Source organism: Bacillus sp. FSL K6-0073 (assembly GCF_038006085.1).
GTDB classification, from domain to species: Bacteria; Bacillota; Bacilli; order Bacillales; family Bacillaceae_G; genus Bacillus_A; species Bacillus_A cereus.
The window spans coordinates 3,736,236-3,793,364 of record NZ_JBBOUN010000001.1 but is presented as its reverse complement, the minus strand read 5'-3'; the positions used below and the strand labels follow the sequence as shown (position 1 = coordinate 3,793,364).

The following is a 57,129-nucleotide window of genomic DNA, read 5'->3' as shown; positions in this document are numbered from 1 at the left end:
CCAGTGTTAACAGTTACGGCAATTATGATTTGTTTATTTTTGATTTTTGGTATTTCTCATCATGAGTATAGGGAAAATGGGGGAAACATTCTTTCAAGCTTATTGAGCCCTGCAATTGTAGCATTGGCCATACCTCTATTTAAAGAGCGAAAGATACTGATGAAAAATTTTTCATCGATACTAATCGGAGTAGTGATAGGTATAGTGGCTGTAACGAGCATGAATGTAGTGATTGGCGGAATTTTAAATATAGATAAGGAACTTATATTAACTACTTTACCACAGGTAGCGACAATGCCAATTGCCCTTTCAATAGCGGATCAAATTGGTGGTATTCCATCTATGACTTCTAGTTTTGTAGTTGTTGCAGGAATAACAGGCGCTATTATGGGACCAACAGTACTTAAGTTTTTCCGTATAACAAGTACGATTGGAAAAGGAGTTGGAATGGGCTGTGCATCACATATTATCGGTGTGAGTCGTTTAGTGAAAGAAGGCGAGAAAGAAGCGACTATCGGTTCGGTAACGATGATTGTAACTGGAATACTTATTAGTATACTAATACCGTATGGAACGAAATTTATTTTTTAAATGTAATGGAGATGATAACAATGACAACATGGTTTATAGTTACATTATTTGTTTTTGGAGCTATTAAAGTATTAGTTTCTAGCATGCCCACTTCTGTTGTAGAATCAATTATTAGTAAATTTGAATTGCATCAAAAGCTTGAGGTGGAAAATACTTCTATATCGATAGATGGAAAAAATATAGAGGGAGAAATGAAACTACAAGTTATTCATGAATTTAATGAGGCTTTGTTTTTAGATAAACATTATTTCCCGCCGCACGGAGAAGGAACACCGATCGTTATTAACACGAAGAAAGGGAATAAAGAGATTAGATTTTCGCTATATAGCTATGAGGAACATGTTGATGTCATTAAGCAATATAAGAAGAAAGTCGTTGCCTATCGTTTACGCTCTAAAAGCCTTCAAACATTGGCACCATTAGTAATAACGGAAGAGTATGCTTAAGAAGAGACCTATAATGGTCTCTTTATTTTTTTATCCAATTATATACGTTCCAAATAAAAGAATGAAAAATCATATAACCAAATAAAGAATATGTATGATTCCAATTCGCACTATGTACAAATAAACCTAAACTTTCAGCAATCTGTTCAAAAAGGCTAGCACAAATACCGATTGAAATAATAAATAAAATTCTAGAAACTTTAGATAATTTTTTTGAAATGTGTATAAAGATAACTGTTAAAATCGGCAGTACGAACAATGTAAAAGCTATATTCACCGAAAATGTGGATGAGAAGGGCCTAGCCGGAAAAGAATATATTTGTTTATGAACAAAAAAGGCATCTAAGCAAGTTCCAATAATAGAAGAGAGAAAGATTGTAACTACTAATGCTAGAAACTCATTCTTCTTCTCGGAGGAGGACATTTTTCTTTGCGAGAATGGCGAGTTCAATTTTTTCGAGTGTTTTGCAGTAGTCTTCTGTAATTTGTCCATTTATATTTTCCTCCTTATCAACTAAGTAATTTACAACTTGCCAATCGGTAAACCAATCTTCACTGTCAACTGCTTCATGCTTCATATCTCGCCATGCATAGATGAGTGCAGGGCTGTATATGCGATAAGCGCCATTTCGTAACTGGCATTTCTTTATTCGGCGCTTATAAAACTCACGGGAAAAAGATTCATTTACACTTGAAAATAAATGGGGCCAGTAATCTTTCCTAGATCCTGTATGTGGATGGTGTTGAGCCCAGCTTATTATTTGAGATAAAACATGTGTATCTCGAAATAATAATGAGTACAATCTTTTTCCAATTAATATCCGTTCATGTAAGGAAGTGAAATGTTTCATTGTATCACCAAATAGTAATACTTTTTGTTTCTTATCATTTTCGTAGAATGGGAAAAGGATATGATTAAACTGAAAGAAATCAAAGAGTTTAAATCCAATACTATTTAGTACAGTCTTTTTAAATTGTACATTTTGAATCACTCTTTTTTCTAAGTAGTTTTGTTCATTAATAATAGTTGCAATTGCTAAAGTTTTTTTGTTACCTGTTTTCCAAAAATGGTTCCACATCGTTTCCATAAATGTAGAAACATTTAGGTGAGGGAGAAGGTGAAATAACTTTTGTGATCTCTTTACACTTTGTTCGTAAAGTAAAAATTGAGGGTATACATCTTGGAAAATAAGCCAATTCCCTCTTTCTAAAAAAGAAAAAAATATGAATTGATCTTTCTCTGATAAAATTCTCGTATATAAATCGCCCTTTAAATCAGTCATATTCCAACCGCCGTTACGTGATACCATATGCCCAAGCAGTGCCCAATGTATTTCTGGATATTGAATGTAAAATTGGTAGTATGCGCGTGTTCTTGTAACATTATTTTTATTTAGCTGTTCTGTTTGTATTTTTATTTTGTTGATGATGAGTTGTTCTTCTTTCGTTAATTTATACATGGTGCCAGAAGGAATAAGTTTGCTTTTTTGTTTCAATTCATTTTTTACGTCGAATAGGGAGAGAGGCAGTGCTTTGGAAGGTCCGTTATATGTATGATTTGAATTGCTTCGGTCCATTCCGTTACCTCCCTTTTTCATAAATTTAAACATGATTATTGGCTATGAATCATTCTATTTATTTTATTACGAGTATAAGAAATAAATGAGCGGTGTTTTTTACAAGGAATTTATTTATCATGAAAACCGTATAGAAAATCTTACTGTTGTGAGATGAAATGAAAAACAGAAACTACGTTTAATAGTTTCTGTTTTTTTATTTTGTCAATTAAATGTAACAAACGACGATTATGATTTGAATCAATTGAAAATAATTCAATAAATATTATTTAAATTGAGATGTTTCGTAGGAGGAAAAAGAATGTTAAATAAAATAATTTTAATTACTGGTGGGACAGGTTCGTGGGGGCATGAACTTATAAAACAACTATTAGAAAAATCACCGAAAGAAATTAGAATTTTTTCAAGAAATGAAACGGTTCAGTTTGAAATGCAGCAACAGTTTATAAATGATGATAGGTTAAAATTTATTATTGGAGATATTCGTGATAAAGATCAACTAGTCTATGCTTGCCAAGGTGTACATTATGTGTTCCATCTGGCAGCTTTAAAACATGTTCCAGTATGTGAGTATTATCCTTATGAAGCTATAAAAACAAATATACATGGTACGCAAAATGTAATTGAAGCCTCTATACAGATGCAAGTTGAAAAAGTTATATATGTTTCAACGGATAAAGCAGCTGATCCATCAAATACGTATGGGATGACAAAAGCAATTGGTGAAAAATTAATGGTTCATGCGAATATACAAACGAAGAAAACAAAATTCATTTGTGTTCGTGGTGGAAATGTTTTAGGAACGAGTGGAAGTGTAGTACCACTTTTTAAACAACAAATTAAAAAATCTTCAGAAGTAGGGATTACCGATGCGAATATGACTAGATTTTTCTTAACAGTTGAGGATGCTGTTGGATTGTTATTTAAAGCCGTATCTCAAGGTAGAGGCGGGGAAATCTTTGTTATGAAAATGCCGGCATGTAAAATAACAGATTTAGCAGAAGTATTAATTGAATATTCTGGAAAAGAAAAAGTTAAGGTAAAAGAGGTAGGGATAAGACCGGGTGAAAAATTAAGTGAAATGCTTCTATCTGAGGTAGAGAGTAAAACAAGTATAAGTTTTGATCAAAATTATTTTGTGGTACTACCGACTATTCCTATAGAAGGACTTCAAGAATATTATTCTAGCTATCCTCTAGTGGATGTGAAGAGTTTTAGTTCTCAACAAGACTTACTTGAAAAACATGAGGTGAAACAAATGCTATTAAAAGGAGGATTTTTGCGATGAAAAAAAATGCGATCCTTTTAATAACTGGTGCAAATGGTTTCACAGGACGCCATGCTTGCCACTATTTTTTAGAGCAGGGCTTTCATGTAATTCCTATGTTTCAAAATCGTGCACATAGAGAAAAAATTAAAAATGGTATTACTTGTAATTTAACTAATAAGAGCGAAGTAATGAAGGTAATGAAACAAATAAAGCCAGACTACGTATTGCATTTAGCAGGAAGGAATTCGGTCATAGAATCTTGGACAGCTGCCCTTGAATATATAGAGATTAATGTAATAGGAACGTTATATTTATTAGAAGCAATTAAGCAAGAAGCCTCGCATTGTAGAACATTAGTTATAGGATCTGCTTTGCAAGCAAATAGTATGAACGAAATAAAAATTTCGAATCCATATAGTTTAAGTAAAACGATGCAAGTCATTATTGCAGAGGCTTGGGGAGGATTAATGGATTCAAATATTATCATTGCAAAGCCCTCAAATTTAATTGGTCCAGGGGTATCGAATGGTATTTGTTCGATTCTCGCAAAGAAAATGATAGATATAGAATCAGGTAGAAGTAAGGCTATTATCGAAGTAAACAGTTTGAAAGATAGTAGAGATTTTCTAGATGTACGTGATGCGGTCAAAGCGTATCATGTGTTATTACGAGATGGAATAAATGGAAAACAATATAATATCGGATCAGGAGTAAAACGATCTTTATTAGATGTACTAGAACAATATAAAGAATTAACACAGCTAAATTTTTTTATAGAGGAAACAGAGAAAAGTGGGAGCGACTCAAATGAGAGTTTAGCAACAGAGGAAATAAAAAAGTTAGGTTGGATCCCAGAAATTGAATTTCATCAATCATTAAAAGATGTACTTGAGTATGCGAAGTGTAGTGACATCTGCATGCAATGAAAAACAAAAAAGGGTGTAAGAAATATATGAATGGTTATGAAGTAATAGATAATCAAAATACGCTATTTCTTTCAATTGTTGATACGCTGGACTGGAGAGATGAAGAAGCGCATGTATTGCTTATTTATGAGGCAATACATAAATATCAAGCGTATGTAGAAGAAAAAAGGGTCAATCGAATAAAGTCAGCATTAGAGACGGAAACTAGGTATGTGATTCAAATCTTTGCTCAATATGAGTGTAGTGAGTATGGAAATGATTTTTATGAACTCATTAACGATCTTTTAAAAGATATAGAGGTGGAGTTAAAGATTTATATAAAAAATAATAAGTTCATTTACATTTAAAAGGTAAATATAAAGCTAGATTTTTAATAATAAAGGTGGGTATAAGTTATGAGCAAAACGATTCTTTTTACTGGGGGCGGTACAGCCGGACACGTTATGATTAATATTGTATTAATTCCTAAATTTATAGAGAAAGGATGGAGAGTCGAGTATATTGGATCTAAAAATGGAATTGAAAAATCATTAGTGCAAAATGTTAAATACAATAGTGTTTCAACGGGAAAGCTTAGGAGATATTGGGATTGGGAGAATTTTAAAGATCCTTTTAAAATTATACGCGGTTGTTTACAAAGTTATAATTTAATTAAGAAAACAAAGCCTGACGTTATCTTTTCAGCAGGAGGATTTGTTTCAGTTCCTGTAGCTATAGGAGCATGGTTAAATCGTGTGCCTATAATTATACGTGAACCAGATAGCACATTAGGGCTTGCCAATAAAATAGCATTACCTTTTGCTACAAAGCTATGCACAACATTTCCTCAGACAGGAGAAAATGTAAATAATGAGAAGAAGGTTTATGTAGGACCAATTGTAAGGGAAGAAATTGAGAAGGGTAACGTATTACGAGGAAGAAGATATTGTGAATTTCAGCAAGATAAACCAGTATTATTAATTATGGGTGGGAGTCAAGGTGCTAAGTGGATAAATGATATGGTAAGGGAATGTTTAGATACAATACTATTAAACTTTAATATTATTCATATATGTGGTAAAGGGAAGGTAGACCCATCTATTGGCAAGGAGGGGTATATGCAATTTGAATATATAGGCGATGAGTTGCCGCATATACTAAATATGGCAAGTGTTGTAGTTTCAAGAGCGGGTTCTACTGCTATTTCTGAATTGTTATTTTTGAAGAAACCGATGTTGCTTATCCCGTTAACTAACAGTTCCAGTAGAGGAGATCAAGTTTTAAATGCTGAATATTTTTCACAGCAAGGATATGCGGAAGTTATACTCCAAGACAGAGTAAGTACGAATACATTTATACATGCAGTAAATAAGTTGTATACAAATAAGGATAAATATATTCAAAACATGAATGGATATAAGAAAACAAATGATGAGGGGATTCATCAATTAATAGATATAATAAATGAAGTGGTGAAGTAATAGAAATGTAAATAGTAAAAAGGAAAGAAGGTATCTTCTTTCCTTTTTACTATATTTGTTCCAATTCATTATTATTTATTCCAATTAGCTATGTACTATCGGTGAATGCCATTTTCTAATAGCTCAGTAAATGCATGAATATGAATAGGTTTACTGTAATAATAACCTTGAATAAACTGACATTTATTTTTTTGAAGGAAATTTACGTGCTCTTTCGTTTCTACACCTTCAGCAATGACAGACATTCCTAATGTATTTGCTAATGTGATGATCGTTTTAATAATTTCCATTCCATCATCACATGTTTCAGACATTGTAATAAATTCTCTCGGGATTTTTAACGTATCAATTGGATACAAAGGTAAGTAGGCTAGCGAAGAATAACCTGTACCAAAATCGTCGATAGAAATGTGAATCCCTAAACTTTTTAGTGTACGCAGTTTTATCAATGTTTCTCGCTCATCCATCATTGCAATTCGCTCTGTTAATTCAAGATCAAGAGAGCTTGCTGGTAAACCTGTATTTGTTAAAGTAGAAGAAATAGATTTTACAAAATCCTCTTGTTCAAATTCCTTAGCAGATAAATTCACACCTATTTTTAAATGTGAATATCCGAGTGCGTGCCAACGTTTCATTTGCTTGCAAGCCTGCTCTAATGTCCATTTACCTATTGAAATAATTTGTAGTGTTTCTTCTGCAATCGGAATAAACTCGTATGGAGAAATAATACCTAATTCAGGATGATTCCACCTAATTAAAGCTTCTGCACCGATAATTTTATTAGATTCACTATCAACTTGAGGTTGATACAAAAGGAACAATTCTTCATTTTGTAGTGCGTTTGGTAAATCTTTTTCTAATCGCAATCGTCTTTCAATTTTTTTAGCGATTACATCGTCATAAATAGATACAGAGTTAAGTTCTTTTGCTTTTGCATCATACATTGCAACATTAGCGTTTTTTAGAAGTGTAGCGGTATCGATTCCGGAATGTGGATAAATAGCGATGCCGATACTCAGTGATAAAGTTAATTTATGCTCATGTATGATAAATGACTTTTTCATGCATTTAAATAATTGGTTACATAATTGGAATAAGTAATCTTCGTCAGTATAGTTTTCAATTATGATTGTAAATTCATCGCCACCGATTCTTGAAAGATGAGTATGTGATGGAAGACATGATTGGAATCGCTTTGCTACTTCTTCTAATATGTAATCTCCTGATGAATGTCCAAGTGTATCGTTAATTGCTTTAAAGCGATCTAAATCTAAATATAATAATGCAAACTCGCTTTCTGTTATTTTAGCATTTTTTATAACTCTCTTTAATTTCTTATGGAAAAAGGCACGGTTCCCAATTTTCGTTACAGTGTCATGGAATGCTAAATATTTTATTTCTTCTTGCTGTTTTTTTAGTGCAGTAATATCTTTCACCATAATATAGCTTCCTGAAATTTGTCCGTCTATTATAATAGGAATGATTGTAACGTATAAAAAATAAGTAAAGCCATCTTTATATTGAGAACTAAGTTGTAAGAATGCCGATTCTTGTTGTTTCACTTTTTCTAATGCCATTGCTAGCTTATGCTTATCTTCATCTAAAATGATCGAAAAACAAGTTTCACCTAGTAACTCATCTGTTGGTGCCCCAAGTAGTACACTCCCAGCCTTATTTACATTTAAGAATATTCCATTTAAATCAATGGTGAAGATAGGGTCAGGATGATATTCATATAATGATTTAAACTTTTGCTGTTTTTGAGAAAGAGCCTCTGATTTATGAACTAAATCAGACGTCCGTAAAGTAACTTTTTCTTCTAGTTGGGCATTAAATGCCTGCAAACGTTTTGTTAAGGAATTGTTTTGCATACGTACGATAGAATGACGAATGAGTACGAAAATAAAAGTAATACAATTTCCTGTAATGAGAGTTGAAGATGATGTTTGTTCTTTTAATGTAAACCCGATTAGTATTGCAACAGCAAGATAGGGAAATACAACTAAAGCTTTTTTTCCTATTATAGGGTTTACAAGGAAATAATTTTTATGGCTATTATGATCTTCTGAAATAGAGCCAGCTATTGCAATAAGTAATATAGGTATTCTATATAAAAGACGTAATAATATTATCGTTTCAGTTGATAAGTGGTTATTTAAGTAAAAATAAATATAGTTAAAAGTTGCAGAACTTATTAATACAAAAATAAAGATATAAATTTTCCGTTTGGAATTAAAAATTGTTGGACGGAAAAAGAGACTAACACCTAGTAGTAGAAATAATAAATCTGCAATTGGGTATAAAAATGAAAGGAAAACATCTCCTAGTGAAAGAGCGAATATATTTAAATTTGGTTGATTAAATAAATACCATTCTAATGTAAATATGGAAGTAAGCACTATGCATATATCACAAATAAAGAACGCTTTTTCCCATTTATTGCATTCCTTTAAGATTTTATAGCAGAAAGCGATAAGACAGAAAAATAGAAAAAACATATAAAATACATCAGAAACCGTAAAACGATGTATTGGAATTTCGAAGAAGCTATCTTGATATGTATATACTATTTTCCCTAATAAAAAACTACCAATTGCTATTGTAATACATATCCAAAACGGATTTGAACTGACTTTTTTAGAATATATAGAGTAAATCAGTGATACAAATGTAATGGCTTCAACGACAAGTGAAGCGAAGCGTACATCTGAATTTGAAAAATGAGTAGGGAACAGATAGAAAAATATAAAATAGATTGAATAGCATATTAATGTTCCGATTAATATACATAATTGTAAATTTTTATTTAATTTCAATGAAATCACCTTCTTTAATTATGCACTATGTTCGTTATATCTATACATAATAATATTATTTAAGAATTGTATCAGATTTCCTTATAAAAATCATGTTTATAAGGAAAGTGTTAAAGAGTGTAAGTATTCTTAAGGTTTAAAAAATATTGCGGTTGATAGTATAGACTGCATCAAGACTTTAAATAGAAATTGTATATTTAGTCATCCTTTGAATTGTAAAGTTTTTTTAGTGATTTGTAAGTGGAGATGCAAAATTGCATATAAAATGATGAGTATCCTTTTTTGGGGAGCTTTTTATTTTTTAATCTGAAAATTAACATTTGTGAAAATGTTGAGAAAGGATATAAAATAAGAACGTGTATTCTTACAGAGTGGAATAGTATTGCCACTAAATAGGGAGGCTTTTTTATGATATATCGAATTAAAGATGCAGAAATATACTATGAAATTGTGGGAGAGGGTAAACCGGTCATTATCATACATGGCTGCGCCCCTGACCATAGGTTAATGATGAAATGTATGGAATCAGTATTTCAGAAATATGAAGGTTATAAGCGAATATATATTGATTTACCTGGAATGGGAAAATCGAATGCTCCAAATTGGATAAATAGTTCAGATCGTATAGTAGAAGTGCTTATCACATTTATTGAGGAAATCATTTCTACTGAAAAATTTTTATTGGTAGGAGAATCATATGGAGGCTATTTAGCTAAAGGTATACTTGCAAAGATGTTTGAGAGAGTTAGCGGATTACTATTAGTATGTCCTGTTGTTGTAGCGGAGCCAGAAAAAAGGATTCTTCCAGATAAACAGGTAATTGTACAAGATGAGGAATTTTTAAATACGCTCACTTCCACAGAAAGAGAGGAATTTTGTGAGTTAGCTGTAATAGCAAATGAATATACATATAAGCGATTTAAAGAAGAAATTAAGCCTGGGTTAGATGTTGCTAATGATGAATTTATTGAAAGGTTGCAAAAGAATTACTCTCTTACTATGGATTTTCAGCGTGAAAAATATGAAAATCCCGTTCTTTTACTGACTGGAAGACAAGATATATCAGTAGGTTATCAAAATATTATAGAAATTATTGAAGAATATCCAAGGGCAACATTAGCAGTGTTAGATATGGCAGGGCATAATTTGCAAATTGAGCAGCCTGAATTATTTGAGAGTTTAGTAGGAGAATGGATTAGACGAACAAATCAGCACAGTTTATAAAGTATTTTAGTATTACGCCTAAGTGTTGAAATGGGATAAATGAACGTGATTTATTAACTTATCTCGCTATTTTCCTGTAAAAGCCCGATTAGTAAGGGCTAATTAAAGTTTCACTTTATAAAAAATTTTAAGGAGAAATTATGAGCACATATATTTATATGGTTAGACATGGTGAATCACCAAAACTAGAAGGAAATGAAAGAATGCGCGGGTTAACTGAGAGGGGACATATGGATGCCCGTAGAGTAACTGACATATTAAAAGCGGAGAGGATTGATACTTTTATTTCAAGTCCTTATAATCGGGCTATGCTAACGATAGAGGAGTCAGCTAATTTCCATGAAAAAGAAATAGTAGTATATGAAAATCTTAAAGAGTGTATGTTTTCAAGTGAGGATCAGGTTATATCAGACAAAGAGGTGTATCCACTTGTACAGAAGATGTTCTCTAATCCGGACTTTGCACGAACGGAAGGAGAGTCATATGCAGATTGCCAGAGAAGAGTAGTGAAAGTATTAAAAGAAATCTTAATGGATTTTCAAGGATGCAAAATTGTAATTGGTACACATGGGCTTGTCATGACATTAATGATGAACTATTTTGATAAACAATATGGTTTTGAATTTTTAATGAATACGTCAAAACCGGATATATATAAGATGGAGTTTAAAGAAGAACAATTAATGAATGTAGAGAGATTATGGAAAGAGGAATAAAATTAGTTGCATGGATTTTGTTGTAAAAGTTACTTTTATAGCAAAGTCTTTTTTTTGAATAGAAAGCATCTTTATCAACTATTTTTAGAATGTTAAATCAATAAGTAATTATTCAGTCTTTGAATAAATTATGGAGAAATTGGTTTAGGGAAACAATTTTAAATGTGTCAAAACTCCAAACGTTGGATTTATATTCAATAGGAGAAAAAGATGTAGAATTTTGTCTTACAGTCCCCGTTTACTTTTCATTTCATTACATATAGGCTTTGTGGTGTAAGGGAGACATTGCCTTTACGCAAAATCTATAAGGAGGTCATTGTAATGAAACAGATTAAAAAGTTTGCGGGAGTTGCTTTAGCGGGGACGATTGGATTAAGTGGACTACTGTTTTTAGAACCAAGTGTAAGCGTTGCGGAAGCACAGCAAGTGAAAGTAGAAAATTTCAATACAATTGATGTAACGATGAATCTAAATGAATTGTATGTATTAAGTGGCAGAAGTATTGATATTCTTTCTGGAGATAAAGAAGCAATTCAGTTAAATAAATACACAATTAGTTTTAATAAACCTGGGAAGTATGTGATTAAAGTAAATGGCTGTATTTATGATGATGTATATACTTTTATTGTAAATGAGTAGTATATATTCTTAAATTGCGAGATAAAAACAGAAACACCCTATTTACGGTGAGAGTCGTAAATAGGGTGGATTTATTTGTATTAAGCTGTACTTTAAAGATGTTCACTAATTTTCTTTTTGCCATGTAAAGTATGTAAAAGTGTTTGAAACATCTTAAATGATTGCTGAAAGATTGGACTTTGAATAAAGGTGTACAGAAAAGTTACGATGAAAACAGGACCTCCTAGCATAAATCCAATAACTAGTACAATACATTCTACTATGATTCTAGCACGGCTAATAGAAAGTCCTGTTTTGTCTGAAATAGTAAGCATGAATCCATCACGGGGTCCAGCGCCAATCCCAGCTGCAACGTACATACCTCCACCGATACCTGTAATGGCAATACCAGAAAATAAAATGAGTAAGTTTATCCATAAATAATTACTAGCTTCTGGAAGCATGTTTGATTGTAAGAAAAAGTCCATAATGGGACCGATAAGTAGTGCATTCAAAAATGTCCCCACATTTATATATTTTCGATCTACTAGTAAAGATATTAGAACGAGACATAACCCACATATGACACTCCACGTACCGATGGTCCATCCAAACTTTTGGTAGAGAGCCATATTTAAAACTTCCCAGGGGTGCAAGCCGAGAAATTTAACTTTGACTGCGAGAGCGTTTCCAAGGCCAAAGAAAATTAATCCTAAGAAAAAAAGAAAATAGCGAAAGAGAGTTAGCCTCATCTTTAAAACCTCCCATATTTTATAATTATGTATGTTACCTGTTACGGTCTTAATGTACAAATATTATGTCTTTTTATCATGCGTTTAAAAGTGTTAACAATGTAAATGAAATATACATCTTCACAGTCAAAAAAGTTAAAATATTTCGTTTTAAGGATTATAATGGAGGGAGAAACATAAAAGGGAGTGAATGAACTTGAAACAAGAACTTATTGAAAGATTTACGAGATATGTAAAAATTGATACGCAATCAAATGAAGAAAGCCATACAGTACCAACAACACCAGGACAAATTGAGTTTGGTAAGTTATTAGTGGAAGAGCTAAAAGAAATTGGTTTAACAGAAGTAACGATGGATGATAATGGCTATGTAATGGCAACACTTCCAGCTAATACGGACAAGGATGTTCCTGTAATTGGATTTTTAGCCCATTTAGATACAGCAACAGACTTTACAGGGAAAAACGTCAAACCACAAATTCATGAAAATTTTGATGGTAATGCAATTACGTTAAATGAAGAGCTAAATGTTGTGTTAACACCAGAGCAGTTCCCGGAATTACCATCATATAAAGGACATACCATTATTACAACTGATGGTACAACACTTCTAGGAGCAGATGATAAAGCTGGTCTTACAGAAATTATGGTTGCAATGAACCATTTAATACATAATCCGCAAATTAAGCACGGGAAAATAAGAGTAGCATTTACACCGGATGAAGAAATTGGTCGTGGGCCAGCGCATTTTGATGTAGAAGCGTTTGGTGCATCATTCGCTTATACGATGGATGGAGGTCCATTAGGTGGTTTAGAGTATGAAAGTTTTAATGCTGCAGGTGCTAAGTTAACGTTTAACGGAACGAATACACATCCTGGAACAGCGAAAAATAAAATGCGCAATGCTACTAAACTGGCTATGGAGTTTAACGGGTATTTACCAGTAGAAGAGGCGCCAGAATATACAGAAGGCTATGAAGGATTCTATCATTTACTTTCTTTAAATGGTGATGTTGAGCAAAGTAAAGCGTATTATATTATTCGAGACTTTGATCGTGAAAATTTTGAGGCGCGTAAAAATAACGTTAAAAATATTGTGAAGACTATGCAAGAAAAGTATGGCGAAGATGCAGTCGTTTTAGAAATGAACGATCAATACTATAACATGCTTGAAAAAATTGAACCGGTAAGAGAAATTGTTGATATTGCATATGAAGCAATGAAAAGTTTAGACATTGAACCAAATATTCATCCGATTCGCGGAGGCACAGATGGATCACAATTATCATATATGGGATTACCGACGCCGAACATTTTCACTGGTGGTGAAAATTATCACGGTAAATTTGAATATGTTTCGGTAGATACTATGGAAAAAGCCGTTCAAGTTATTGTGGAAATTGCAAGACGTTTTGAGGAGCAAGCTTAAAAAAGAACCAAGTAGTACGAATGTGCTACTTGGTTTTTTTAATATAGTACTCGCCACAAATAAAAAGTCGCATAAGACTCCCAATTAGCCCAGTTTGCCGCGAAACCTTTTATTTCATTTTTAGTCGGTTTATTTTCGGAACCTGTTATAAATTTAATTGCATTATGGAGACCAACATCATCAATTGGAAAAGCTGAAGGAAATCTTAAACAACGCATTAAAACATAGTTGGCAGTCCATGGTCCTATACCATGGATAGCGGTTAATTGTTTCTCAGCAACCTTTACATCTTGTGTTTGCAGTAAATCCTCTTTTGATAGTTTTCTCTCTGTAATAAGCTTCGCAATACCGATTAAATATTCACATTTTCTAGTCGTCATTTTTAATTGTTGGAGATCTTCTACATGTAGATTTGCAATTGTTTCAGGTGATGGGAATATCCAATGCTTTCTACCGTCCCATTCTACATAACTGCCAAATTGCTCAACTAATCTTCTTTTTAGCGTATAAGCATATGTTAAGTTAATTTGTTGACCGATAATTCCCCAGGAAAGTGCCTCAAATAAGTCTGGAATACCTAAATTACGAAGGCCATAATATTGTTCAATTGGTCCTTGAAGGAGTAAATCATGTTTAGCTAATGTATAAAAGGGAGCTAAATCAGTAGTTAAATCAAACCATTCTTTTACATAGTTAGCTACAGCATCGCTTACCCATCTTTCATGAGTATATAACTCTCCTAAAAAACGTATTTGAATATTGCCATCAGTATTCAAACTAATTTCAACTAAAGGATTTACATCTTGAACAGGGATAACTTTATAAATTTTATTGTCTTCAATATGAAACATACATTCATTGTTAGAACGTGATAGATAACGTAAATTTTCTTGGAAACAAAATTCTTTTGGAACTGCTATAGATAATGCGCTATTATATTCTGCTGTCATATGAATTCCACCTATAACTTTTCTAATGTAAGCAATTTTTTCTTCATTTCTAATCCACCCCTAAATCCGGTTAGTTTCCCATTCTTCCCAATAACACGGTGACAAGGAATAGTAATAAGGAGAGGGTTAGCAGCAATAGCAGAAGCAACGGCGCGCACAGCTTTAGGTATTTGAATTTTTTCAGCAATTTCTGTATAAGAATATGTCTTTCCATAAGGAATTTCACGTACCGTATTCCAAACAGATAATTGAAAATTAGTTCCATAAGCATCGATAGGAAATGTAAAAGTTTCTCGCTTGTTTTCTAAATACTCGATAACTTCTTGCGTATATATTTGCAAGTAATCTGGACTATGAATCAATATATGTTGGGGCAGTTTTTTTCTAGCCCATATATTTAATTCTTCAAAATTTTCGTCTTGTGATCCAATGAAACATAGTCCATTTTCAGTTGCAGCAATATGAAATCGCCAATTTTTATGTGTAAGTAGCGTCCAATATATATAATTATTTTTGTAGGAATTCATTATCGTATCCCTCTTTCATTTCGTTCTTTTTTCGATATTCAGTAGGAGTAAATCCGGTTTTCTTTTTAAATAAAGTTGCGAAATACTCTGGGTTTTCTATCCCGACAGCAGTACTAATTTCTTTAATAGATTGATTTGTGTGTAAAAGGTATTTGGTTGCTTTAAGAACCCTGAATTGTTGTATATATTCTATAGGAGTTAGCCCTATTATTCTTTTGAAAGTACGCTGTAAATGAAAAGGGCTACCGTGACACATTTCCGCAAGCATGTCGAGAGTTAAGGATTCGTCATAATGCTTTTCGATATAGTCTTTAATTTGTTCTACCCACTCTTCATTAGGTAAAGTGATCCCATTTGGCTTACAACGTTTGCACGGGCGAAAGTTTTCGCTTAATGCTTGCTCTGCATGATGAAAAATTCGTACATTGTTTCTATTCGGTATTCTTGATTTGCATGATGGCCTGCAAAAAATTCCAGTTGATTTCACAGCATAAAAGAATTTGCTATCATAGGAAGAATCATTATGAATAATTGCTTGCCAATACTCATTTGTTAATATAACTCCTTCATTATGCAAAGAACATCACCTCTGAAATTAGTATAACCTGAATAAAGTGCGTATGTATGTATTCATAAATGTAAGAGCAAGATTACAAAGGTGAAAATATGATTGTTTTTCTATTTTGTGATAGCATGAAATTTGGAAATAAACATCAAGAGGAGGGCTAAAAGTGAAGTTAATTTCATGGAATGTAAATGGTTTGCGAGCAGTTATCGCAAAAGGTGGATTCTTGGAATATCTCGAGGAATCAAGTGCTGATATATTTTGTCTACAAGAGATTAAATTACAAGAAGGGCAAATTGATTTAAATCTAGAGGGATATTATACATACTGGAATTATGCTGTGAAAAAAGGATATTCAGGAACTGCTATTTTTTCGAAAAAAGAACCGCTTTCAGTTACATATGGTTTAGACATTGAAGAGCATGATCAAGAAGGGCGACTTATTACTTTAGAATTCGAAGATTTTTATATGATAACGTTATATACACCAAATTCAAAACGTGGATTAGAACGATTAGATTACAGAATGAAATGGGAAGATGATTTCAGATCCTATATCAAACGATTAGATGAGAAAAAACCAGTTATTTTTTGTGGAGACTTAAATGTTGCTCATAAAGAAATCGATTTGAAAAATCCAAAAAGTAATCGTAAAAATCCTGGATTCTCTGATGAGGAGCGAGAGAAATTTTCATGTATTTTAGAAGAAGGATTTACTGATACATATCGTTACCTTTATCCTGATCAAGAAAGTGCATACTCGTGGTGGTCGTATCGTATGGGCGCGAGAGCGAAAAATATCGGATGGCGTTTAGATTATTTTGTTGTTTCGGAAAGAATGAAAGACCAAATAACAGAAGCGAAAATTAATAGTGAAGTGATGGGATCAGACCATTGTCCAGTTAAATTGCATATAAATTTCTAAAAAAAGAAGTATCTCCCTAATATTAGGGAGATACTTCTTTTTTTAATTCAGTTTGTTAAAATTTTTCAAATCATTCTTGAAATAATTTCATATTAAATATATACTTAGTAACGATAATCATTATCAGTGAAAAAGATTATCAAGTGATGAAGGCGTAAAAGAATTATAGTCTAGGGGAAGTGAACGTGAATGAGTTCTGGATAAAATTATTAATCTAATGAAATATATATATGGGATAAGATTCATATAGTTAAATTCTATTGAGAATATAGTTTGAAAATTTGAGAGGAGACATATAAAGATGAACAAGAAATTATTTACTTTAGGGATGGTTACAGTTTTAAGTGTAGGTTTAGCGGCATGTAATAGTGCGGATAAAACTTCAGGCGAGCAAAAACAACAGACAAAAGCTACGGAAACGAAAAAAGATGAAAAACGAAAAATTACATATTTAGGTAAAGAATATACAGTGCCAGCAAAAGTAGATAAAATTGCGACAGCTAGTTTAGAGTCAATGGAAGATGCGGCAGTACTTGGAATTAAACCAGTTGGTGCCATTACTGTAGGTGGTAAACTACCAAAGTACCTGGAAAAAGAGTTAGAAGGTGCGAAATCTGTTGGTGAGAAAATGCAACCCAATTTCGAAACATTACTACAATTAAAACCAGATGTGATTACATCAAGTACGAAATTCCCAGCAGAAACAGCTGAAAAGTTTACGAAAGTAGCTCCTACATTCCCGGTATCACACGTTTCAACAAATTGGGAAGATAACTTAAAGTTAATGGGAGAATTAACTGGTAAAAAAGATAAAGCAGAAAAAATTATTAAAGACTACAATTCAGACGCTGAAAAAGCAAAAGCAAAACTAGGAGATAAGTTAAAAGATAAAAAAGTACTTGTCATTAGACTAAGAGCAAACGAATTATTCCTATATCCAGAAGGAGTATACTTCAACCCTGTAATTTATAAAGATCTTGGACTAACTGCTCCAGAACAATTGAAAACTGTAAAAGCACAAGAGAAAATTTCATTTGAAAAACTTGCTGAACTTAACCCAGATTATATTTTCTTACAATATGAGGCAAGTGAAAATAAAAATCCAAAAGTGTTAGAAGAAATTGAAAGTAATCCAATTTGGCAAAGTATGAATGCTGCGAAGGAAAAGAAAGTATTTGTAAACGTTGTAGATCCAATGGCACAAGGTGGTACTGCTTGGAGTAAAACTGCCTTCTTAAAAGAAGCAGTGAAAAATTTATCTAAATAATACAATAAGTAAGGTGCGTTGAATGATATGCAGAAAACAAATGCAGTACCAGTAACTATATTATGTATAGCACCCATACTCATCTTATTTACAGTTATACTTTCGATTTTGTATGGGGCGAAAAGTATTGATGCTGAAACAGTGTGGAACGCATTATTTCATTTTGATTCAAGTGATGTAAATCATAATATTATTATTACTTCACGTTTACCAAGGGTAGTTGCAGCTCTTTTAGTCGGAGCATTTCTAGCCATATCAGGAGCACTTATGCAGGGGATGACAAGAAACTATCTTGCATCCCCTTCTATTATGGGTGTGACGGATGGTGCTGCCTTTGTTATTACACTTTGTATGATTTTTCTTCCAGGAATGTCATCAATTGGTATGGTTGTATGTTCAATGATTGGTTCTGCACTCGGAGCCGGTATCGTGTTTGGTTTTGGTTCGCTCCTTCAAAATGGCTTATCACCAGTTAGGTTAGCAATTATCGGAACAGTTATTGGAACATTTTTAAGCAGTGTATCGGCTGCCATGGCTTCGTATTTCCAAATTTCTCAAAATGTTAGTTTTTGGTTTAATGCAAAGTTAGATCAAGTAGATCCTAATATAATTAAAATTACGATACCGTTTGGGATAATTGGAATAATTTTAGCATTGTTAATATCAAAATCTATTACCATTCTTTCATTAGGCGAAGAGGTTTCTATTAATTTAGGACAGCGTACAAAACTAGTTAAAGCGATGGCAATTTTATCGGTAATTTTTTTAACAGGAACAGCAGTTGCTTTAGTAGGAAAAGTTGGTTTTGTAGGTTTAATTATTCCGCACATTACCCGCTTTATAATTGGAGTAGATTATAAATGGATATTGCCATGTGCAGGCGTTATTGGTGGGGTTTTCTTAGCGTTATGTGATGTTTTAAGTAGATTTGTAAATTATCCATTTGAAACGCCAATTGGAGTCGTAACATCTTTAATTGGAATTCCTTTCTTCCTTTATTTAATCCGTACAAGAGGAGGAGAGAGACATGCTTAAAAGTTCAAGTCAACGTTTCGGAATGACGATGGGGATTATTATATTTTTAATACTATGTGCTATTTATATTAGTTTAACAAATGGTACGTTCGACATTACGATTACAGATGTGTTTAAAACACTTTTTAGAATTGATCCAGTACCAGAACATGATTTAGTTATTTTTGAGTTTCGTCTTCCACGTATCGTAATTGCTGGATTAGTAGGATTAGGCCTTGGTGTTGCGGGTGCCGTTATTCAAGGGATTACGAGAAATGGATTGGCAGACCCAGGTATTTTAGGAGTAAATGCCGGTGCGGGAACAGCGATCGTCATTTTTATGTTTTTCTTTCAAGGACAATTAAAAAGCACAAACTGGGTTTCTATTATGATGATGCCAATGTTTGGTTTAGTCGGCGGATTAGGTGCTGCTATTATCATCTATCTTTTTTCTTGGAAAAACGGTAAGTTAGATTCGCAGCGACTTTTATTAACAGGGATTGCAATTGGATCAGGATTTGGGGCCTTTTCTATGTACTTATCACTCAAAATGAAGTCAACTGATTTCGAGATGGCTGCAGTGTGGGTTTCTGGAAGCATATATAGTGCGAACTGGAAGTATATTGTGGCTATGTTACCATGGCTTATTATTTTAATTCCACTTATACAAAAGAAAGCATATTTACTAGATTTATTTCAATTGGAAGAAACGAGTATTACAAGTTTAGGTGTTTCAGTAGAAAGAGAGAAATCGATTTTATTATTAAGCAGTATCGGGCTTGTGAGTGCATGTGTTGCTGTTTCAGGGAGTATCGGTTTTATTGGCTTAATGGCACCGCATATAGCGAAAAGACTTGTCGGTATTCAACATAAGTATATAATTCCCACGTGCGGCGTAATCGGAATGTTTCTTGTAGTTGCCTCAGACTTTATTGCAAAAACAGTTTTCACACCTGTAGAGTTACCAGTTGGAATCGTTATTTCTATTGTCGGTGTACCGTATTTCTTATATTTACTTTATAAGGCGAAAGCGTAAGAGGAGGAATAAAAGTGAGTATTTTAAGTGCAAAAAATTTAGAAACAAGTTATGAAAAGCTTACAGTGTTTCGCGATTTAAATGTGGAAATACAAGAAGGAAAAGTAACGACAATTATAGGTCCGAACGGTTGCGGTAAATCAACATTGTTAAAAACAATGGGAAGAATTTTAAAACAAAAAAGCGGAAAAGTATATTTACAAGGGCAAGATTTACATACAATTTCAACGAAAGAAATTGCGAAGCAGTTAGCTTTACTCCCGCAAACTCCAATTGCACCAGGTGAACTTAAAGTGGAAGAATTAATTTCTTATGGACGCTATCCACATCGAAATAACGTAAATAAGTTAACGACAAAAGATAAAGAAATGATTGATTGGGCATTAAATATAACGAAAACTTCTGAATTTCGAACGAGACAAATTGCAAATTTATCAGGTGGTCAAAGACAAAAGGTATGGCTAGCGATGGCATTAGCACAAGAGACAGAAGTGTTGCTATTAGATGAGCCAACTACATACCTTGATATGTCTCATCAATTAGATGTATTACAAATTGTGGAGAAGTTAAATAAAGAACATAATTGTACGGTTGTTATGGTATTACATGATATTAACCATGCAGCAAGGTTTTCAGATGAAATTATTGCAATGAAGGAAGGAGAAATTGTTACAACTGGTAGCCCAGAAGAAATCATTACAAATGAAGTGTTAAAAGAAGTATTTCATATTGATGCACGTGTCATGATAGATCCGTATAACGGGGCTCCTGTTTGTTTCGGTTATGATAGCGTTGTATCTCAAGAAGAAAAAATCGAAATATATGTAACAAGTTAAAAAGGGGGGGATAGGGTGAATACTACAGTTGAAAAACAGCAGATTATAACATCTAATACAGAACAGTGGAAAATGTATTCAAAATTAGAAGGTAAGGAATATCAAATTCATATTTCAAAGCCGAGGCAACCAGCACCGGATTCAGGATATCCTGTCATTTATGTATTAGATGGCAATGCCTTTTTTCAAACATTTCATGAAGCAGTTAAAATACAATCAGTAAGAGCGGAAAAAACCGGTGTTTCACCAGCTGTTATAGTAGGATTGGGTTATCCAATTGAAGGCGCATTTTCAGGGGAAGAAAGATGTTATGATTTTACGCCTAGCGTAATTTCAAAAGATGCCCCTTTAAAACCAGACGGTAAACCGTGGCCTAAAACAGGAGGAGCACATAATTTCTTTACTTTTATTGAAGAAGAACTGAAACCACAAATTGAAAAGAATTTTGAGATCGATAAAAGTAAGCAAACGTTATTTGGACATTCTTTAGGTGGACTATTTGCTCTTTATATACTATTTACAAACTTAAATGCTTTTCAAAATTATTTTATTAGTAGTCCATCTATATGGTGGAATAACCAATCCGTACTTGAAAAAGAAGAGAACCTTATACATGAATTAAACAATGCTAAGTTTGAAACAGGAGTGTTCCTTACAGTTGGGTCACTAGAACGAGAGCATATGGTTGTAGGCGCAAATGAATTATCAGAGCGCCTTCTCCAAGTAAACCACGATAAACTTAAATTTAAGTTTTATGAAGCTGAAGGGGAGAATCATGCATCTGTTGTGCCGACTTCTTTAAGTAAAGGATTGAGATTTATTAGTTACGTATAGGAAAAAAGGTTATGGATGAAACATTCCATAACCTTTTTTGATATGTAGAATTGTCCTTTTTGAAAGTTTTGTTTCAACTTTTCGTCTAAGGAGACAAAAAGTTGTCACAAAACGGTCACAATTAGCATAAACATAAAATAGACGAAATGAACTTATTTCCAAAAAGGCTTGGTTTATTCCGATCATGATTTGTAGAGCTGAAAAAGTATGGATTAAAAGTTCACTATATTCCCAAGGAGGTAGATCGTATGAAAACTATTCTTGCTATCGCTGGACTTATTTGGGTTTTATCGCATGGCATCCCAATTTATGAAGGAGAACAAATTCGCAGTGCTCTGAATAAAAATTTTAATGAATATCATATCATTGATCGGCAAGATAATGTTGTAACAGTTCGAGTAAATGACTGTTTTCATACGGTAACCGTTGAAGGAACTTCAGTAGTGAATGATACAAAAGTATGCGATCAGCAATAATCATATATGGAAAGAAAAAATTGTTGGATTAAATAGCTGAAAATTAAGTTTTTAATATTATAGACAAAGAATAAGCGGGGGCGGGTAATCCCCGCTTATTCTTGTTTCTTTTTATTGAACTTTGATGAGAGATATAATGATTTTTTTGACAAAAAGAAAGGGTATACTGAAAATTGAGATTAAGAAGCTAATGAGTTGTTAAGAATAATCATAAAGCGGAAATATACTCATATGGGGTATCATACATAGATAATTAATGCTATAATTGGTATACTCGTAAAAGCAATTGTTTTATTGGATGAAGAGAAACTTTAAGAAGGTGATAATATGGGTCATAAAGAGCATGAAGCGGTAACACATAGATCAGAAAAAGAAAAAGAACAAATTATAAATAGATTAAAGAGGATTGAAGGACAGGTCCGCGGTATTCAAAATATGATTGAAAATGATCGCTATTGTGTGGATATTTTAGTGCAAATTTCAGCGATTAATGCAGCGATGAAAAAAGTAGGAATGGGTGTATTAAAAAACCATACAAGTCATTGTGTTTCAGGTGCTATTAAAGATGGCAATGGTGACGAAGCAATTGAAGAATTAATGACTGTATTTGAACGTTTTTCAAAAGCGTAAAAACAAGCTAGTATGTCACTGGCTTGTTTTTTTTGTTTACCTTCATAATAAGATTTCGGGGTATTGATGTGAAAAAGTGTGTGTAAAATAAACTTTTAGAAAATAATTGAAAAATCATGATACAAAACCATTGATTACCTTAGGGGGGTATGGTAAGATGTAATTGTGATTAACAAATAATGAAGAAACAAGAGGAGGATTTTAAATGGAACAGTTAACATTACAAGTTGAAGGTATGTCTTGTGGACATTGTGTAAATGCTATCGAAAGCAGTGTGAAAGAGCTAAACGGTGTTGAACAAGTGAAGGTTCAATTAGCAGAAGGAACTGTTGAAGTTACTATCGACTCGTCTGCCGTAACATTAAAAGATATCGTTGCTGTAATCGAAGACCAAGGATACGATGTTCAGTAATTATTTTTAGATATGGAAATAAATCGTACTTTAAACGAAGTACGATTTATTTTGCTAATAATTATACCTCATAAGGGTATATAGAGGTGAGAGACATGAATGAACAAAAAGAGGCCAATCTTCAAATATCAGGAATGACATGTGCGGCATGTGCAAATAGAATTGAAAAAGGTCTAAAAAAAGTAGAAGGTGTTCATGAGGCAAATGTAAATTTTGCGCTTGAAAAAACAAAAATAATGTACGATCCAACTAAAACAAATCTGCAACAATTTAAAGAAAAAGTTGAATCGTTAGGATATGGAATTGTAAGTGATAAAGCTGAATTTACTGTTTCAGGAATGACATGTGCAGCATGTGCAAATAGAGTTGAAAAGCGTTTAAATAAGTTAGATGGTGTGAACAAAGCGACAGTAAATTTTGCTTTAGAATCAGCTACAGTAGACTTTAATCATGATGAAGTTAATGTAAATGAAATGAAGAGCGCGATTACGAAGCTAGGATATAAATTAGAAGTGAAACCAGATGATCAAGATGCATCAACTGATCATCGATTACAAGAAATTGAAAGACAAAAGAAGAAGTTTATTATTTCGTTTATTTTATCTTTCCCATTATTGTGGGCAATGGTTAGTCATTTCTCATTTACGTCGTTTATTTATTTACCAGATATGTTAATGAACCCTTGGGTGCAACTAGCACTTGCAACTCCTGTTCAATTTATCATTGGTGGGCAGTTTTATGTTGGGGCTTATAAAGCGTTACGTAATAAAAGTGCGAATATGGATGTTCTCGTGGCGCTTGGAACGTCGGCCGCTTATTTTTATAGTGTATATTTAAGTATTCAATCTATTGGTTCTTCGGAACATATGACAGATTTATATTTTGAAACGAGTGCGGTACTTATTACATTAATTATTTTAGGTAAATTATTTGAAGCGAAAGCAAAAGGGCGCTCATCAGAAGCAATTAAAAAATTGATGGGTTTACAAGCGAAGACAGCTACAGTTGTGCGAGGTGGAACAGAAATAAAAATTTTGATTGAAGAAGTAGTAGCTGGTGATATCGTCTATGTAAAGCCTGGTGAAAAAATACCAGTAGATGGTGAGATTGTCGAAGGAAAGTCAGCGATTGATGAATCGATGTTAACGGGTGAAAGTATTCCTGTTGATAAGTCAATTGGGGATGTAGTAATAGGTTCTACAATAAATAAAAATGGATTTTTAAAAGTGAAAGCAACTAAGGTAGGAAGAGATACTGCATTAGCTCAAATTATTAAAGTAGTAGAAGAGGCACAGGGTTCAAAAGCTCCTATTCAAAGGGTAGCAGATCAAATTTCAGGTATTTTCGTACCGGTTGTAGTTGTGATTGCGATTATCACATTTGCAGTATGGATGATATTTGTTACACCTGGTGATTTTGGCGGAGCACTTGAGAAAATGATAGCAGTACTTGTTATCGCTTGTCCATGTGCATTAGGTCTTGCAACGCCTACATCTATTATGGCAGGATCAGGAAGATCAGCAGAGTATGGTATTTTATTTAAAGGTGGAGAGCATTTAGAAGCAACGCACAGATTAGATACGGTTATTTTAGATAAAACGGGTACAGTGACAAATGGGAAGCCGGTGTTAACAGATGTAATTGTAGCAGATGGATTCAATGAAAATGAACTGCTTAGATTAGTAGGGGCAGCAGAAAGAAATTCTGAACATCCACTTGCAGAAGCGATTGTAGAAGGAATTAAAGAAAAGAAAATTGATATCCCAAGTTCAGAAACGTTTGAAGCGATTCCGGGATTTGGTATCGAATCAGTTGTAGAAGGAAAACACTTATTAATTGGTACACGTCGATTAATGAAGAAATTCAATATTGATATTGAAGAAGTTTCTAAATCAATGGAAGCGCTAGAACGAGAAGGAAAAACAGCAATGCTTATTGCAATCGATAAAGAATATGCTGGTATATTTGCCGTTGCAGATACTGTGAAAGATACTTCAAAAGCAGCTATCGCAAGACTGAAAAAAATGGGTCTAGACGTTGTGATGATTACAGGAGATATTACACAAACTGCTCAGGCAATTGCAAAGCAAGTTGGTATTGATCACGTAATTGCAGAAGTATTGCCAGAAGGAAAAGCAGAAGAAGTGAAAAAACTGCAAGCAAATGGTAAGAAAGTAGCGATGGTTGGAGACGGGATAAATGATGCTCCTGCTCTTGCTACAGCGAACATTGGTATGGCAATTGGAACGGGAACGGATGTAGCGATGGAAGCAGCGGATATAACGTTAATCCGCGGTGACTTAAATAGTATTGCTGATGCGATCTTTATGAGTAAAATGACGATAAGAAATATTAAACAAAATTTATTCTGGGCATTAGCTTATAACGCGTTAGGAATTCCAATTGCGGCATTAGGTTTTTTAGCCCCTTGGGTTGCTGGAGCAGCGATGGCATTTAGTTCTGTATCCGTTGTATTAAATGCATTACGATTACAAAGAGTTAAATTAAAACCTTAAAAAGCTACATTAAGTAATTGAATAGAATTAAAAAACAATACTTGAATAAGTATTGTTTTTTTGTTCGTATAGAAATTAAAACGATATAATAAAGCAGAAATATAGAATTGTATGTAGTAGAAAAGTTAAGAGGTAGTTTCGTAAGGAGACTTATATATGTTAAAAGATATTATAATTAGAACATTCCAGAAAGAAGATTTAGATCAAGTATTACAATTGTTCTATGAAACAGTTCATACGGTTAATGCAAAAGATTATAATGAGTTACAGCTACAGGCGTGGGCACCGGAGCGACTAGATAGAGAAAATTGGTTACAGTCTTTAGAAAAGAATATTAGCTATGTAGCGGATCATAAAGGTGTGATAGTCGGGTTTGGGGATTATAACGATGATTGTTACGTAGATCGTTTATTTACGCATAAAGATTATCAAGGGAAAAGAGTCGCTTCATACATACTACAGAAGTTAGAAAAAGAAGCAGTGAATTTGGGACATAGGGAGATATATACAGAGGCGAGCATTACCGCAAAACCTTTTTTTGAAAGTAAAGATTTTATTTGCATAAAAGAACAAAAGAAACAACATAATGGTCAGATTTTTATTAATTATGTTATGAAAAAAATATCCTTCTCATAAATGAGAAGGATATTTTTCATTATTTTACAGCTTCTTTTAGTTCTTTACCAGCTTTGAAAGCAGGTACTTTAGAAGCTGCGATTTGCATTTCTTCACCAGTTTGTGGGTTACGGCCTGTACGAGCAGCTCTTTCGCGAACTTCGAATGTACCGAATCCGATAAGTTGTACTTTTTCACCAGCAGCTAAAGTGTTAGTGATTGATTCTACTACAGTTTGTACAACTACAGTAGCTTCTTTTTGAGAAATCTCAGCATTTTGTGCTACGTTTTTAATTAATTCTGTTTTGTTCATGTTTTTCACCTCATATGTAAATAATGCTATTTAAGTTGTTATTATAACGTATAAAACATTCGAGAACAAGTGTACGTACATATATTCGCAAAAAAAATGAAATTTGTAATATTTTTTAGGGCACTTTATAGACATTCCATTTAAGCGGACAGAGATTTGTTCTTCATTTCAGTCTTCTCTTGATGAGCAGGTAGTTTCTTATTATAAGATATGAAGTAAGGTAGTGCTACAAATAACATACCTCCTACTAAATTTCCAAAGAAAACAAAAATAAAGTTTGGAAAATATTCAGCCCAAGTGAAATGACCGGCAAAAATCGCGGCTGGGATGACAAACATATTGGCTACAACGTGTTGAAATCCAATCGCAACAAAAGTCATAACCGGGAACCAAATACCGATAATCTTTCCGATAAATTCTTTACTTCCCATACTGAGCCAAACAGCTAAACAAACGAGCCAATTACATCCGATTGCAGAAATAAATGCTTGCAATGGCGTATCTTGTAGTTTCGCTTGAGCGATAGAAATAGTTTTCGCTAAAAAAGCTCCCTCAGTTAAGCCAACGATATGACCGAAAAAGTAGGCTACAAATACAGCCCCTATGAAATTGCTAAATGTAACAATAACTAAATTTCGTATGAAATAAAATAAAGTAATTTTCTTTTGGAGCCAGGCCATAGAAACTGTCATCATGTTACCGGTTACTAGTTCACCGCCTGCAAGAATAACGAGAATAAGACCAATAGGAAATACAGCAGCGCCTAGAAAACTAGAAAATGATCCCCAATATTTTGGCATTGTCCCAATAACATGAATATCGAGTAAATACCCTAATGCGATAAAAGCACCACCAAAAAAACCAAGAATTAGCATAGGGAGCAATGATAAATGAGCTTTTTTCCTTCCTGAATTCGCAGCAAGTTCCGTAATTTCTTCTGGTGTAAATACAGACATGAATAACCCCTCCGTAATAAAATAATGGAATGAATAGAAAAAGATTCAAAAATATATGTATTATAAAAATATGTTATGACTTCTGTATAAAATTGTCAAAGTGAATAGGGAAGGAATTACATAATAAGAATAGTATTCATGTTGTCACATTAATGTAACAATAAGGATTTAAAGTGTTTCTAGAGGTGAAAACATGAATACGAATCATGTAAAAAAAGAACGAAAAAAATCAATCATAAAGATATTTATTATTAGTTTTATAAGTATATTAATGATACCAGTAAGTTTGTATTATTATGCGACAGAAATAGAAAGAAAATTAGTAACAGTTACGTGGAATGAAATAGAAGCTTCTGCAATTCCTAAAGAATTTAATAATAAAAAAATATTACAGTTTTCAGATGTACATTTAGGGCCAGAGTTTACACTGAAGCAACTTGAACATTTAGTGGAGAAGATGAATGAATTACATCCAGATATAGTAGTTTTTACCGGAGATTTAATAGATAAATTTGGGTCTTATAGTGCGGAAAGAGAAGAAGCGAAGGCTATTTTGCAGAAAATTCACGCTCCCTTAGGGAAATATGCTGTGTTTGGGAATCATGATAGGGGCGGGGGCGGTAGTCTATTTTACAAAAAATATATGGAGGAAGCTGGTTTTTCTGTATTAGTAAATGAAGTGCAGAAAATTAAAGTGGAAAACGGCAAATATATTACAATATCAGGTTTGGATGATTTTCTATTAGGGAAGCCGAAAATAGATTTAACTTTAAAAAACTTGAAACAAAATGATTTCAACATGTTATTAGTACATGAGCCGGATGTTGTAACCAAAATAAATCGTTACCCAGTTGATCTTCAACTGTCAGGACATAGTCACGGAGGACAAGTCCAAATCCCTTTTGTAGGTCCGTTAATTACTACCAAACTAGCTGAGAGCTATGTTGAAGGTATGTATGAAGTAGAGGGGAAGAGTAAGCAGTTATATTTATATGTAAATCGTGGCATTGGGACTACTAGGATGCCTGTTAGATTTTGTAGTGTACCTGAACTTTCAGTTTTTGTGTTGAAGCAAAAGAGTGACTAGAATATTTAACAATATGATTCAGAGGAACGTGCGATGTTGGTCGATGGAAAACAGTTTCTTAAAACTTTAGATGTGACAAAGTAATTTTCATAAATAAAAAACAACAATAGGACCTATAAAGGGACCTATTGCTGTTTTTATCCTGCATGGATTGCCCATAAATGTCCGATTGATGAGGGCTAATTATAGTTTTACTTTGTTATTTTTGCAAGGAAAGACTATCAAAATATGTTCTATAGTTATTTGAGAATTCGAAGTTGTTTTTTGCATCCCAATTAATAGACCAAGACATTAGGCCGCGGAATGCAGGATAGCCACTCTGATTAGAAAGTTTATACTTTCCTCCGAATGGAACTCCTTTAATGATATAATTTAAAGCTTTTTTCATTTCAGTTGGCGAAATGTATCCACCACTTGGAGCTGCCGCTGGTGCTGCTGGAAGCCCAATCATGACTTGATCTGAACGAAGAGCTGGGAAAATGTTATTTGCATTACCACCTACAGGAAAACCATGTAAGAGCATATCTGCCATAGCGACCTCGTAGTCTGCAGTACCTTGATTGTAGTTATTACCGTCCATTCCAATCCCGCTACCAGCGTTGTAGTGTTGAACGTGAATGTATGTTAGTTTATCTTTCACTCCGTAAATAATTGGTAAATATGCACCCCATATGCTTCCATATGTGCTATATCCGCCTTGAACATAAGCTGTTTCAGGGGCCATGCTTAATAGAAAATCTGGACCATAATGATCTGAGATTGTTCGAATAGCTGAAATAAGATTTACGATTTGAGGGGTAGTTGGGTTTTTGAAGTTAGTGTCATTTCCGTTTAAGTAAATACCTGATTCAAGGTCAATATCTATTCCGTCAAAACCGTATTTATCGATCAGAGATTGTATGGAATTAATAAAACGATCCTTAGCGGCATTGTCAGGAAGTAAAACGACCCCATTTTGTCCACCTATTGAAAGAACTACTTTCTTTCCTTTACTTTTTAAATAAGAAATATCTGATTTGAATTCTGCATCTGTACCATACACAGGAGAAAATTCAACAGTAGAACGATCACCACCAGTTTCACCAAAAGATACATTGATTACATCCCATTTTGGTGAAACGTCTTTTAATTTAATAATGCCAGTACCGTTATCAAAGTTATGCCAGTATCCAACGAGTAATTTTGAACCTAAATTGTTTGCTGCTTGTGCTTGGAAAGGGGATAGCGATAGAAGTAAGAACATTACTAAAATACAACAAAAAAATTTGAACTTGTTTAACATATCAACACTCCTATACAAAAAGTTGTCTAGATGTATAATCTTGTTTATTCAATGATATCTGAAAATTCTTTCTTTTGTAAGGAGAATATAATTTTCTCAACAATTGTGTATGGGAAAGTATTAAACCTAATGTAATAATTTTTGAAGGAGGTTGAATTATAATTGTTAAATTCAGAATATTTTGATATATTTTAAAGTATAGGACAAAATCTTTCGCACAGTACTCTTACATAAATTTCAAAATTTAGTTTGGAAGGGGATGTACAAGATTTGGATAAAAATCTAAAGAAAGACCTCAAAATACGCCACATTACAATGATTTCAATTGGCGGCGTAATAGGGGCTGGTTTGTTTGTTGGAAGTGGTGCAGTTGTACATTCGGCAGGACCAGGTTCTATCGTTTCATATGCATTAGCAGGACTTCTAGTCATTTTCGTCATGAGAATGCTAGGAGAAATGGCAGCTGTTAATCCGACAAGTGGTTCATTTGCAACGTATGCAAGAGAAGCGATTGGTCCTTGGGCGGGTTATACAATAGGCTGGTTATACTGGTTTTTTTGGGTAATTGTTATTGCAATAGAAGCCACAGCAGGTGCTGGTATTATCCAATATTGGATTCCACAAATACCGCTTTGGTTATTAAGTTTAATATTAACAATTTTATTAACGCTGACGAACGTTTTTTCGGTGAAATCATTTGGAGAGTTTGAATATTGGTTTTCTTTTATTAAAGTAATAAGTATTGTTTTGTTCCTTTGTCTAGGTCTTGCTGTTATTTTAGGATTTGTTCCAGGAACAGAAGCACCCGGCACTTCGAATTTAATTGGACAAGGTGGATTTATGCCAAACGGTATAAGTTCGGTACTGCTTGGAATTACTGTCGTTATATTTTCATTTATGGGATCAGAGATTGTAGCAGTAGCCGCAGGTGAATCTGCAGAACCTGTAAAAGCAGTAAAAACAGCAACAAACAGTGTGATTTGGCGTATTCTTGTATTTTTTATTGGGTCTATAGCGGTAGTTGTTACGCTACTGCCATGGAATTCAGCAAACATATTAAAAAGTCCATTTGTAGCTGTACTGGAACATATAGGAATACCAGCTGCGGCACAAATTATGAATTTTATCGTTTTAACAGCTGTACTCTCTTGTTTAAATTCGGGTTTATATACAAACTCAAGAATGCTTTTTTCGATGGCAGAAAGAGGAGATGCTCCAAAGGCGTTTTTGAAATTGAACAGTAGTGGTGTTCCAGTTCGGGCCGTTTTATTCGGAACGTTCTTCGCTTATATTGGCGTTGTTTTTAGTTATATTTCTCCAGATAAAGTCTTTTTGTTTTTAGTGAATGCATCTGGCGGGATTGCGTTACTAGTTTATCTCGTTATTGCAGTTTCGCATTTAAAGATGCGTAAAAAAATGGGAAAAGTAGAACAACAAAATTTGAAAGTGAAAATGTGGCTTTTTCCGTATGTAACGTATGTTACAATTGCTGCTATCATAGCAGTTTTAGTTGCGATGTTCGCAATTGATACTTTACGTTCACAAGCACTTTTAACAATGTTTGTTACTGTTCTTATCATACTTTCTTATTTTATTTTTAATAGAAATAAAAATAGCACAATTTTGAAGCCTAAAAGTAAGAATGGGGAATCTGTTCGATTCTAATTTTCTTATTTTCGAAGAGAGTTACACCCAGTCATTGCTATAAAAGAATCATATATAATCATAGAAACAAGTAATTACTATTGTCATAGTGAATATAAACTTTTTTCTTGACTTTTTATACGAAGGCGAGCAAAATGGTAAAAAAGGAAGGGGGGATGATGATGGAAGAGTACGTATTAGAGCTGTATAACCTGTTATATACGACAGAATGGCAAGATATTGTTTCGTTTCTAGGAATCGTATTTTGCATGAAAATTGTAATTGTATATATGGAAGAGCAAGGTATGTTCTATTCCTTCTCATCTCCGTTCGATATGCAGCGCGAGCCGTTGCTAAACTATGCCAATGTGAATTACGAACAAATTCCTTTTGTTATTTTCTTTATGATTCGATTTATTACAGCAATTGTAAGGAAAAAGGAAAGTGACGATGAAGAGTGCCACTCAACTTGTAATATAGCGAATGTTTTTTAAGCTAAATACAAGGAGGAGATTTATATGTGGTTTCGATTTCTTATGATTGGTTTCTTTTCATTAACAGCAATTTCTTTAATGGGATATCAAGTGTCTGAAATTTTTCAAGCATATAGCGATACATTTTTTAACAAAAACTAATCGCGTTGCTATTTGAATAATAAAGCGATAAAATCCTTCTTAAGAAGTTTTATTAAGAAGGATTTTTTCTTTGTCTTATCTTGCTGTGTCAAACTATTGTCACATTTACACTGTGAATAGTATGTTAAAATAGTGAGGTTACGTATACATATTTGAAGGAAGAGGGAGTGACCATTTTGGTGGATCAATCAACAAATCAGAAAAGCTATGCTCCTATTGTGATAACGCTTTCTGTAATTGTAAATGCGATTATTTTATTTTTGTTCTTTGGACCTGTTGGCTATGAAGGAGAATTACATTTTGATGTAACAATTTTACCAATGTTAAATGCAATTTTTAATAGCTTTACGTTCGTATTCTTATTAGCAGCTCTATACTCTATTATTAAGAAGAATGTGAAAATGCACCGTGGTTTCATCCTGGCAGCATTTACAACGACGTTGCTATTTTGTGTTTCTTATTTATCGTATCATTACTTAGCGCCAGCAACACATTTTGGCGGAGAAGGATTCATTAAATATGTGTATTTCATCATTTTAATTACACATATTATCCTGGCAGCAATTATTGTACCGCTTGCATTGTTTGCACTTGTATTTGGTTTTACAAATCAATTAACACGTCATCGTAAAATTGTACGTTGGACGATGCCGATTTGGTTATATGTAAGTTTATCTGGTGTTATAGTTTACTTAATGATCTCACCTTATTATCAATAAAAAATCTCAGCCTGTAGGCTGGGATTTTTTTGTTAGGCAAATATTTTTGTGAAATGAAAAAAATATGGTATACAAAAGTATAGTTACTTTTCATATAGAAGGGATGGTAAAGGAATATGCAAAATTTTGTATTTCGTAATCCAACGAAACTTATTTTCGGTAAAGGGCAATTAGAACAGTTGAAAACTGAAATTCCACAGTTCGGTAAAAAAGTTCTTCTCGTATACGGAGGAGGCAGTATTAAAAGAAACGGTATTTATGATAATGTAATTTCTATTTTAAAAGATATAAATGCAGAAGTATTTGAATTGACAGGCGTTGAACCGAATCCTCGTGTATCGACTGTAAAGAAAGGGATTCAGATTTGTAAAGAGAATGGTGTTGAATTTATTTTAGCAGTTGGCGGAGGAAGTGTAATCGACTGTACGAAGGCAATTGCTGCTGGTAGTAAGTACGATGGAGATGTATGGGATATTGTAACGAAAAAAGCTTTTGCTAGTGAGGCATTACCATTTGGTACTGTACTTACTCTTGCAGCAACAGGATCTGAAATGAATGCAGGCTCGGTAATTACAAACTGGGAAACGAATGAAAAGTATGGATGGGGTAGCCCGGTTACTTTCCCGCAGTTTTCAATTTTAGATCCAGTTCATACTGCGTCTGTGCCGAGGGATCAAACAATTTACGGTATGGTAGATATTATGTCGCACGTATTAGAGCAATATTTCCACAACGGAACGAATACAGAACTACAAGATCGTTATTGTGAATCTGTTTTAAAAACAGTAATTGAGACAGCTCCTAAGCTTTTAAGTGATTTAGAAAATTATGAGCATAGAGAAACTATTTTATATTGTGGTACTATGGCGTTAAACGGCATTTTAGCGATGGGAGTTAAAGGGGACTGGGCAACTCATAATATTGAGCATGCAGTTTCTGCTGTTCATGATATACCGCATGGAGGCGGCTTAGCAATTCTATTCCCTAACTGGATGAAGCATGTCGTAGATGAAAATGTAAGTCGTTTTAAACAGTTTGCTATTCGCGTATTCAATGTAGAAACAGATGGAAAGACTGAGCGAGAAATTGCGTTAGAAGGAATTCAGGCGTTACGTCAATTTTGGACTTCAATTGAGGCACCAGTAACATTATCTGATTATGCTATTGGAGAAAATGAAATTGATTTAATGGCGGATAAAGCAATGGCTTATGGTGAATTTGGTAACTTTAAAAAATTAAATAAAGACGATGTTTTAAGTATATATAAAGCTTCTTTATAAGTGAATTTAGAAAAGAAACCTATTTGATTGTTTAATCGAATAGGTTTCTTTTTGCTGTTTATAAATGTTTATGGTTGTTTTTGATTGTTTTTAATTTTTTTTGATTGTTTATGGTTGATTTTTGTGACCGTTTTCATTATACTGTAATCAAAGAAGAGGTGAATAAAATGTTAACTCCTGAACGTCATCAAATGATATTGCAACTTGTAAAAGAACAGAAAGTTGTAAAATTACAGCAATTAGTTGAAAGAACAGAAAGCTCTGAGTCGACAATTCGCCGTGATTTAGCACAATTGGAAAAGCAAAGGTTATTAAAAAGAGTTCATGGTGGTGCCGCTGTTTTAACAGGAAAAGGGCAAGAACCAACGATGGTTGAAAAATCATCCAAAAACATTCAAATAAAACAACAAATTGCTAATTATGCGGCTAGCGTTATTGAACAAGGTGATTGTATTTATTTAGATGCAGGAAGTACAACATTTGAAATGATTCCATTTTTAATAAATAAAGATGTGACTGTCGTTACGAATGGACTTATGCATATTGAAGCTTTAGTTGAAAATAATATTCGTGCGTATTTACTAGGTGGAATGATGAAGAGTAGGACGAAAGCTTTAATCGGTGCTATGGCACAGGAAAGTATGCAGAAGTATCGTTTTGATAAATGTTTTTTAGGTGCAAATGGTGTACATGAACAGCTTGGCTTTACAACGCCAGATCCAGAAGAAGCGCTCTTAAAACAAATGGCATTAACATTAGCAAACGAAGGATATTTCTTAATTGATGAAAGTAAGTTTTCAGAAGTTGCATTTGCGAAAATTGCAAATGTTGAAGAAGCAAATATTATTACAAACCATTTAGAAATTGATTTAGAAAAATATAAAAGACAAACCAATGTAATTGAGGCTGATAAACAATGATCTATACAGTTACTTTAAACCCATCTATTGATTATGTAGTACAAGTTAATTCCTTTGATTTAGGCGCAGTCAATCGAGCAGAGAAAGATATGAAGTTTCCTGGAGGAAAAGGGATTAATGTTTCTCGCGTTCTCCATCGTTTAGGTGTAGAAAATGTAGCACTTGGATTTACTGGTGGATTCACCGGTCAATTTATTAAAGGTGTATTACAGGCGGAAGGCGTAATGACAAACTTCATCCAAGTAGACGGAGATTCCCGAATTAATGTGAAAATAAAAGGGCAAGAAGAGACAGAATTAAATGGGCAAGGTCCTAATGTGACAAATGAGCAATTTGAACAATTAATGAAACAAATCGAAAGTATGAAGCAGGGAGATTGCGTTGTGCTAGCTGGAAGTGTACCTGCATCTATCCCAACTACCTTTTATGAATCAATCGCAGCGCTCGGAACTGAAAAAGGTATTCGAGTAGTAGTCGATGCAAGCGGAAGTGCACTGCAGCATGTAATTAAAAATAAGCCATTTTTAATTAAGCCAAACCATCATGAACTTGGTGAGTTGTTTGGAGTGGAGCTTTCAACAGTAGAGGACGTTTTACCTTATGGGAGAAAATTAATTGAACAAGGTATAAAACACGTTATCGTATCGATGGCTGGAGAGGGAGCTTTATTATTTACGGCAGAAGGTATATATGAAGCGACTGTTCCAAAAGGTGTTGTAATTAATTCAGTTGGGGCCGGAGATTCTCTTGTTGCAGGGTTTGTAGGCAAATATGAACAGACAAAAGATATTGAAAAGGCATTTCAATACGGCGTTGCAACAGGGAGTGCAACAGCATTTTCAGCTGATTTATGTAAGAAGGAAAAAGTAGAAGAATTATTGTCGCAAGTAATTGTAGCTAAGCGATAGGGGGAAGCAACATATGAAAATTACAGAACTATTAAAAAGGGATACAGTCATTATGGATTTGACAGCTTCAAATAAAGAAGCTGTCATAGATGAATTAGTTGAGAAATTAAATGGGGCAAATCGTTTAAATAGTAAAATGGGATTTAAAGAAGCTATTTTAAAGCGGGAGTCCCAAAGTACGACTGGAATAGGGGAAGGTATTGCAATACCTCATGCGAAGACAAAGGCTGTTAAACAACCATCGATTTGTTTTGGTAGAAGTGTAAGCGGTATCAATTATGAGTCGCTCGACGGACAGCCTGCACACTTATTCTTTATGATTGCTGCAAGTGAAGGAGCGAATAATACTCATTTAGAAACGTTGTCTCGTTTATCGACATTATTAATGGATGAAGGGTTTCGCAAGCAACTATTAGAAGCGAAGGATGAAAGTGAGCTTCTTCAACTATTTGATGAAAAAGAGAATGAAAAAGAAGAAGAGATTGAAGTCGCCAAACCAGAAGGAAATGAACCGTACGTATTGGCAGTTACGGCTTGCCCAACTGGAATCGCTCACACGTATATGGCCGCAGATAGCTTGAAAGCAAAAGCAGCAGAGCTAGGAATCGCAATTAAAGTTGAAACGAACGGATCAACAGGTATAAAAAACGGTTTAACAAAAGAAGACATTGAACGAGCAACAGCTATTATCGTAGCAGCAGATAAACAAGTAGAAATGAACCGTTTTGCTGGGAAGCATGTCATTCAAGTACCAGTCGCTGATGGGATTAGAAAAACGGAAACACTTCTTAATCGAGCTGTAAAGCAAGATGCACCAATCTTTAAAGGTGTAAAAGAAGATGGAAAGGCAGAAAGTACGGAAAAAGAAAAAGGATTAGGAATTTATAAGCATTTAATGAATGGCGTAAGTAATATGCTTCCATTCGTTGTTGGCGGCGGGATTTTAATAGCGCTAGCGTTTTCGTTTGGTGGTATAAAGGCGGAAGGTCCTTTAGCTGAATTGTTTATGTCAATTGGTGGGGGAAAAACAGGTGCGTTTTTATTCCTTGTACCAATTTTAGCTGGATTTATTGCAAGTTCTATTGCTGATCGTCCTGGTTTTATGCCTGGTGTTGTAGGTGGATTTTTAGCGGCGAATGCGAATGCTGGCTTTTTAGGTGGATTAATTGCTGGTTTCTTAGCTGGATATGTTGTTTTAGGGTTGAAAAGATTATTTTCAGGACTACCAGTACAATTAGAAGGAATTAAACCTGTTTTGTTATATCCAGTCTTTGGATTATTGATTACAGGAGTTGTAATGCAAAAAGCAGTGATTCCGCCTGTAGTAGCATTAAATGAAATGTTGACAGGGTGGTTAAATGGTTTAAACGGTACGAATGCTATATTACTAGGTCTTATTTTAGGTGGTATGATGGCAATTGATATGGGTGGTCCAATTAATAAAGCGGCATTTACGTTTGGTATTGCTGCAATAGAAGCACAGAATTTTGGAGTGCACTCAGCAGTTATGGCTGGTGGTATGGTACCGCCACTTGCGATTGCATTTGCAACTACATTCTTTAAATCAAAGTTTACAGAAGCGGAACGTAAATCTGGTTTAACAAATTATATTATGGGAGCATCGTTCATTACAGAAGGTGCGATTCCGTTTGCAGCTGCAGATCCGGTTCGAGTAATCGTAAGTTGTGTTGTTGGTTCAAGTATTGCAGGTGCGTTATCTATGTTATTCCAAATTACATTACCAGCACCGCATGGTGGATTATTTGTAATAGCGTTAGTAAATAAACCGTTACTATATATTTTCTCTATATTAATTGGAACGATTGTCTCGGCTATTATGCTAGGTGTTTGGAAAAAGAAAGTTCAATAACAAGTGAAAAGAGAGCAGCTTTAGTAGCTGCTCTCTTTTTATTACAAAAAAATAGGTTAACAATTAAATATTAATGTTTTTTGGTAAAAGATGTAATAAAACCTGAATTTTTTGTAACAAAAAAGTAACACTGTAATTTTTTCTGGAAAAAAGTTCTTGTGCTCGTATATGAAAAATATATGAACACCATTGGAGATTGTATTAGAAATACATTTTATTAATATGGAAATTTATGTTACAACTCGTTAATCGTATATTACGAATGCTTTGTAATTGTGTGATTTCTAAAATTTCTAAAAATCTGTTGCTATAATGAAAATACGAAAACAAAGCAAATGGAGGCTATTCATGAAAAAATTATTAGGTATAGCAACAGCAGCAGTTTTTGGTCTTGGGATTTTTGTGGGTTCTGCTAAAGCGGAAACAATTGTAACAACAGACGTATTAAATGTTAGAGAAAACCCAAATGTAGAGTCAAAGCTTGTAGGTAAAGTGTTAAGTGGGAATACACTAGATGTTATAAATACAGAAAATGGATGGACAAAAATTAAGTTGAACGGCAAGGAAGCGTTTGTAAGTGCCGAGTTTACAAAGAGCACATATTATGTAACAGCGGGCGTATTAAATATTCGTGCTGGAGCGAATACTGATTCTGAAATTTTAGGTAAACTTAATAAAGATGATGTGATTGAAACGACGAATCAAGTTCAAAATGAATGGTTACAATTCGACTACAATGGAAAAGTCGGATATGTTCACGTGCCATATTTAACAGGAACGGCACCTGTAATCGAAAAGAAAGAGGTTGTAGCTCAAGAAGAAGCGCCAGCTAGAACCAATACGCCGGTTAAAAATAATACAGTAGTTAAGAATAAAGAGTCTGTTAAGAGTAACGATTCTATTAAGAATGTAGAATCAAGTAAACCTGTGGTAAAAGAAAAACCGGCTGCAAAACCAGTTGCAAAATCTACTGAAACAAGTGCGCCTACTGGTGGTCGTGAAATTACAGTAGAAGCGACGGCATATACAGCAGATCCGAGTGAGAATGGTTCGTATGGTGGTCGTGTATTAACTGCGATGGGGCATGATTTAACAGCAAATCCAAATATGAAAGTAATTGCTGTTGATCCGAAAGTAATTCCGCTTGGATCAAAAGTATGGGTAGAAGGATATGGAGAAGCGATTGCTGGAGACACTGGTGGTGCGATTAAAGGAAACCGTATTGATGTATTAGTCGGTTCAGATGGTAGTGCTAATAGCTGGGGGCGCAAATCTGTAAAAGTGAAAGTTATACAATAGGTTATCGATATTAATATAAAAAGCGGTTGCTTGAATTTATGTAAGCAGCCGCTTTTTATGGATTATTGAAATGGATAAATAGTTTTACCTGTAATAATTTTATATGCACTGCAAAATTGCGTTTGTATATATTCTGTATTTTTATTTTCTGGATGCAATGTTGTTTCATGGAGAGTAGAATGAAAAGCCCGTAGTAAACAATTTAGGGCGAAGTATAATTCCTCTTGTGGACAATTTTGTTCTTTTGTAGAAGTAGCCAAAATGAGGTCTTTTGTCAAAGATGAAAAATTGATGGTGGATTGTTTCATAGTTAACTCATCCTCTCGAAACTATTTTTATCATGTATATGCAGAATTGGACAAACTATGTTCTTTTTTCTATATAATTTCATGTACCGAAATGAAAGAACTTGCAATCATGCCGTTAAAATTGGTAAGATTGGGTATAATCAATAGATGGAGTATATTACATAAAGAGAGTTGAATGATATGGTAGAAGTGCAACGCGAAAAAGTTGCTGTCATCATTGGACCAACTGCTGTTGGAAAGACGAAGTTAAGTATCGATCTTGCCAAAGCGTTGAACGGTGAAATTATTAGTGGTGATTCCATGCAGATCTATCGAGCGATGGATATTGGAACTGCAAAGGTAACAAAAGCAGAGATGGACGGAATTCCACATTATATGGTCGATATAAAAAATCCGGAAGATTCATTTTCTGTCGCGGAATTTCAAGAACGTGTTCGCAAGCATATTCGAGAAATTACAGAACGTGGTAAATTACCAATTATAGTTGGTGGGACCGGTCTTTATATACAATCTGTTTTATTCGATTATCAGTTTACAGATGATGCTGGTGATGTGATATACCGAGAGCAAATGGAAAAGTTAGCTTTAGAACGCGGTGTGGAATATGTACATAAAAAATTGCAAGAAGTAGATCCAGAAAGTGCGGAGCGTATTCATGCAAATAATGTACGACGTGTCATTCGGGCGTTAGAAATTTTCCACACAACGGGTGAAAAAATGAGTGACCAAATTGAGAAACAAGAAAAAGAGTTACTCTATGATGTTTCATTAATTGGCTTGACAATGGATCGAGAAATGCTATACGATCGCATTAACTTACGAGTGGATTTGATGATGGAACAAGGCCTATTAGAGGAAGTAGAAGGGCTGTATAATAGAGGGATACGAGATTGTCAATCTATTCAAGCGATTGGATATAAAGAAATCTATGATTATTTTGAGAATCGAGTCTCTTTAGAAGATGCGGTATCACAATTAAAGACGAATTCGCGTCGTTATGCAAAGCGTCAATTAACGTGGTTCCGTAATAAAATGAATGTCACGTGGTTTGATGTTACAAACGGTGAAAAAACGTCAGAAATTTTACGATACATAGAAGGAAAGTTACAAGTAAAGTCGAATAATAGTAAGTAGAGAAAAAGAGGAGGATTCGACATGAAGCAATCAATCAATATTCAAGATCAGTTTTTAAATCAACTCCGTAAAGAAAATACGTTTGTTACGCTGTACTTATTAAATGGTTTCCAGCTTCGTGGACTAATTAAAGGATTTGATAATTTTACAGTCCTGCTGGAAACAGAAGGTAAGCAACAGCTTATTTATAAACATGCAATTTCTACATTTGTACCACAAAAAAATGTTTCAATTGAATTAGAATAGTAATGAATTATTGTACATAACAAAAAAAGAGCGAGTTTTCTCGCTCTTTTTTTATTTGTCATAAACAATATATGATGAAATTTAAGCGATTCTAAATACAGTAAGGCGGATGTTAGTATTTCCTGTCGCAGGGATCGTAATCTCATTAAGAGTAGATTGAACAGAAATTCTTGCACCAGCTGCTAATGTTTCGATTGTAGTAAATGAAAGTGAGTCGCCTATTAAATTTGAAGAGAAATTATCAGTTGCGACTGCTCCATTAATTGAAATTCCTACTCCGAGTGGAGCGCATCCTGGTGCAGTTGTAGAAATGGATACGCTAATTACATAAATACCACCGTTAATAACAGTAACTGTATCTGTGCCGTTGAAGATAATATTGTTTACGTTAATTGCAGTACTAAAAATAAAATTATTAAATTGCAGTACTGTTTGCTGAATATTGTTTGTTACAACAATTGTTGCTATAGGGAAGCTAGGTCCAGTAGGCCCAGTAGGTCCGGTAGGTCCACCAGAAGGTCCAGTAGGTCCAGTAACTCCTATGCCAGTAGCGCCGGTAGCACCCGTTGGTCCTTGAATGCCTTGAGGTCCGGTAGCGCCAGTGTTACCTTGAACACCTTGAGGTCCAGTAGCGCCAGTGGCACCGGTAGCACCCGTGTTACCTTGAACACCTTGAGGTCCAGTAGCGCCAGTGGCACCGGTAGCACCCGTGTTACCTTGAACACCTTGAGGTCCAGTAGCGCCAGTAGCACCTGTGTTACCTTGAACACCTTGAGGTCCAGTAGCGCCAGTAGCACCTGTGTTACCTTGAGGTCCAGTAGGTCCAGAAGGTCCGGTAGGTCCGGTAACTCCTATACCAGTAGCGCCAGTGGCACCGGTAGCACCCGTGTTACCTTGAACACCTTGAGGTCCAGTGGCACCAGTAGCACCCGTGTTGCCTTGAACACCTTGAGGTCCGGTAGCGCCAGTGTTACCTTGAACACCTTGAGGTCCGGTAGCGCCAGTAGCACCTGTGTTACCTTGAACACCTTGAGGTCCAGTAGCGCCAGTAGCACCTGTGTTACCTTGAGGTCCAGTAGGTCCAGAAGGTCCGGTAGGTCCGGTAACTCCTATACCAGTAGCGCCAGTGGCACCGGTAGCACCCGTGTTACCTTGAACACCTTGAGGTCCAGTGGCACCAGTAGCACCCGTGTTGCCTTGAACACCTTGAGGTCCGGTAGCGCCAGTGTTACCTTGAACACCTTGAGGTCCGGTAGCGCCAGTGTTACCTTGAGGTCCCTGAGGTCCAGTAGCGCCAGTAGCACCTGTGTTACCTTGAGGTCCGGTAGCGCCAGTGTTACCTTGAGCACCTTGAGGTCCAGTAGCACCCGTGTTACCTTGAACACCTTGAGGTCCAGTGGCACCAGTAGCACCTGTGTTACCTTGAACACCTTGAGGTCCAGTGGCACCAGTAGCGCCAGTGTTACCTTGAACACCTTGAGGTCCAGTAGCGCCAGTAGCACCTGTGTTACCTTGAGCACCTTGAGGTCCAGTGGCACCAGTAGCGCCAGTGTTACCTTGAACACCTTGAGGTCCAGTAGCACCCGTGTTACCTTGAACACCTTGAGGTCCAGTAGCGCCGGTAGCACCTGTGTTACCTTGAGCACCTTGAGGTCCAGTAGCGCCAGTAGCACCTGTGTTACCTTGAGGTCCCTGAGGTCCAGTAGGTCCAGGAGGCCCGCCAGAAGGTCCAGTAGGTCCGGTAACTCCTATACCAGTAGCGCCAGTGGCACCGGTAGCGCCGGTAGCGCCTGTGTTACCTCGAGGCCCAGTAGCGCCAGTAGCGCCTGTATTACCTCGAGGCCCAGTGGCACCGGTAGCGCCAGTAGCGCCCGTGTTACCTCGAGGCCCAGTGGCACCGGTAGCGCCAGTAGCGCCCGTGTTACCTTGAGGTCCAGTGGCACCGGTAGCGCCAGTAGCGCCCGTATTACCTCGAGGCCCAGTAGCGCCAGTAGCGCCCGTGTTACCTCGAGGTCCAGTGGCACCGGTAGCGCCAGTAGCGCCCGTGTTACCTCGAGGTCCAGTGGCACCGGTAGCGCCAGTAGCGCCCGTGTTACCTCGAGGCCCAGTGGCACCAGTAGCGCCTGCTGGTCCAGTAGGTCCGGTAGGTCCTTGAATGAACGAAGCAGAATTAACTAGAGCAGTTTGTAATGCTGCTATTAATTTAAGGAGCTCTTGAAGTGTGCAAGGGTCAATTCGGAATAATTTTGTAATGTATAGTAAATAGTTAATGAGATTTTGAAGCTCAATAAATACAGCGCTTGCTACAAAGGTTGGATTTCTTAATATAGTTATTAAGTTTTTAATAATAGCTAACCCTTGTGCTTTCAGGGAGGAAGTAGCATCTAGTGAACAAATAAATTTACTTAGTAGGTTCAATGTATCGATTAGATCTTCAATATTTTGGGGAGATGGATTTGCGAAAAGTTTTGGGATTATTTTTGTTAAATCAATAATAATCGCACGAAATGTTCTAAGCTGAGCTTTAGTAATTGGGATTGATGGAGTATTTGGGATTCGTCCGGCGCTACTTGGAAAGCATGGTTTGGAGAATTTGTTTTGATTGTCGTTATAACGAGACATTAAATCTCTCCTTTCTCACGAAAATGTGAACGAAACTCATCATAGTAGATGCAGAAATTAGTTAAATGGTCATAGTAAAATCGTTTGTTTAAAGAAAAAATAGAAAAAACGCCTTACAATAAGGCGTTTTTTCTATTTTCTGCGTATTGATAATATCGCTTTAAGGAAATTTTTGATTTGAATCCAGCGAGTTTTATAATTTCTGATTCAGGAGTTTCTTTTTTTATTAAGTTTAAAATATAGGTGTTACGAAAATGTTGTCCTGAAATTCCTTTACGTAAATTGGCTCTAGCCACTTCGAGGCGAATCATTTTTTGTATAGCAATTTCCGTTAATGCCTTTGGTGCATCATTTTCATATACCCACCTGTATGTTCCACGGTTAAAATCGAATGCGACAAATAATGGATCATCACTATGGTATTTAGGACGAACTGGTTCTGGGATGCTTTTGTAATAATTATATAGTTGTTTTTTGTCTTCTTTTGCTAATGTAATTGTTCTTTCTACACCTGCGGTTGCTGGGATTGATAATGTATTAGTTTCAAAGTGAACGTGATGCATTGTTAATGCTGTAAGTTCCTGTAAGGATAAACCGTAGTCAATCAATAGATTTAAAATAGCAATATTGCGATCCATTAATAAAGGGCGCACAGGAAGTTGTTTTTCTGAAAGTCCTTCTAATGAAGTGACTATATACTTTAACCTTTTTTCTTCATCAGGTGAAATGAAATCTTCGTTACGAAGTGTACGGTCTGGTTGAATAGATATTTCCATATTCTTCAATGGATTAGGAATGTTTAGAAAATGATGCATTCTATTTAGTACAATAAATACACGATGCATCGTTTTTTCTGAGTAATGTCGATTCGTTTTTAAATCGGAAAAGTAATCTTCGTAGTCTTTTGTACAAAGTGTAGCCCATATATTACTGGAAGGGAGCTTTTTGTTTTTTTCTAACCAATGTCCGAAGTCTTCAATGTCATAAACATAACGTTTAATAGTTGAGGGTTTTCGGCCTTTATTCAATAAAAAAATAGAAAAGGCTTGTATTGTATCATGGAATTCCGTTGTCTCCATAGTCCCACCACCTTAATTATTTCTTATATTATAGCAAACTTTTCTGAAAATAGGCATTTACAAGGGGGACAGGAATAATAATATTTGGTGAGTGGATAAAATGAGGTGATTGTATGGAACAATCGATGCGAAAGAAAAACAACAATCAAATTAATATTGTGTTAAACCATCGAAAGAAAATTTCTTTGCCAGCCGCAGAAAATAAAACGGTAATTTCAAATGAAACTGCAATTAAACATGAAATGCTGCAGAGAATTGAAGAAGAGATGGGGAAGCTTGTTGGGATGGAGGATATAAAAAAGATAATAAAAGAAATATATGCTTGGATTTATGTGAATAAAAAAAGACAAGAAAAGGGATTGAAGTCAGAGAAGCAAGTACTTCATATGCTGTTTAAAGGGAATCCAGGTACAGGGAAGACAACTGTTGCTAGAATGATAGGAAAATTGCTGTTTGAGATGAATATTCTATCGAAAGGCCACTTGGTTGAAGCTGAACGTGCTGACCTTGTAGGAGAGTACATCGGCCATACAGCCCAAAAAACAAGAGATTTAATAAAAAAAGCAATGGGAGGTATTTTGTTTATTGATGAGGCGTATTCTTTAGCTCGAGGAGGAGAGAAGGACTTTGGAAAAGAAGCAATTGATACGCTTGTAAAACATATGGAAGATAAACAACATGGTTTTGTATTGATTTTAGCTGGATATTCAAGAGAGATGAATCACTTTCTTTCATTAAATCCAGGGCTTCAATCTCGTTTTCCATTTATTATTGAGTTTGCGGATTACTCGGTAAATCAGCTATTGGAAATTGGGAAGAGAATGTATGAAGATCGTGAATATCAGTTATCAAAAGAAGCTGAATGGAAATTTAGGGATCATTTACATGCGGTGAAGTATTCGTCGCAAATTACATCGTTTAGTAATGGGCGATATGTACGGAATATTGTTGAAAAATCAATTCGTACACAGGCGATGCGGTTGTTGCAAGAAGATGCGTATGATAAAAATGATTTAATTGGAATATCGAGTATGGATTTGATGCTCGAAGAGGAGACGCACAGTACATAAACTGTGCGTCGATTTTTGTGTATAAGTTCGTTTACTCTTTTTTTGCTTTTTCTTGGTGTGTTTTATGGAAGTGTTCCATTTTAGCGCTCTTTTCGTGTGCTGAATTAGGATCGTGTCCAAATTGATTTACTGAGCTTTTTTGAGCTCCTTTATTAACGTGGTTTGTCATTTGTATTCACCTCACTTTAAAAATTAGTATAAACATTATATAAAGAAAAAATCGTTAGAAAAGAAAAACCTCTTTACGATATGTAAAGAGGTTAGATTGCTATTTATGCATTGAACGTTCTTTCGTTTCGATACGTCTGTGCGGTAAATGCCATTTGTAATGAATAGAAACCATGCGGAAGCAAACAATTAAAATGAATAGAATGTAAAGAGCCCAATCGCTAACAATAATTTGAGCTCCAATTAAGAAACCTGCTAAAATTGTCCAAAAGGCATATACTTCAGCTCGAAGAACGAGAGGTTTTCTGCGGGCTAAAAGATCGCGAATGATACCGCCGCCGATACCAGTTAAAACAGCTGCTACAATTGTGGCGCTAATTGGTAAATTTAATTTTTGGGCATATAATGCTCCTTGTACAGCAAATGCTGATAAACCGATAGCGTCAGTGATATTTTCCCACTTTTTCCAATGTCTAATTAACTTATTTGGAAAAAGAAAAATAATAGTCATTGATAAAAGTGCGATTTGGAATAACATGTCTTGTTGCCAAAACGCGACAATCGGATAACCGATTAATAAATTACGAAGGGCACCTCCCCCAAATGCGGTTGCCATTCCTAAAATATACACCCCGAAAATATCATAATCCTCTTCCATTGCAACAATGGCTCCGCTTAGTGCGAAAGCAATTGTGCCTATGATGCTAAAAATCTCCCATGCCATGAATTTTCTCCCCCGCTAACTAGATGAAATGTGCTTCCTCTGCTATTATATTAGAAGGTTTAAATTTCGAAAAGGATGAGTGAACATATTTGATGGAAGAAAAAGAAAAAGTCATATTAGTAGGCTGTCAATTGCCACAAGATGATGATGAGAAATTTATGCATTCCATGAAAGAGCTTGCATCACTAGCGAAGACTGCACGAGCAGAATTGTTAGTGTCAACAACGCAAAAACGACCAAAGTTTCATCCGGCAACTTACATAGGTAAAGGGAAATTAGAAGAGCTTACAATGTTAACTGAAGAGTTAGAGCCGGATGTTATTGTATTTAATAATGAATTAACGCCGAGTCAAATTCGGAATTTATCCTCAGTATTAGATGCGAGAGTAATTGATCGAACGCAACTAATACTGGATATTTTTGCGCAACGTGCGAAGTCGAGGGAAGGTAAGCTTCAAGTAGAATTAGCTCAGTTGCAATATACAATGCCGCGTCTTATGGGGCAAGGATTGTCCTTATCGCGTCTTGGTGGTGGTATTGGAACGAGAGGACCGGGTGAGACGAAATTAGAGACGGATCGTCGTCATATTCGATCCCGTATTGATGAAATAAAGAAACAACTTGCAGTTGTTGTGGAACATCGAAAAAGATATCGTGAGAGAAGAAAAGATAATAAAGTATTTCAAGTTTCGTTAATAGGGTATACAAATGCAGGGAAATCGACACTGTTTAATAGATTAACGGAAGCTGATACGTTTGAAGAAAACCTTCTGTTTGCAACATTAGACCCAACGACGAGGAAGATGCCGTTACCTTCTGGTTATACAGTATTACTAACTGATACTGTTGGTTTTATACAAGATTTACCCACTTCATTAATCGCTGCTTTTCGTTCAACGCTGGAAGAAGCGGGGGAAGCAGATGTCATTTTACATGTAGTTGATTCCGCGGATCCTAACTACATAGGGCATGAAAAAACAGTAAAACAATTATTATCAGAACTTGAAATTAACCATATTCCTATTATTACGTTATATAATAAAAAAGATGAATTACATCAAAACTTTATTCCGTTTCCGAAAAGTGATTTCTTAATGACTAGTGCTTTTGAAGAAAATGATTTATTGCGTATAAAAGAAGCGATAGAAACGAAGATGAAGAAAGAAATGGATTGTTATCGAGTGGAAATCCCTCCGAGTGAAGGTAAGTTGTTAACGCTTTTAAAGACGGAAACTCTATTAGCAAAGATGGAGTTTCTAGAAGATAAATTTGTATATGATTGTGCAGGGTATATTTTTACTCATTCATCGCTTAATGTGCAATTAAAGAGATTTTTAGTGGAAGAAGGAGACAATAAAAATGTTTGATCGTTTGAAAAATGGAGAAAAAATTGCTCCAATCGTAAAAGAAGTAGAGAGTCAGATTACAGAAGTACATAAACGTGCGGATGAAGTAATTGAAAGCAATCAGTTTCGTGTATTAGAAAGTTTTCGTAAACATAAAATTAGTGACTCGCATTTTATCCCGACAACAGGTTATGGTTATGATGATATTGGCCGTGATACGTTAGAAAAAGTGTATGCTGATGTATTTGGGGCGGAAGCTGGACTTGTTCGTCCGCAAATTATTTCAGGTACTCACGCTATCTCTACAGCTTTATTTGGTATTTTACGCCCGGGAGATGAGTTATTGTATATCACTGGGAAACCGTATGATACGTTAGAGGAAATTGTTGGTGTACGTGGGAAAGGTGTAGGTTCATTTAAAGAATATAATATCGGTTACAATGCAGTTCCGCTAACTGAAGCTGGGCTTGTTGATTTTGAGGCTGTTGCAGCAGCGATTCATAATAATACGAAAATGATCGGTATTCAGCGCTCGAAAGGTTATGCTACTCGTCCGTCGTTTACTATTTCTCAAATTAAAGAGATGATCGCGTTTGTTAAAGAAATTAAACCTGATGTTGTTGTGTTTGTAGATAACTGTTATGGCGAGTTTATTGAAGAGCAAGAGCCATGTCATGTTGGTGCAGATTTAATGGCGGGTTCGCTTATTAAAAACCCGGGCGGCGGAATTGTTAAAACTGGTGGTTATATTGTCGGGAAAGAACAGTATGTTGAAGCGTGTGCATATCGTTTAACATCTCCGGGAATTGGCGCTGAAGCTGGAGCGTCTTTATACAGTCTGCAAGAAATGTATCAAGGGTTCTTCTTAGCGCCACATGTTGCAGGACAAGCGCTGAAAGGTGCAATTTTTACAGCTGCGTTTTTAGAAAAGTTAGGAATGAACACGTCACCAGCGTGGAATGCACCAAGAACAGACTTAATTCAATCTGTTCAATTTGATGATAAAGACCGTATGATTGCCTTCTGCCAAGCGATTCAATATGCATCTCCAATTAATTCGCATTTTACTCCGTATGCAAACTATATGCCAGGTTATGAAGATGATGTAATTATGGCTGCGGGAACATTTATTCAAGGTGCAAGTATTGAATTGTCTGCTGATGGTCCAATTAGACCGCCATATGTTGCGTATGTGCAAGGTGGCTTAACGTATTCGCATGTTAAAATTGCGATTTGTTCTGCGATTGACGAATTGATTGAAAAGAATTTATTAACAATTTCTTAAAGGGAAGCTGTCGATTTCGGCAGCTTTTTTCGTATAAAAGTAATGATTTATGCGATTAGAAAAAAGAATGAAAAAATTCATAAAAAAATTTATAAAAAATCATGTAAGAAAAGCTAACATCTATTGACACTAAACATAACATAGTATAAAATGAGAAGCAGTTAAGGCGAAGGAGGAACTGAAAAATGAAAGAAGATAGACGTTCTGCCCCGCTGTTTCCTATTGGTATTGTTATGGATTTAACACAATTGTCTGCACGTCAAATTCGCTACTATGAAGAGCATAATCTTGTTTCTCCAACCCGTACAAAGGGGAATCGTAGATTATTTTCATTTAACGATGTAGATAAGTTGTTAGAAATTAAAGATTTGTTAGATCAAGGCTTGAATATGGCTGGTATTAAACAAGTGTTACTAATGAAAGAAAATCAAACAGAAGCAGTGAAAGTAAAAGAAGAAACGAAAGAAATTTCAAAAACTGAGCTTCGCAAAATACTTCGAGACGAACTACAACATACAGGTAGATTCAATCGAACTTCATTGCGACAAGGTGACATTTCAAGATTTTTTCACTAAAGATAACTGATTCTGAAGGCGATTAGAGGGACTAAGGAGGAATTTATAATGTCTAGATACACAAAAGAAGATATTTTCCGTTTGGCGAAAGAAGAGAATGTAAAGTATATCCGTTTACAATTTACGGACCTTTTAGGGGTAATTAAAAACGTAGAGATTCCAGTGAGACAATTAACGAAAGCTCTTGATAACAAAATGATGTTTGATGGATCTTCGATTGAAGGTTTCGTACGTATTGAAGAATCTGATATGTATTTATATCCTGATTTAGACACTTGGGTAATTTTCCCTTGGACAGCTGAAAAAGGTAAAGTAGCTCGACTAATCTGTGATATTTACAATGCAGATGGCACTCCATTTGATGGAGACCCACGTAACAACTTAAAACGTGTGTTAAAAGAAATGGAAGCTTTAGGATTTTCAGACTTCAATCTTGGACCAGAGCCAGAATTCTTCCTATTTAAGGTTGATGAAAAAGGAAATCCAACATTAGAACTAAACGATAACGGTGGATACTTCGACCTTGCGCCGATGGATCTAGGGGAAAACTGTCGTCGTGATATCGTTCTTGAACTTGAAGAAATGGGATTTGAAATTGAAGCATCTCACCATGAGGTTGCTCCAGGGCAGCACGAAATTGACTTTAAATATGCAAATGCAATTCGCTCATGTGATGACATTCAAACATTCAAACTTGTTGTAAAAACAATTGCTCGTAAACATGGTTTACACGCAACGTTTATGCCAAAACCACTATACGGTGTGAACGGTTCAGGTATGCACTGTAACTTATCATTATTTAAAAACGGTGAGAACGTATTCTTTGATGCAAACGGTGACTTACAATTAAGTGATGATGCTCGTCACTTCATCGCAGGTATTTTAAAACATGCACCAGCATTTACAGCGATAGCAAACCCAACTGTAAACTCATACAAACGTCTAGTACCTGGATATGAAGCGCCTTGTTACGTAGCATGGTCTGCACAAAACCGTAGCCCGTTAGTACGTATCCCTGCATCTCGTGGTATTAGTACACGCGTAGAAGTGCGTAGTGTTGACCCGGCTGCAAACCCATATTTAGTAATGGCTACATTATTAGCTGCAGGTCTTGATGGAATTAAAAACAAATTAACTCCACCAGCAGCAGTAGATCGTAACATCTATGTAATGACAAAAGAAGAGCGCGAAGAAGCAGGTATCGTTGACTTACCAGCAACATTAGCGCAAGCATTAGTTACATTACAATCTAATGAAGTAGTATGCGGTGCACTAGGAGAACACTTACTTGAGCACTTCATCGAAGCGAAAGAGATTGAGTGGGATATATTTAGAACACAAGTTCACCAATGGGAACGCGATCAATATATGTCTCTATACTAAGAGGCTTGAACCCTTGATACAACTCGTATCAAGGGTTTTTTAATTCCCAATTATTACACTTTTATGTGGTTATAAAATGAAAAACAGCCACATAAAAGCTAATAATTAATAACAAGTAGTGAAATCATAGAAAAACATTATCAGATAAACGTAAGTTTTATATAATTTGTGAAATAAAAAAGCCTTGATACTACGGTATCAGGGCTTTTTTAAGTGAACTTATTGGATATATTAACTACTAGATAATGGATTATTTTTGGTTATTTTGAATCATGTTACTAAGAAAATTTTTTCAAAAGAATTGATTTTATCTTTTTTTAAATCACTTGTGCTATAACTTAATAATTCTTTACTGCCTGTACAACGCGACCAATTATTTTTACATCTTCAGCTGAAAGGTCGTAAGTTTTTGGTTCGTGGATAGGGTCATTACTCAATGGTATTAAAGTAATGATGCTTCCGGATTTTGAAATCTTTTTCACGGTAGCATCATAACCATTGACTTTTACAACGGCAATTTGTCCGTTTTCAACATAAGGAGTTTCCTCTACTAAAACATAAGAACCATCAGGGAATTCGAGATTCATGCTAGTGCCTTTTACAGTAAGATAAAAATACTTTTTACGCTTGTTTAAAAATGTACTTAGCATTGGTAAATAGCCTTCAATATTTTCTTCGGCGAATATAGGTGTACCGGCGGCTACCGAACCAATGATAGGAATATGAATAATATTTGATTGATCGTTTTGGATGGTTTCATAAATAGAAACTTCTTCTTTAACAGTATTGTCCTCTTGAGTTGCGAGTCTTTCTAAATCATCAGTAGTGATTCCTAATCCCTTACAAACTTTTATCACATTATCAACAGATGCTTTGCCAATCCCTCTTGATAACATGGATTGCAGTGTTGTGGGGGGGAGACCTATTTTTTCGGCGAAGGCTCTTTTGCTATAGCCAGCTTCTTTTATTAAGCGTGTTACAACCTCTGCTTTTTTCATTACTTTCACCATCTTTCTTATTAAAATGTATACGATATTGCGTATTTCTGTATATATCATAACCTAACTAGATTTGTTAGTAAATAGAAAAGTATACGAAATTGAGTATTTTAATACGTTATTTTATTGACTAAATACGAAATTGAGTTTATATTTAAATGGAAATGAACGCAATATCGTACAAAAAGGTGGTGAGTCAATGTATCCGAATTTGCGTGCAGAGATGGCGAGAAAAAGAATTATGATTACACAAATTTCTTCGCATCTGAAACTTCGCCACGCAACAGTGAGCGACAAAATAAATGGTAAATTTCGTTTTTATTATGATGAAGCTTTTGAAATTAAGAAAACTTTTTTTCCAGAACATAGTTTGGAATATCTTTTTGAATTTGAAGAAAATGAAGCGAATTGAAATCGGAGGAGATTTACTTAAAATGTAACGCTATAATCGAATTATTGAATGATGATTTAATAAGAGGGTTCATATCAAAGTATTTAATTTAAATTTGGATAACTAGTTAATCTGTAAAAAGAAAGTAACGAATTATGGGTAGTGCGAAATTATCTCAATGCAATAAAGATAGCCCAAAATTAGTAGTGAGGAGGAGATGAGGATGGGGCAATTAACTGACTCATCAGTACATAGTTCATTAGTATTTGAAGTTGATGGCAAAGTAGTAACGGATAGTTTGGTAATTGCGAAGATATTCAAAAAAAATCACTTGGACGTTTTGAAGGAAGTTCGAAAACAAATTGTATATGTAGATGAAGAGTTTGGAGGAGAAAATTTTCACGAGTCCACTTATGTTAATTCAAAGAACAGGCGAATCTCTAAATATGATTTAACAGAAGAAGCATTCACGTTACTTGTTATGGGATATACCAGTAGAGAAGCGGTTGGAATGAAAATTAAATTTATGAAAGAGTTCAAACGAATGAAGCAGTATATACAAAATCAACAAAATGTGCCAAAGGATCCAATGGGGGTTTTAAAGTTAACATTTGCTGCGTTAGAAGGGCATACTCAGGAGATACAAGAGATTAAGTCTGAGGTGAGGGGATTGCGAGAAAATACGCCGCTTTATGCTATCGAGTGTGAAGAAATAACAAGGGCTGTAAAAAGGTTAGGTGTTATGTTATTGGGAGGTAAAAATTCAAATTCTTATCAGGATATCGGCCTTAGAAGGAAGTTATATAGAGACATTTACAGTCAGTTACATCGGGAATTTGGTGTGAATAGTTATAAAGCTATTAAGCGTCATCATTTGGATAGAGCAATACAAATTATTAATGAAGAATATTCAATTCCAACTGTTTTAAATGAAGAAATTACAGTTAAAAACTCACAAATAAATATGGCAGACATTCAGTAGGAGGAAAGAACATGCAAAGAAAGATTTTAGTGATTACTAGCAGTTTAGCAGGGTTACCAACTGTCAGTGAATTTAAAACAAAAGAAGATGCAAAAGAGCAGGTTAGAAAGCTTATTCAAAAAGGAATGAGTCAAAATGTGATTCGTATAACACAAGAAATTCCAATGAATATCGAAATTCAAGTGGATGTTGAATTTGAGGAATAAGAGAGGTTTAGAAGAAAATAGATATGGATAGCATGATTGTTTTGAATGAATGCATAAGAAAAGAATCCGTTGCAGCGGATTCTATAAGAAAAAATATCTCTAGATAAGTATAACATTGAATACCGTTTTTGAGAATTTATGAGGTGGCTAGTATGGGGATTATTCGAGTGAAAAAAGATAGTAATTATTCCGTTATAAATAATACTGGTTTAAAAGATGAAAGGTTGTCATGGAAAGCGAAAGGAATCTTAGCCTATGCGCTTACATTACCAGACGATTGGACTTTTCATATTAGCGAATTAGCTCGACATGCTAAGGATGGAGAAGATTCGCTCCGTACAGGTTTTAAGGAATTAAAAGAATTAGGTTATGTAAAACGTTATCCTGTTCGTGATGGGAATACCCAAAAAATTACAAGGTGGGATACGGAAATTTACGAAACGCCACAAAGGAACATGCCACAAGTGGAAAACCAAGATGTGGTAAAGCTATATGTGGAAAATCAGACACTACTAAATACTAATAGACTAATTACTAATAAACGAAATACTAATATACAAAACACTAATCATTATGATGATATGGATAAATTAGACTCTCGTGTATTCATCAATGAGAGGGTTAAAGTAAGTTGTAACTTTATTAAGGGGATGGGCATTCCGTTAAGTGAAATTGCAATTGCAGAGTTGGGGGATTTTTGTAATTTGTTTAGTGATGAGTTAATTCAGCAGGCAATTAATAAAGCCGTTGATGAGAATGCACCAAGATGGAACTACATTAAGGCTATATTGAGGAATTGGAAGGAGCAAGAAGTTAAAACATTAGTTGATGTGGCTACACTAGATAGACGTTTCGAAATGAGCAAGAAAAAGAAATATAACGAGACAGGTAGGAAGTATTCAAATAGAAAAGAGATTGTACCCGATTGGTTATATAAAGATGATGAATCAACAAATCTAGAAGGGGAAAGAAAAACCGTGCAGTCTACTGATGAAGAGCGTGAGAGATTACAAGAAGTGTTAAATAAATATAAGTCATAAGAAAAAATGTTAGGTGATTTTGTTATTTTAAAATATGTTATGTTAATAAAATAATAATACAATTATATTCTTTAAAGATTCCCAATGCATAGTGAACAGTATTATAAAGATAGTAGTGAATGTTTGGATCAAGTATGAACCATTTGTAATTTCAGTTTCTTTCTTAAGGTTCTATGGGGACTGTTAGAAGTTTTTTCAAAAGGATTCAGGAATTACTTACGATATCGGAATTCTAAAGATGTAATGAACTTATCAATAGAGGGTAAAAAATGTTAGGAAAGGGTTGTGTTTATAAAATGAAAGATAATTTACAAGTAATAAAGATTGAAAAAGCTAATAAGCATATTCATTCTATTAAATTAGTGTTAAGAGACTTTGTAAAAAGAACGGAAGTGGGTGAATCAGTAAGTGTTCGAATGGCTCAAAGATTATAAGAAGTTAGAAGAAGAAATTGCTTATTTAGAATACAACTTAGATAAATCAAAAGCCGAATTGAAGCGTTGGATTAGCGGTGATTTGCAAAATGTAAGATTAACCGCTGAATCGGAAGGGGCTAAGGTAGAAGGGCGTATTGAAGCAATTGAATATGAATTAGCTCATAAAATGAATGAAGAGTGTGATTTAAAGCTTTTGATTAATAAGTTTACAGGACTGGATCATCAAATACTTAAAATGAAATATGTTGATGGAATGACTTTAGAGCAAATTGCGTTTGAATTACATTATAGTACAGGCTATATACGCCGAAAACACGCTGAAATAAGGAAGATTGTCAAGTTTTTAGATGGATTTTAGTGTTACCTTTTTGTAGGATACATGCAGTGTACAGAAAGTATTGAAAAAGTGATTTATAGTAGTAATATAAGATTTCGACGAAAGGGCAACTATTTTTATGGTTGCTCTTTTTGTTGTGAAAGAAGGTGAGTAACATGAAGTGATTTTATAGATAAATTGGCATTTAGCTTCCGGTTATATTTAGTAAAGTAGTAGGTTTACAGGCGAAAATAATAGCAAATAAGGAGATGTTTAATGATGAATTTATTAGCTGCTTCAGTCAAAACAAAGAATTTGCCACAACAAGTGTTACGTTGGCAATCAATGGTAGAAAGTGAATGTTCCGCACAAGGAGTACCTGAGTTAGTTCCTTACGTACTTGGAATTATTATGGTGGAAAGTGGAGGGAACTCTGAAACAACCCCCGATATTATGCAGTCCAGTGAATCACAAGGTTGGCCAATGAATACAATTAAAAATCCTAAGGATTCAATTTATTACGGAGTAAAGCATTTAAAGGGAGCTTTTGATGATGCAAAGAAAAATGGTATTACAGATTTAAGTGCCATTGTTCAATCGTATAATTTTGGACGAGCTTACCTTCGCTGGTTAGCTTCTAACAATAAACAGCATTCATTACCGGTAGCAGATTTGTATTCTAAAACGGTTGTTGCTCCATCACTCGGAAATACAACTGGTGCTATGGTGAAATATAGTCACCCTATCGCTGTTGCCTACAATGGTGGTTATCGATATAAAAATGGGGGGAATTTCTTCTACTCTGAAATTGTTAAGCAATATGTTGATTTTAACGGAGGAACTGATGGTGGTGACAATAAACCGTTACAACCAAAAGGACTAGGAATTGCAACGTCTAAATACCCAGAAGGATCGGGTATCAATTTATATAGTGGCCCTGGAAAAGATGCTTGGTTCACAGGTCATGTCATTAATACAAAAATGCCATATTTAATTATAGATGCTGCTTGGTATGGTGGGAATGAAAATATGTTGTGCCTAGGTTGGGAAGCATGGGCAAAAGAAGAACACTTTGAAGTAGAGTGGTTCCATGCTTATTCAAAATATCCAGCAGGTTATGGTATTAACACATATGATGGTCCAAATGGAAATTATAAAGGAAATGTAGATGGATCTTATCCATATGGCGTTTTTGCGAGAAAAGATGGCTATATCGATATTGGACAAAATACATGGGTAAAAGAAGAACATTTTAATGTAAGGTAATAACAAAGGGTTTCTTATTCTGCGATTATAAATATTAAATTTAAATATAAAGAAAAAATGTTATGAAAGGGTGCTTTTTTAAGTGCCTTTTTATATCACTTATAAATAGGAAGGAAGATTATTATGGCAAAATTTATTTATCCAACCGATACAACGAGAGTAACAAGTGGTTTTAGGGGGAGTAGACCAGATCATCATGGGATAGATCTGGC

Annotated in this window: 61 protein-coding genes (2 of these 61 running past the window's edge); 45 read left to right on the top strand and 16 right to left on the bottom strand. The window is 34.8% G+C overall.

Annotation, left to right across the window (positions count from 1 at the left end; genetic code table 11):
- Both MHB52_RS19555 and MHB52_RS19550 read left to right on the top strand, forming a co-directional pair.
- Positions 1-591 carry the 3' portion of an LrgB family protein gene (locus MHB52_RS19555; protein ID WP_044796956.1) on the top strand. 81 nt of this gene lie to the left of the window's left edge, so the window shows 591 of its 672 coding nt (coding positions 82-672); the start codon falls outside the window, past its left edge; it ends in the stop codon at positions 589-591.
- A gap of 20 nt (positions 592-611) precedes the next feature.
- Positions 612-1,037 (top strand): YfmQ family protein, encoded by a 426-nt coding sequence (locus tag MHB52_RS19550; RefSeq protein WP_044796957.1) that lies wholly within the window; start codon positions 612-614, stop codon positions 1,035-1,037.
- A gap of 22 nt (positions 1,038-1,059) precedes the next feature.
- Here the strand turns inward: MHB52_RS19550 and MHB52_RS19545 are convergent, their stop codons facing one another.
- Both MHB52_RS19545 and MHB52_RS19540 read right to left on the bottom strand, forming a co-directional pair.
- Entirely contained in the window at positions 1,060-1,461 is a 402-nt protein-coding gene (locus MHB52_RS19545) for a CBO0543 family protein (RefSeq protein WP_033683151.1), read from the bottom strand.
- The gene (locus MHB52_RS19540; protein WP_016118506.1) at positions 1,436-2,614 is read right to left on the bottom strand and encodes a DUF2515 domain-containing protein; all 1,179 of its coding nucleotides are present in this window, start codon (positions 2,612-2,614) and stop codon (positions 1,436-1,438) included. Before MHB52_RS19540 ends, MHB52_RS19545 begins: the two co-directional genes overlap by 26 nt.
- 301 nt (positions 2,615-2,915) lie before the next feature.
- Between MHB52_RS19540 and MHB52_RS19535 the strand changes: the two genes are divergently transcribed.
- The 4 genes from MHB52_RS19535 to MHB52_RS19520 are packed head-to-tail and all read left to right on the top strand — an operon-like array spanning position 2,916 to position 6,270.
- Positions 2,916-3,902, top strand: a complete 987-nt coding sequence (locus tag MHB52_RS19535; RefSeq protein ID WP_000932588.1) for a UDP-N-acetylglucosamine 4,6-dehydratase family protein — start codon at positions 2,916-2,918, stop codon at positions 3,900-3,902.
- Entirely contained in the window at positions 3,899-4,810 is a 912-nt protein-coding gene (locus MHB52_RS19530; RefSeq protein ID WP_000739017.1) for an NAD-dependent epimerase/dehydratase family protein, read from the top strand. The genes MHB52_RS19535 and MHB52_RS19530 overlap by 4 nt, the downstream gene beginning before the upstream one ends.
- A complete protein-coding gene (locus MHB52_RS19525; protein WP_002098140.1) occupies positions 4,807-5,157 on the top strand; it encodes a DUF6572 domain-containing protein in 351 nt (116 codons plus the stop codon). The genes MHB52_RS19530 and MHB52_RS19525 overlap by 4 nt, the downstream gene beginning before the upstream one ends.
- Positions 5,158-5,205: 48 nt before the next feature.
- Complete coding sequence (locus MHB52_RS19520) at positions 5,206-6,270, top strand: undecaprenyldiphospho-muramoylpentapeptide beta-N-acetylglucosaminyltransferase (RefSeq protein WP_000047558.1); 1,065 nt, start codon at positions 5,206-5,208, stop codon at positions 6,268-6,270.
- A 95-nt stretch (positions 6,271-6,365) separates the two neighbouring features.
- On the opposite strand, the gene MHB52_RS19515 is transcribed toward MHB52_RS19520, so the two are convergent.
- Positions 6,366-9,086, bottom strand: a complete 2,721-nt coding sequence (locus MHB52_RS19515; RefSeq protein ID WP_000773536.1) for a bifunctional diguanylate cyclase/phosphodiesterase — start codon at positions 9,084-9,086, stop codon at positions 6,366-6,368.
- Between the two features lie 408 nt (positions 9,087-9,494).
- Between MHB52_RS19515 and MHB52_RS19510 the strand changes: the two genes are divergently transcribed.
- The 3 genes from MHB52_RS19510 to MHB52_RS19500 all read left to right on the top strand — a co-directional run bounded on the left by MHB52_RS19510 (position 9,495) and on the right by MHB52_RS19500 (position 11,665).
- Positions 9,495-10,310: an alpha/beta fold hydrolase gene (locus MHB52_RS19510; RefSeq protein ID WP_000640332.1), complete on the top strand. Its 816-nt coding sequence runs from the start codon at positions 9,495-9,497 to the stop codon at positions 10,308-10,310.
- A 140-nt stretch (positions 10,311-10,450) separates the two neighbouring features.
- Positions 10,451-11,026, top strand: a complete 576-nt coding sequence (locus MHB52_RS19505; protein ID WP_000109178.1) for a histidine phosphatase family protein — start codon at positions 10,451-10,453, stop codon at positions 11,024-11,026.
- Between the two features lie 321 nt (positions 11,027-11,347).
- On the top strand, positions 11,348-11,665 hold the full coding sequence (locus MHB52_RS19500; RefSeq protein ID WP_000809495.1) for a hypothetical protein: 318 nt from the start codon (positions 11,348-11,350) through the stop codon (positions 11,663-11,665).
- Positions 11,666-11,757: 92 nt separating this feature from the next.
- On the opposite strand, the gene MHB52_RS19495 is transcribed toward MHB52_RS19500, so the two are convergent.
- Complete coding sequence (locus MHB52_RS19495) at positions 11,758-12,396, bottom strand: YczE/YyaS/YitT family protein (protein ID WP_001241259.1); 639 nt, start codon at positions 12,394-12,396, stop codon at positions 11,758-11,760.
- 196 nt (positions 12,397-12,592) lie between these two features.
- Between MHB52_RS19495 and pepT the strand changes: the two genes are divergently transcribed.
- Positions 12,593-13,825, top strand: a complete 1,233-nt coding sequence (gene pepT, locus MHB52_RS19490) for a peptidase T (RefSeq protein ID WP_000807014.1) — start codon at positions 12,593-12,595, stop codon at positions 13,823-13,825.
- A 38-nt stretch (positions 13,826-13,863) separates the two neighbouring features.
- Here pepT and MHB52_RS19485 read toward each other — a convergent pair whose 3' ends face one another.
- Genes MHB52_RS19485 through MHB52_RS19475 form a run of 3 tightly spaced genes read right to left on the bottom strand, consistent with a single transcriptional unit; the run spans position 13,864 to position 15,879 of the window.
- On the bottom strand, positions 13,864-14,775 hold the full coding sequence (locus MHB52_RS19485; RefSeq protein WP_000123499.1) for a DNA-3-methyladenine glycosylase 2: 912 nt from the start codon (positions 14,773-14,775) through the stop codon (positions 13,864-13,866).
- Between the two features lie 11 nt (positions 14,776-14,786).
- Positions 14,787-15,302, bottom strand: a complete 516-nt coding sequence (locus MHB52_RS19480; protein WP_044796961.1) for a methylated-DNA--[protein]-cysteine S-methyltransferase — start codon at positions 15,300-15,302, stop codon at positions 14,787-14,789.
- Entirely contained in the window at positions 15,283-15,879 is a 597-nt protein-coding gene (locus MHB52_RS19475) for a bifunctional transcriptional activator/DNA repair enzyme AdaA (protein ID WP_000551300.1), read from the bottom strand. The genes MHB52_RS19480 and MHB52_RS19475 overlap by 20 nt, the downstream gene beginning before the upstream one ends.
- A gap of 154 nt (positions 15,880-16,033) precedes the next feature.
- Here MHB52_RS19475 and MHB52_RS19470 point away from each other — a divergent pair, with 154 nt between their 5' ends.
- The 11 genes from MHB52_RS19470 (at position 16,034) to MHB52_RS19420 (ending at position 26,449) form a co-directional block, all read left to right on the top strand.
- Complete coding sequence (locus tag MHB52_RS19470) at positions 16,034-16,792, top strand: exodeoxyribonuclease III (protein ID WP_061664174.1); 759 nt, start codon at positions 16,034-16,036, stop codon at positions 16,790-16,792.
- Positions 16,793-17,093: 301 nt separating this feature from the next.
- Positions 17,094-18,059, top strand: coding sequence for an iron-hydroxamate ABC transporter substrate-binding protein (locus MHB52_RS19465; protein ID WP_001035506.1), 966 nt, complete (start codon positions 17,094-17,096; stop codon positions 18,057-18,059).
- A gap of 27 nt (positions 18,060-18,086) precedes the next feature.
- Positions 18,087-19,094: a FecCD family ABC transporter permease gene (locus MHB52_RS19460; protein ID WP_001173058.1), complete on the top strand. Its 1,008-nt coding sequence runs from the start codon at positions 18,087-18,089 to the stop codon at positions 19,092-19,094.
- Positions 19,087-20,109, top strand: coding sequence for a FecCD family ABC transporter permease (locus MHB52_RS19455; protein WP_061664176.1), 1,023 nt, complete (start codon positions 19,087-19,089; stop codon positions 20,107-20,109). Before MHB52_RS19460 ends, MHB52_RS19455 begins: the two co-directional genes overlap by 8 nt.
- A 14-nt stretch (positions 20,110-20,123) precedes the next feature.
- Positions 20,124-20,945 carry an ABC transporter ATP-binding protein gene (locus tag MHB52_RS19450; protein ID WP_000025773.1) on the top strand — a complete coding sequence of 274 codons (822 nt, stop codon included), beginning with the start codon at positions 20,124-20,126 and terminating at the stop codon, positions 20,943-20,945.
- 15 nt (positions 20,946-20,960) lie between these two features.
- Entirely contained in the window at positions 20,961-21,779 is an 819-nt protein-coding gene (locus MHB52_RS19445) for an alpha/beta hydrolase (RefSeq protein WP_001098703.1), read from the top strand.
- 248 nt (positions 21,780-22,027) lie between these two features.
- A complete protein-coding gene (locus MHB52_RS19440; protein ID WP_000849103.1) occupies positions 22,028-22,255 on the top strand; it encodes a hypothetical protein in 228 nt (75 codons plus the stop codon).
- A 327-nt stretch (positions 22,256-22,582) separates the two neighbouring features.
- On the top strand, positions 22,583-22,885 hold the full coding sequence (locus tag MHB52_RS19435) for a metal-sensing transcriptional repressor (RefSeq protein ID WP_000509876.1): 303 nt from the start codon (positions 22,583-22,585) through the stop codon (positions 22,883-22,885).
- Positions 22,886-23,090: 205 nt separating this feature from the next.
- Positions 23,091-23,297: a copper chaperone CopZ gene (gene copZ / locus MHB52_RS19430; protein WP_000436973.1), complete on the top strand. Its 207-nt coding sequence runs from the start codon at positions 23,091-23,093 to the stop codon at positions 23,295-23,297.
- A gap of 95 nt (positions 23,298-23,392) precedes the next feature.
- A complete protein-coding gene (locus MHB52_RS19425; RefSeq protein ID WP_061664178.1) occupies positions 23,393-25,813 on the top strand; it encodes a heavy metal translocating P-type ATPase in 2,421 nt (806 codons plus the stop codon).
- A gap of 156 nt (positions 25,814-25,969) precedes the next feature.
- Positions 25,970-26,449: a GNAT family N-acetyltransferase gene (locus tag MHB52_RS19420; protein ID WP_061664179.1), complete on the top strand. Its 480-nt coding sequence runs from the start codon at positions 25,970-25,972 to the stop codon at positions 26,447-26,449.
- Positions 26,450-26,468: 19 nt separating this feature from the next.
- On the opposite strand, the gene MHB52_RS19415 is transcribed toward MHB52_RS19420, so the two are convergent.
- Positions 26,469-26,741, bottom strand: a complete 273-nt coding sequence (locus MHB52_RS19415; RefSeq protein ID WP_001043904.1) for an HU family DNA-binding protein — start codon at positions 26,739-26,741, stop codon at positions 26,469-26,471.
- 140 nt (positions 26,742-26,881) lie between these two features.
- Positions 26,882-27,697: a formate/nitrite transporter family protein gene (locus MHB52_RS19410; protein ID WP_000110537.1), complete on the bottom strand. Its 816-nt coding sequence runs from the start codon at positions 27,695-27,697 to the stop codon at positions 26,882-26,884.
- A 193-nt stretch (positions 27,698-27,890) separates the two neighbouring features.
- Between MHB52_RS19410 and MHB52_RS19405 the strand changes: the two genes are divergently transcribed.
- Positions 27,891-28,784: a metallophosphoesterase gene (locus tag MHB52_RS19405; protein ID WP_061664182.1), complete on the top strand. Its 894-nt coding sequence runs from the start codon at positions 27,891-27,893 to the stop codon at positions 28,782-28,784.
- Between the two features lie 199 nt (positions 28,785-28,983).
- On the opposite strand, the gene MHB52_RS19400 is transcribed toward MHB52_RS19405, so the two are convergent.
- Positions 28,984-30,066 carry a chitinase gene (locus tag MHB52_RS19400; RefSeq protein ID WP_061664184.1) on the bottom strand — a complete coding sequence of 361 codons (1,083 nt, stop codon included), beginning with the start codon at positions 30,064-30,066 and terminating at the stop codon, positions 28,984-28,986.
- Positions 30,067-30,336: 270 nt separating this feature from the next.
- On the opposite strand from MHB52_RS19400, the gene gabP reads away from it, so the two are divergent.
- The 8 genes from gabP (at position 30,337) to entD (ending at position 39,341) form a co-directional block, all read left to right on the top strand.
- Positions 30,337-31,731 carry a GABA permease gene (gene gabP / locus MHB52_RS19395; protein ID WP_061664186.1) on the top strand — a complete coding sequence of 465 codons (1,395 nt, stop codon included), beginning with the start codon at positions 30,337-30,339 and terminating at the stop codon, positions 31,729-31,731.
- Positions 31,732-31,865: 134 nt separating this feature from the next.
- Positions 31,866-32,204: a hypothetical protein gene (locus MHB52_RS19390; protein ID WP_002000550.1), complete on the top strand. Its 339-nt coding sequence runs from the start codon at positions 31,866-31,868 to the stop codon at positions 32,202-32,204.
- Positions 32,205-32,521: 317 nt separating this feature from the next.
- Positions 32,522-33,064 (top strand): DUF420 domain-containing protein, encoded by a 543-nt coding sequence (locus MHB52_RS19385; RefSeq protein WP_000228314.1) that lies wholly within the window; start codon positions 32,522-32,524, stop codon positions 33,062-33,064.
- Between the two features lie 116 nt (positions 33,065-33,180).
- Entirely contained in the window at positions 33,181-34,344 is a 1,164-nt protein-coding gene (locus MHB52_RS19380) for an iron-containing alcohol dehydrogenase (RefSeq protein WP_001179088.1), read from the top strand.
- A gap of 167 nt (positions 34,345-34,511) precedes the next feature.
- Entirely contained in the window at positions 34,512-35,264 is a 753-nt protein-coding gene (locus tag MHB52_RS19375; protein ID WP_000957286.1) for a DeoR/GlpR family DNA-binding transcription regulator, read from the top strand.
- Positions 35,261-36,172 carry a 1-phosphofructokinase gene (gene pfkB, locus MHB52_RS19370; RefSeq protein ID WP_061664188.1) on the top strand — a complete coding sequence of 304 codons (912 nt, stop codon included), beginning with the start codon at positions 35,261-35,263 and terminating at the stop codon, positions 36,170-36,172. The genes MHB52_RS19375 and pfkB overlap by 4 nt, the downstream gene beginning before the upstream one ends.
- A gap of 13 nt (positions 36,173-36,185) precedes the next feature.
- Entirely contained in the window at positions 36,186-38,042 is a 1,857-nt protein-coding gene (locus MHB52_RS19365; RefSeq protein WP_000704602.1) for a PTS fructose transporter subunit IIABC, read from the top strand.
- Between the two features lie 348 nt (positions 38,043-38,390).
- A complete protein-coding gene (entD, locus tag MHB52_RS19360; protein ID WP_000734641.1) occupies positions 38,391-39,341 on the top strand; it encodes a cell wall-binding protein EntD in 951 nt (316 codons plus the stop codon).
- A 62-nt stretch (positions 39,342-39,403) separates the two neighbouring features.
- Here the strand turns inward: entD and MHB52_RS19355 are convergent, their stop codons facing one another.
- On the bottom strand, positions 39,404-39,649 hold the full coding sequence (locus tag MHB52_RS19355; RefSeq protein ID WP_061664190.1) for a hypothetical protein: 246 nt from the start codon (positions 39,647-39,649) through the stop codon (positions 39,404-39,406).
- 180 nt (positions 39,650-39,829) lie between these two features.
- Here MHB52_RS19355 and miaA point away from each other — a divergent pair, with 180 nt between their 5' ends.
- Both miaA and hfq read left to right on the top strand, forming a co-directional pair.
- Positions 39,830-40,783: a tRNA (adenosine(37)-N6)-dimethylallyltransferase MiaA gene (gene miaA / locus MHB52_RS19350; RefSeq protein ID WP_061664192.1), complete on the top strand. Its 954-nt coding sequence runs from the start codon at positions 39,830-39,832 to the stop codon at positions 40,781-40,783.
- A gap of 21 nt (positions 40,784-40,804) precedes the next feature.
- Complete coding sequence (gene hfq, locus MHB52_RS19345) at positions 40,805-41,029, top strand: RNA chaperone Hfq (protein WP_000813896.1); 225 nt, start codon at positions 40,805-40,807, stop codon at positions 41,027-41,029.
- A gap of 81 nt (positions 41,030-41,110) precedes the next feature.
- On the opposite strand, the gene MHB52_RS19340 is transcribed toward hfq, so the two are convergent.
- Positions 41,111-43,651, bottom strand: a complete 2,541-nt coding sequence (locus MHB52_RS19340) for a Gly-Xaa-Xaa repeat protein (RefSeq protein WP_340767794.1) — start codon at positions 43,649-43,651, stop codon at positions 41,111-41,113.
- Positions 43,652-43,764: 113 nt separating this feature from the next.
- A complete protein-coding gene (locus tag MHB52_RS19335) occupies positions 43,765-44,730 on the bottom strand; it encodes a tyrosine-type recombinase/integrase (protein WP_000450319.1) in 966 nt (321 codons plus the stop codon).
- Between the two features lie 113 nt (positions 44,731-44,843).
- Here MHB52_RS19335 and spoVK point away from each other — a divergent pair, with 113 nt between their 5' ends.
- Positions 44,844-45,800, top strand: coding sequence for a stage V sporulation protein K (gene spoVK, locus MHB52_RS19330; protein ID WP_000438175.1), 957 nt, complete (start codon positions 44,844-44,846; stop codon positions 45,798-45,800).
- Positions 45,801-45,831: 31 nt separating this feature from the next.
- On the opposite strand, the gene MHB52_RS19325 is transcribed toward spoVK, so the two are convergent.
- Both MHB52_RS19325 and MHB52_RS19320 read right to left on the bottom strand, forming a co-directional pair.
- On the bottom strand, positions 45,832-45,969 hold the full coding sequence (locus tag MHB52_RS19325; RefSeq protein ID WP_000181501.1) for a hypothetical protein: 138 nt from the start codon (positions 45,967-45,969) through the stop codon (positions 45,832-45,834).
- Between the two features lie 99 nt (positions 45,970-46,068).
- Positions 46,069-46,692: a trimeric intracellular cation channel family protein gene (locus MHB52_RS19320; RefSeq protein WP_000312267.1), complete on the bottom strand. Its 624-nt coding sequence runs from the start codon at positions 46,690-46,692 to the stop codon at positions 46,069-46,071.
- Between the two features lie 92 nt (positions 46,693-46,784).
- Between MHB52_RS19320 and hflX the strand changes: the two genes are divergently transcribed.
- From hflX to glnA, 4 genes are all read left to right on the top strand, one after another.
- Positions 46,785-48,059 (top strand): GTPase HflX, encoded by a 1,275-nt coding sequence (hflX, locus tag MHB52_RS19315; protein ID WP_016118491.1) that lies wholly within the window; start codon positions 46,785-46,787, stop codon positions 48,057-48,059.
- A complete protein-coding gene (locus MHB52_RS19310; protein WP_000460290.1) occupies positions 48,052-49,323 on the top strand; it encodes a methionine gamma-lyase family protein in 1,272 nt (423 codons plus the stop codon). The genes hflX and MHB52_RS19310 overlap by 8 nt, the downstream gene beginning before the upstream one ends.
- Positions 49,324-49,508: 185 nt before the next feature.
- The gene (glnR, locus tag MHB52_RS19305; protein WP_000656783.1) at positions 49,509-49,898 is read left to right on the top strand and encodes a transcriptional repressor GlnR; all 390 of its coding nucleotides are present in this window, start codon (positions 49,509-49,511) and stop codon (positions 49,896-49,898) included.
- A 48-nt stretch (positions 49,899-49,946) separates the two neighbouring features.
- On the top strand, positions 49,947-51,281 hold the full coding sequence (gene glnA, locus MHB52_RS19300) for a type I glutamate--ammonia ligase (protein ID WP_000092763.1): 1,335 nt from the start codon (positions 49,947-49,949) through the stop codon (positions 51,279-51,281).
- A 338-nt stretch (positions 51,282-51,619) separates the two neighbouring features.
- On the opposite strand, the gene MHB52_RS19295 is transcribed toward glnA, so the two are convergent.
- Positions 51,620-52,279 (bottom strand): LexA family protein, encoded by a 660-nt coding sequence (locus MHB52_RS19295; RefSeq protein WP_033683142.1) that lies wholly within the window; start codon positions 52,277-52,279, stop codon positions 51,620-51,622.
- 199 nt (positions 52,280-52,478) lie between these two features.
- On the opposite strand from MHB52_RS19295, the gene MHB52_RS19290 reads away from it, so the two are divergent.
- The 8 genes from MHB52_RS19290 to MHB52_RS19255 all read left to right on the top strand — a co-directional run.
- On the top strand, positions 52,479-52,691 hold the full coding sequence (locus MHB52_RS19290) for a hypothetical protein (RefSeq protein WP_000283431.1): 213 nt from the start codon (positions 52,479-52,481) through the stop codon (positions 52,689-52,691).
- A 202-nt stretch (positions 52,692-52,893) separates the two neighbouring features.
- Positions 52,894-53,652 carry an ORF6C domain-containing protein gene (locus tag MHB52_RS19285; RefSeq protein WP_044795394.1) on the top strand — a complete coding sequence of 253 codons (759 nt, stop codon included), beginning with the start codon at positions 52,894-52,896 and terminating at the stop codon, positions 53,650-53,652.
- An 11-nt stretch (positions 53,653-53,663) separates the two neighbouring features.
- Positions 53,664-53,858 carry a hypothetical protein gene (locus MHB52_RS19280; protein ID WP_001189064.1) on the top strand — a complete coding sequence of 65 codons (195 nt, stop codon included), beginning with the start codon at positions 53,664-53,666 and terminating at the stop codon, positions 53,856-53,858.
- Between the two features lie 152 nt (positions 53,859-54,010).
- Positions 54,011-54,898, top strand: a complete 888-nt coding sequence (locus MHB52_RS19275; RefSeq protein ID WP_016118487.1) for a DnaD domain protein — start codon at positions 54,011-54,013, stop codon at positions 54,896-54,898.
- Between the two features lie 269 nt (positions 54,899-55,167).
- A complete protein-coding gene (locus MHB52_RS19270) occupies positions 55,168-55,332 on the top strand; it encodes a hypothetical protein (RefSeq protein ID WP_000900736.1) in 165 nt (54 codons plus the stop codon).
- Positions 55,307-55,693 carry a DUF1492 domain-containing protein gene (locus MHB52_RS19265; protein ID WP_000464424.1) on the top strand — a complete coding sequence of 129 codons (387 nt, stop codon included), beginning with the start codon at positions 55,307-55,309 and terminating at the stop codon, positions 55,691-55,693. Before MHB52_RS19270 ends, MHB52_RS19265 begins: the two co-directional genes overlap by 26 nt.
- Before the next feature lie 237 nt (positions 55,694-55,930).
- Positions 55,931-56,917, top strand: a complete 987-nt coding sequence (locus MHB52_RS19260) for a lysozyme family protein (protein WP_033668930.1) — start codon at positions 55,931-55,933, stop codon at positions 56,915-56,917.
- Between the two features lie 123 nt (positions 56,918-57,040).
- Positions 57,041-57,129, top strand: partial view of a peptidoglycan DD-metalloendopeptidase family protein gene (locus MHB52_RS19255; RefSeq protein WP_144575104.1) — the beginning only. 754 nt of this gene lie beyond the right edge of the window; the window shows 89 of its 843 coding nt (coding positions 1-89); it begins with the start codon at positions 57,041-57,043; the stop codon falls past the right edge of the window.

What these genes read in the sequence shown, in the direction of transcription:
- MHB52_RS19375 (WP_000957286.1), top strand. Translation starts at nt 34,512, where the DNA reads ATGTTAACTCCTGAACGTCATCAAATGATATTGCAACTTGTAAAAGAA.
- MHB52_RS19405 (WP_061664182.1), top strand. Translation starts at nt 27,891, where the DNA reads ATGAATACGAATCATGTAAAAAAAGAACGAAAAAAATCAATCATAAAG.
- MHB52_RS19530 (WP_000739017.1), top strand. Translation starts at nt 3,899, where the DNA reads ATGAAAAAAAATGCGATCCTTTTAATAACTGGTGCAAATGGTTTCACA.
- MHB52_RS19355 (WP_061664190.1), bottom strand. Translation starts at nt 39,649, where the DNA reads ATGAAACAATCCACCATCAATTTTTCATCTTTGACAAAAGACCTCATT.
- MHB52_RS19495 (WP_001241259.1), bottom strand. Translation starts at nt 12,396, where the DNA reads ATGAGGCTAACTCTCTTTCGCTATTTTCTTTTTTTCTTAGGATTAATT.
- MHB52_RS19320 (WP_000312267.1), bottom strand. Translation starts at nt 46,692, where the DNA reads ATGGCATGGGAGATTTTTAGCATCATAGGCACAATTGCTTTCGCACTA.
- MHB52_RS19535 (WP_000932588.1), top strand. Translation starts at nt 2,916, where the DNA reads ATGTTAAATAAAATAATTTTAATTACTGGTGGGACAGGTTCGTGGGGG.
- MHB52_RS19420 (WP_061664179.1), top strand. Translation starts at nt 25,970, where the DNA reads ATGTTAAAAGATATTATAATTAGAACATTCCAGAAAGAAGATTTAGAT.
- hfq (WP_000813896.1), top strand. Translation starts at nt 40,805, where the DNA reads ATGAAGCAATCAATCAATATTCAAGATCAGTTTTTAAATCAACTCCGT.
- MHB52_RS19410 (WP_000110537.1), bottom strand. Translation starts at nt 27,697, where the DNA reads ATGTCTGTATTTACACCAGAAGAAATTACGGAACTTGCTGCGAATTCA.
- MHB52_RS19550 (WP_044796957.1), top strand. Translation starts at nt 612, where the DNA reads ATGACAACATGGTTTATAGTTACATTATTTGTTTTTGGAGCTATTAAA.
- glnR (WP_000656783.1), top strand. Translation starts at nt 49,509, where the DNA reads ATGAAAGAAGATAGACGTTCTGCCCCGCTGTTTCCTATTGGTATTGTT.
- MHB52_RS19460 (WP_001173058.1), top strand. Translation starts at nt 18,087, where the DNA reads ATGCAGAAAACAAATGCAGTACCAGTAACTATATTATGTATAGCACCC.
- MHB52_RS19390 (WP_002000550.1), top strand. Translation starts at nt 31,866, where the DNA reads ATGGTAAAAAAGGAAGGGGGGATGATGATGGAAGAGTACGTATTAGAG.
- MHB52_RS19335 (WP_000450319.1), bottom strand. Translation starts at nt 44,730, where the DNA reads ATGGAGACAACGGAATTCCATGATACAATACAAGCCTTTTCTATTTTT.
- MHB52_RS19365 (WP_000704602.1), top strand. Translation starts at nt 36,186, where the DNA reads ATGAAAATTACAGAACTATTAAAAAGGGATACAGTCATTATGGATTTG.
- MHB52_RS19290 (WP_000283431.1), top strand. Translation starts at nt 52,479, where the DNA reads ATGTATCCGAATTTGCGTGCAGAGATGGCGAGAAAAAGAATTATGATT.
- copZ (WP_000436973.1), top strand. Translation starts at nt 23,091, where the DNA reads ATGGAACAGTTAACATTACAAGTTGAAGGTATGTCTTGTGGACATTGT.
- MHB52_RS19485 (WP_000123499.1), bottom strand. Translation starts at nt 14,775, where the DNA reads ATGACAGCAGAATATAATAGCGCATTATCTATAGCAGTTCCAAAAGAA.
- MHB52_RS19295 (WP_033683142.1), bottom strand. Translation starts at nt 52,279, where the DNA reads ATGAAAAAAGCAGAGGTTGTAACACGCTTAATAAAAGAAGCTGGCTAT.
- spoVK (WP_000438175.1), top strand. Translation starts at nt 44,844, where the DNA reads ATGGAACAATCGATGCGAAAGAAAAACAACAATCAAATTAATATTGTG.
- glnA (WP_000092763.1), top strand. Translation starts at nt 49,947, where the DNA reads ATGTCTAGATACACAAAAGAAGATATTTTCCGTTTGGCGAAAGAAGAG.
- MHB52_RS19435 (WP_000509876.1), top strand. Translation starts at nt 22,583, where the DNA reads ATGGGTCATAAAGAGCATGAAGCGGTAACACATAGATCAGAAAAAGAA.
- miaA (WP_061664192.1), top strand. Translation starts at nt 39,830, where the DNA reads ATGGTAGAAGTGCAACGCGAAAAAGTTGCTGTCATCATTGGACCAACT.
- MHB52_RS19415 (WP_001043904.1), bottom strand. Translation starts at nt 26,741, where the DNA reads ATGAACAAAACAGAATTAATTAAAAACGTAGCACAAAATGCTGAGATT.
- MHB52_RS19505 (WP_000109178.1), top strand. Translation starts at nt 10,451, where the DNA reads ATGAGCACATATATTTATATGGTTAGACATGGTGAATCACCAAAACTA.
- MHB52_RS19310 (WP_000460290.1), top strand. Translation starts at nt 48,052, where the DNA reads ATGTTTGATCGTTTGAAAAATGGAGAAAAAATTGCTCCAATCGTAAAA.
- hflX (WP_016118491.1), top strand. Translation starts at nt 46,785, where the DNA reads ATGGAAGAAAAAGAAAAAGTCATATTAGTAGGCTGTCAATTGCCACAA.
- MHB52_RS19440 (WP_000849103.1), top strand. Translation starts at nt 22,028, where the DNA reads ATGAAAACTATTCTTGCTATCGCTGGACTTATTTGGGTTTTATCGCAT.
- MHB52_RS19340 (WP_340767794.1), bottom strand. Translation starts at nt 43,651, where the DNA reads ATGTCTCGTTATAACGACAATCAAAACAAATTCTCCAAACCATGCTTT.
- MHB52_RS19425 (WP_061664178.1), top strand. Translation starts at nt 23,393, where the DNA reads ATGAATGAACAAAAAGAGGCCAATCTTCAAATATCAGGAATGACATGT.
- MHB52_RS19400 (WP_061664184.1), bottom strand. Translation starts at nt 30,066, where the DNA reads ATGTTAAACAAGTTCAAATTTTTTTGTTGTATTTTAGTAATGTTCTTA.
- MHB52_RS19260 (WP_033668930.1), top strand. Translation starts at nt 55,931, where the DNA reads ATGAATTTATTAGCTGCTTCAGTCAAAACAAAGAATTTGCCACAACAA.
- MHB52_RS19325 (WP_000181501.1), bottom strand. Translation starts at nt 45,969, where the DNA reads ATGACAAACCACGTTAATAAAGGAGCTCAAAAAAGCTCAGTAAATCAA.
- MHB52_RS19480 (WP_044796961.1), bottom strand. Translation starts at nt 15,302, where the DNA reads ATGAATTCCTACAAAAATAATTATATATATTGGACGCTACTTACACAT.
- MHB52_RS19285 (WP_044795394.1), top strand. Translation starts at nt 52,894, where the DNA reads ATGGGGCAATTAACTGACTCATCAGTACATAGTTCATTAGTATTTGAA.
- MHB52_RS19545 (WP_033683151.1), bottom strand. Translation starts at nt 1,461, where the DNA reads ATGTCCTCCTCCGAGAAGAAGAATGAGTTTCTAGCATTAGTAGTTACA.
- MHB52_RS19510 (WP_000640332.1), top strand. Translation starts at nt 9,495, where the DNA reads ATGATATATCGAATTAAAGATGCAGAAATATACTATGAAATTGTGGGA.
- entD (WP_000734641.1), top strand. Translation starts at nt 38,391, where the DNA reads ATGAAAAAATTATTAGGTATAGCAACAGCAGCAGTTTTTGGTCTTGGG.
- MHB52_RS19500 (WP_000809495.1), top strand. Translation starts at nt 11,348, where the DNA reads ATGAAACAGATTAAAAAGTTTGCGGGAGTTGCTTTAGCGGGGACGATT.
- pfkB (WP_061664188.1), top strand. Translation starts at nt 35,261, where the DNA reads ATGATCTATACAGTTACTTTAAACCCATCTATTGATTATGTAGTACAA.
- MHB52_RS19455 (WP_061664176.1), top strand. Translation starts at nt 19,087, where the DNA reads ATGCTTAAAAGTTCAAGTCAACGTTTCGGAATGACGATGGGGATTATT.
- MHB52_RS19270 (WP_000900736.1), top strand. Translation starts at nt 55,168, where the DNA reads ATGTTAGGAAAGGGTTGTGTTTATAAAATGAAAGATAATTTACAAGTA.
- MHB52_RS19380 (WP_001179088.1), top strand. Translation starts at nt 33,181, where the DNA reads ATGCAAAATTTTGTATTTCGTAATCCAACGAAACTTATTTTCGGTAAA.
- MHB52_RS19520 (WP_000047558.1), top strand. Translation starts at nt 5,206, where the DNA reads ATGAGCAAAACGATTCTTTTTACTGGGGGCGGTACAGCCGGACACGTT.
- MHB52_RS19525 (WP_002098140.1), top strand. Translation starts at nt 4,807, where the DNA reads ATGAAAAACAAAAAAGGGTGTAAGAAATATATGAATGGTTATGAAGTA.
- MHB52_RS19280 (WP_001189064.1), top strand. Translation starts at nt 53,664, where the DNA reads ATGCAAAGAAAGATTTTAGTGATTACTAGCAGTTTAGCAGGGTTACCA.
- MHB52_RS19540 (WP_016118506.1), bottom strand. Translation starts at nt 2,614, where the DNA reads ATGGACCGAAGCAATTCAAATCATACATATAACGGACCTTCCAAAGCA.
- MHB52_RS19465 (WP_001035506.1), top strand. Translation starts at nt 17,094, where the DNA reads ATGAACAAGAAATTATTTACTTTAGGGATGGTTACAGTTTTAAGTGTA.
- MHB52_RS19275 (WP_016118487.1), top strand. Translation starts at nt 54,011, where the DNA reads ATGGGGATTATTCGAGTGAAAAAAGATAGTAATTATTCCGTTATAAAT.